This window comes from Curtobacterium sp. 18060, assembly GCF_902706105.1.
Lineage (GTDB): Bacteria > Actinomycetota > Actinomycetes > Actinomycetales > Microbacteriaceae > Curtobacterium.
In genome coordinates this window covers 1-45,395 of record NZ_CACSJV010000025.1, presented here as the reverse complement: position 1 = coordinate 45,395, position 45,395 = coordinate 1, and the positions used below count along the sequence as shown (strand labels likewise).

The window sequence follows — 45,395 nt, the reverse complement described above, 5'->3', positions numbered from 1 at the left end:
ATCCAGGGGCAGCGCGACTTCTTCGGCGCGCACACCTACCAGCGCATCGACAAGGACGGCACCTTCCACACGCTGTGGTCCGACGACGACCGCCGCGAGGTCGACCAGGAACCGTCCACCCACTAGACCGCGGCACGACCGCACCCTCGAAGGGCCCTGCCGATCGGCGGGGCCCTTCCCACGTCCGACAGCAGTGCGCTCGGTCACGACGATGTGCTCGGTTCAGGCGACGATGCGCTCGGTTCAGGCGACGATGCGCTCGCGCGCGAGGTCGGCGACGAGCCGGTCCAGCCGCTGTCCGCGGCCGAGCAGCCGACGAGAGCCGGGAGCCGTCCGCACGAAGAAGGTCGCGACCGCCGGTGTGTCGTCCGGCCGGACGTAGTGGATCGCGACCGCGCACGCCCGACGGGCATCGGCGCGGTCACCGTCGCCGTGGACGTCCTCGATCCCGACGTGCACCACCCGGCTCCACCGGACCACGAGCAACCGTGTGGCCTTGCGGTCGTCGAGTTCCCACAGGGAGGCCTCGGTCGCCCCGAACGCCCACGTCACACGGGCACCGAGGCTCACCTCCGGCCGGACCTCGGCGATCGCGTCGCGCAGTTCGGTCGTCGGAGCCGCCGGCACGAGCCAGACCGTGGGGTCGATGCGGCGGATGGCGAGCGCGAGGGCCTCGTCAGCGTGCCGGCGACGTACCGCAGCGGCACGGAAGACCGCGACCACGATGACCGTGACGCCCAGCGCGATCGCACCGAACTCGACGATCCCGAACCAGGACAGGTCCACGTCAGGTGCCGTCGCGACGACGATGATCCGCGCGGTGAGGAGCGCCGCCCAGATGCCCACGATCACCCACCGCAACGTGGACAGGCGCTGTGCAGCCGACATCGGCGTGCGGTCGGATCGGCGGGCGCGGCCGGGGCGCGGAACTGGATCTGGACGCCTCGGCACACCCCGATCCTCGCACGGCCCGATCGGCAGGTGCTGGCCGGGGTCGGTGAACGCCCGGGGAACCGCACGCACAGCCGACGAGCGGCCGGGCGACCTACGCTCGGGCGGTGACCACCGAACGCACCACGGACGTCCCGACGCCGGACGACCCATCGACGGACGAACACCCGGCCGGAGCCCCGCTCCGCCGGCCCGCGGTCCTCGCTGCGGCCGTCGGTCTCGTGGCCGCCGCCGCCTTCCTCGGGATCGCCGAGTTCGGCGCGCTGCTCCTCGGTGGTGCCGGCAGCCCGTTGGTGGCCGTCGGGTCCGCCGTGATCGACCTCGCACCGGCTGGGGCCAAGAACCTGATGGTCGCCCTGTTCGGCACCGGCGACAAGGTCGCACTGTTCGCGCTCATGACCGTCATCGTCGCCGCGATCAGCGCCGGGGCCGGGGTCCTCGAGCGCGCTCGGCCGCCCTTCGGGGCACTCGTCTTCGCCGTCGGCGGCGTGCTCGCACTCATCGCGGTGAGCACCCGTTCCGGCAGCGGCACGTTCGACGGCGCTCCCACCGTGTTCGGCGTGGCAGCCGCCGTGATCACCCTGCGGCTGCTGCTCCGCCGGCTCCGGCGCTGGGAGGCCGCAGCGGCCGTCCCGTCGGCGTCACCGCGACCTGCCTCGACCGAGCGCCGCGCGTTCCTGGTCTGGGGTGTCGCGACCGCAGCGGTCGCGGTCGTGGTGGGCACCGCCTCCCGGGTGGGGTCGTCCGCGATGCAGGCGGTCGCCGCTGCCCGACGAGCCGTGCGCCTGCCCGCGGCGGCGACACCCGCACCGGCCGTGCCGGGCGGCGCCTCGCTCGACGTCGACGGGATCACGCCCTACGTCACACCGAACGCCGACTTCTACCGGATCGACACCGCACTGCGCGTCCCCTCCATCGATCCGGGCGACTGGAGCCTGCGCATCCACGGCGCCGTCGAGAACGAGGTCACGCTGACGTGGGACGAGCTGCTGGCCCTGCCGCTCGAAGAGCACATGGCCACCCTGAGCTGCGTGTCCAACGAGGTCGGCGGCGACCTGATCGGCAACGCGCTCTGGCTCGGGTACCCGATCCGGGAGCTGCTGGCCCGCGCGAAGCCGACCGGGGACGCCGACATGGTGCTGTCCCGCAGCATCGACGGGTTCACCGCCGGGACGCCGTTGGACGTCCTGCAGGACGAGGGCACCGACGCGCTCCTCGCCATCGGCATGAACGGCGAACCGCTGCCGACCGAGCACGGATTCCCGGCGCGGATGGTCGTGCCCGGGCTGTTCGGGTACGTGTCGGCGACGAAGTGGGTGACCGAGATGGAGGTCACGCGCTTCGCCGATGCACAGGGGTACTGGACGCCGCGCGGATGGTCGGAACGCGGGCCCGTGAAGCTCGAGTCGCGCATCGACACCCCTCGGAACGGGACGACCGTGACCGTCGGTGAGCAGGTCGCCATCGCCGGGGTCGCCTGGCAGCCGCACACCGGGGTGAAGGCCGTGCAGGTCCGGGTCGGCTCGGGTGCGTGGCAGCAGGCGGAACTCGCCGAGTCGGTGTCCGCGGACACCTGGCGCCAGTGGGTGCTGCGGTGGACGCCGACCGCGGGGTCGCACCGGATCGAGGTCCGTGCCGTGAGCGCCGACGGCGAGGTGCAGACGAGCGTCGAGCGGCCGCCCGCGCCGAACGGGGCTTCAGGCTGGGCGTCGGTGACGGTCGACGCGAAGTAGCGCTGGCCGGCGCGGGGTCGGGGGCGTCGGGTGGGGCCGTGCGGCACGCCGTCCGCTGGTCGTCGAGGTTCCGAGATCTCGGCATGTCGAGCGTCCGAACGGCCGTCTGTGCGACCTCGACGGAACTGAGCGGCGTGTCGCGACCGGTCGGCGAACCAGGCGCCGGCCGAACTCGCGCGGGTCGAGCCCGTGCCGGTCGAGCCCGTGCGGGTCGAACTCGTGCGGCTCGAGCCCGTGCGGCTCGGGCTCGTCGGGTCAGACTCGTCGGGTCAGACGAGGAGCGTCGCGACGACGCAGGTGCCGTCGACCTCGTCGTCCTGCTCGACCACGGCCGTGAACCCGGCGGACACGAACGCCGCGACCGACGCATCTGCCTGCGCCACCGACACCTCGATCACGACCGAACCACCGGGGCGCAGCCACTCCCCCGCTCCTGCGGCGATCCGCCGGTGCAGGTCGAGGCCGTCCGCGCCACCGTCGAGGGCCACGCGGTGCTCGTGCTCACGCGCTTCGACCGGCATCATCGCGATCGACGCCGTCGGGACGTACGGGGCGTTCACCGCGATGACGTCGACGGCGCCGCGGAACCGGTCCGGCAGCGGCGCGAACAGGTCGCCGGCGACGACGATCCCGCGGTCGCCGATGTTCTCGGCCGCGACGTCGACGGCATCCGGGTCGATGTCCGTGGCCACGAGGTCGAGCGCGCCGACCCGGCCGAACAACGCCACCGAGATCGCACCGGCGCCGCAGCACAGGTCGACCACGCGGTCGTAGCGCTGCAACCGGCGAGCAGCCTGCTCGACGACGACGGTCGTCCGGGCACGCGGGACGAACACCCCAGGTGTCACCCGGATGCGGTGTCCGTCGAAGGCGGCCCAGCCGAGGACGTACTCGAGCGGCTCACCGGCGAGGCGACGCTGGACCAGGGAACGCAGCCGGACGGGTTCACCGTCGCCTGCTTCGAGGAGCAGGTCGGCTTCGTCCTCGGCGAAGACGCTCCCCGCGGCCCGGAGCCGGGCCGCGAGGGCGTCACGCGCGGGATGGGTCACCAACGGTCCGCAGACACGTCACGTCGACGAGACGGTGAGCCGCCGTCGGCTGCGCCCATGGTTCGACGGCTCCGCTACGCTGCGCCGTCGAACATCGACGTGACGGACCCGTCGTCGAAGACCTCGTGGATGGCGCGGGCCAGGAGCGGGGCGATCGGCAGGATCTCGAGACGGTCCCAGCGCTTCTCGACGGGCACCGGCAGGGTGTCGGTGACGACGACACGGTCGATGAACTCGCTCTGCAGGAGCTCGGTGGCCGGGTCGGAGAACACTGCGTGGGTCGCGGCGACGACGACGCCGATCGCGCCGGCAGCCTTCAACGCCTCAGCTGCCTTGGCGATCGTGCGCCCGGTGTCGATCAGGTCGTCGACGAGCAGGCACCAGCGGCCGGAGACGTCGCCGACGATCTCGTGGACCGTGACCTGGTTCGGGACCAGCGGGTCGCGACGCTTGTGGATGATGGCGAGGGGTGCACCGAGCTTCTCGGACCAGATGTCGGCGACGCGGACGCGCCCCATGTCGGGCGAAACGACCGTCAGCATCGACGGGTCGAGGATCTCGCGGAAGTGCTCGAGCAGCACCGGCATGGCGAAGAGGTGGTCCACCGGGCCGTCGAAGAAGCCCTGGATCTGGGCGGCGTGCAGGTCGACGCTCATGATGCGGTGCGCGCCCGCGGCCTTGAACAGGTCGGCGACCAGGCGGGCCGAGATCGGCTCGCGGCCGCGGCCCTTCTTGTCCTGACGGGCGTACGGGTAGAACGGCGCGACGACGGTGATGCGCTTGGCCGAGGCCCGCTTCAGCGCGTCGACGATGATGAGCTGCTCCATGAGCCACTCGTTGATCGGCGCCGTGTGCGACTGGATGACGAACGCGTCGCACCCGCGGACCGACTCGTCGAACCGGACGTACAGCTCACCGTTCGCGAAGGTCCGGGCATCGGTGGGGACCAAGTCGACACCGAGTTCCTCTGCGATCTCGGCGGAGAGCGCCGGGTGTGCTCGCCCCGAGACGAGGACGAGTCGTTTCTGGCCGGTTGTCTTGATTCCGGACAAGTGCGGTGCTCACTCCCTGACCCGTGTGGGGTCGATGTCGACGACCGGTGGTCGCCAGGATCTATTCGCCGTTCGCGTGCCGAGCAGCCTCGGCCGCCGGTGTGCCGGGTCGGTGTTCCTCGACCCATCCGTCGGTGTTGCGCTGTGGGGCGTAGCTGATCGCGAGCGATCCGGCCGGGACGTCCTTGCGGACCGTCGTTCCGGCACCCGTGTACGCACCGTCACCAATCCTAACCGGGGCGACGAACACGTTGTGCGAGCCTGTACGAACGTGCGAGCCGACCTCGGTGCGGTGCTTGTGCACGCCGTCGTAGTTCGCGGTGATCGTGTTCGCACCGATGTTCGAGTCCTCGCCCACCTCGGCGTCGCCGATGTACGACAGGTGCGGGACCTTGCTGCCGCGCCCGATCTTCGCGTTCTTCGTCTCGACGAAGGTGCCGATCTTGCCCTGGTCGCCCAGGATCGTGCCCGGACGCAGGTACGCGAACGGCCCTACCGAGGCACCGTCACCGATGACCGCGAGGGTGGCGTCGACCCGGTTCACCGTCGCGCCGGCGCCCACCTCGGTGTCGCGCAGCGTGGTGTCCGGCCCGACGACGGCACCGGCGGCGATGGCGGTCGCGCCGAGGAGCTGGGTGCCGGGCAGGACCTCGGCATCCGCTTCGATCGAGACGTCGAGGTCGATCCAGGTGGTGGCCGGGTCCTGCACGGTGACGCCGGCGAGCTGGTGTCGGCGGACGATGCGGGCGTTGAGCTCGCGGGCGGCGTCGGACAGCTGCGCGCGGTCGTTGATGCCGGCGACGAGCCACGGGTCGGTGAGCGTGACGACGTCGATGCGCCCGCCTCGCGCACTGATCAGCGCGGGGGCGTCGGTGATGTATTTCTCGCCCTGCGCGTTCGCCGTGGTGAGCGACGGCAGGACCGCCCGGAGGCGCGTCACGTCGAACGCGTAGATGCCCGCGTTCGCCTCGGCGATGGCCAGCTGTTCGGCTGTCGCGTCCTTGTGCTCGACGACACCGACGAACGCGCCGTCAGCATCCCGCACGATCCGTCCGAGGCCGGTCGGGTCCGGGGCGATCGCACTGACGAAGGTCGCGCCGTTTCCCCCGCCGGCGTGGGCGTCGACGAGCAGGCGGAGCGACGCCGCGTCGAGCAACGGGACGTCGCCGGAGAGCACCACGACGGCTCCGTCGAAGTCCGCGGGGAGCGCCTGGACCGCGACCTCGACCGCACGGCCGGTGCCGGGGACGTCGTCCTGGTCGACGATGATGGCGTCGGGCGCACGCTCGGTGATCTCCGCTGCGACCAGGTCACGCTCGTGCCGCACGACCACTGCGACGTGCTCCGGCCCGAGGGACGACGCCGTCCGCAGGACGTGCGCGATGAGCGGCAGCCCGGCGAGCCGGTGCAGCACCTTGGGGGTGGACGACTTCATGCGCGTGCCCTGCCCGGCGGCGAGGACGACGACGGCGATGCGCTGGTCGGTCATGGGTCCATCCTGGCGCACCCGCGCTGCGGAGTCCGCTGGAACCGCGGCCCTGTGCAGAACCGTGCGCACAACCGCACCGGGGACGTTCCTTCCCATCGACCTCGGGATGGAAAGCGGGATCGGGCATACCTGGACGGAACAAACGACCAGCTACGCCCGAAACGACCAGCTACACCCGAACACCTACGCGCGGAACGTCACCCGCGGCTCGGGCTTCACGAACGCCATGAGCACCAGCCCCACGACGAGCACCACCACGATCCCGAGGATCCCGAAGCGCGTCGAGCCGCCGACCGTCACCGCGACACCGAACAGCGCCGGCGCCAGGAACGACGCCGCCCGGCCGGTGGTGGCGTAGAGGCCGAAGAGCTCGCCCTCGCGGCCGGGGGTCGCCAGCCGCGCCAGGTACGCCCGCGACGACGACTGCACCGGTCCGACGAACAACGCCAGGGTCAGCCCCAGCACCCAGAACCACTCCGTCCGACTGCCGACCGCCAGGACGCCGAGCCCGCAGGCAGCGAGGCCGATCAGCGACACCATGATGAGCGCGCGCGAGCCGAAGCGGTCGTCGAGCCGTCCGGACACGAAGGTGGCGACGCCGGCGACGACGTTCGCGGCGATGGCGAACAGGATGACCTGCGAGGCGCTGAACCCGAACACCTGCGCCGCGATGATCCCGCCGAAGGTGAACACCGCGCCGACACCGTCGCGGAACACCGCGCTGGCGACCAGGAACGCGAGCACGTTCCGCCGTTCGCGCCAGAGCCGGGCGATGTCCCGACCCAGGTCGCGGTAGGCACCGAACACGCCGCCGGTGTGCCGGTGGTCGGGCGCGGCCTCGGGCACGACGACGAAGAGCGGGATCGAGCTGACCGCGAGCCACACGGCGGCGATGCCGATGGCGACGCGGACGTCCCACTGCCCGGTCGCGACGGTGGCCGGCAGCTGCAGGAGTCCGCCGACGACGCCGTCGCCGCGGAAGTCCTGGATGCAGAGCACGAGCAGCAGCACGAGCAGCACGATGCCGCCGAAGTACCCGGCGGCCCACCCGATCGCGGACACCCGTCCGGTGCGCTCCCCCGACGCGACCTGCCCGATCATGGCGTTGTAGCCCACGCTCGCGATCTCGTACGCGACCGTGCCGATGCCGAGCAGCGCCGCCCCGAGAACGAGGTACGGCTGGCTCGGTGCGACGAAGACCATGCCGCCGATGGACAGCACGATGCCGATCGTGGCGATGAGCACGGACCGGCGGCGGTGCCCCGACGAGTCCGCCAGGCGACCGATCGCGGGTGCCACGAGCGCGACGACGATGCCGGCGATCGTCAGGGCCGTGGAGACCACCGCGGCGTTGTGGGCGAGTTCGCGTTCCACCAACGCCGTGCCCGCGGCGGACGTGTCGGCCACCTTCGCCGGGTCGACGAACGCCCGGCTGGCCAGGTACGTGCTGAACACGAACGTGGTGACGACGGCGTTGAACGCCGCGGACCCCCAGTCCCACAGCGCCCAGGACACGAGCGCGCGCCGGTCGGTGCGCTGCGGCACGACGGCGGCCGGTGAAGCGGTCATGCGCGAACCGTAGCGCGTCCCGGTGACGCACCGGTGGCCCCGTTCCGGGTCACGTGCCGGTCGGAAGGCGCGTGGCGGCCTGGCCACGGGCCTCCCGTCCGCACCGTGCGCGCGCCGTCACCCCGTGCGAGCTTCCGCGCACCGTGCCCGCCCACAGGGCGACACCATGCCGACGACCGTGGACACAACGACGAACCTCGCACCGTGCGCCAGCCGCCAGCCGGACGGGAGGCCCGTGGCGGCCTGGCCACGGGCCTCCCGTCCGCACCGTGCGCGCGCCGTCACCCCGTGCGAGCTTCCGCGCACCGTGCCCGGTTGCAACCCCGCACGGGGCACGCAACGCGGCGCGGGGCAGCGAACCGAGCACCGTGCGCGCTCAGGCGGGGACGCCGCCGGGGTAGACGACCGACTTGAGGGACTCCGGGTCGGTGTCGCTCTCGAGTGCCTGCCGGACCTCGTCGAGGCCGAACCGACCCGTCACGAGCGAGTCGAGGTCGATCTGTCCAGAGGCGACCAGGCCGATCGCGACCGGCCACGTGCCGGTGTAGCGGAAGATCCCGGTGACCGTGACCTCGAGGTTCTGGATGTGCTCGACGGGCAGGGTCATCTCGGAGTTGCCGAGCCCGACGAGCACCGCGGCACCGGCCGGTCCGACGGCCTTGATGCCGTCGGAGACGGCTCGGGGAGCACCACTGGCGTCGATGAACGCGTCGACCGGTGCGATGTCCGAGGCGACGGACACCACGGTCGGGTCGACGACCTCGGTGGCGCCGTACTGCAACGCACGCTCCCGGCGCTCGGGGACCAGGTCACTGATGACGATCCGGGTGGCGCCGAAGGCCCGCGCGGCCTGGGCGCAGATGATCCCGATCGGACCGGCACCGGCGATGAGCACCGAGGAGCCGGGGACGATGCCGGCCTTGCGGACCGCGGCGATCCCGACGGACAGCGGTTCGAGCAGGGCACCGGCCTCGAACGAGACGGAGTCGGGCAGGACGTGGGCGAACTCGGCCTCGATCGTGACGAACTCGGCGAAGGCACCGTCGACCGGCGGGGTCGCGTAGAAGCGCATGTGCGGGCAGAGGTTGTAGCGGCCGGCCAGGCACTGCGCACAGCGGTGGCACGGGCGCTGCGGTTCGACGGCGACGCGCTCCCCGACGCGGGCGGGGTCGACGCCCGCCCCGACGGCGGTGATCGTGCCGGACAGCTCGTGGCCGAGGACGAGGGGCTCCTCGACGACGAAGTCCCCGATGCGGCCGTGGCGGTAGTAGTGCACGTCGGAGCCGCACACCCCGACCGCGGCGACCCGGACGAGTACGTCGCCCGGTTCGACCTCGGGCACGGGGCGGTCCTCGACGGTCAGGTCCTGGGTCCCGAGCAACACGCTGGTGCGCTGGCGCTGGATGGAGGTCATGGGGTTCTCGCTTCCTCGGCCGCGGCGTCGCGGTCGGACGTGGGGGTGGTGGAGCGGTCGGGCGTGCGGGTGGTGGAGCGGTCGGGCGTGTGGGTGGTCGTGGAGTCGGCTGGAGCTGGCCTCGGGACGAGCCGGGCTGCCGTCGGGTCGCGCAGCAGGTCGCGGAACCCGAGTTCGGCGGCACCGCGGAGCAGCACGTCGGCACCGAGCGCCGCCGGAGCGATCCGCAGCCGTTCGGTCACGGCGGCCATCGACTGGGCGCGGACCTCGACCTCGATGCGGTCGCCGACGTGCTCGAGCAGCACCCCGAGGAACCCGCCGAGGACGACCACCTCGGGGTTGACGGTGTGGATCGCGTTGCGGAGTGCGGTCGCGAGAGCGGTGACCTGGCGGTCGACCACCCGCTCGACCTCCGGCCGGCGTTGCGCGAGCACCACGGCGAGCGCGGACGGGTCGTCCGGGGCGACGCCGGCCGCCGCGACGAGCGCGTCCCGCGAGGCCTCGGTCTCGAGGCACCCGACGGCTCCGCAGTGGCAACGGACTCCGTTGGCTGCGACGAAGGTGTGGCCGAGCTCACCGGCGTAGCCGTCCGCGCCGCTGAGGGGTCGGGCGGCACTGATGACACCACCGCCGATACCGCTCGCGCCGCCGTTGAGGTAGATCAGGTCGTCGACTCCGCGGCCACTGCCGTACAGGCGCTCCGCCCAGGCACCGGAGTTCGCGTCGTTCGTCGCACGGACCGGCAGGCCGGTGCGCTCGGCGAGGGGACGGGCGATCGGTTCGTCGTGCCAGCCCAGGTGGGGCGCGGAGCGGACCACGCCGTCCTCGACCCGTACGGTCCCGGGCACGGCGACGCCGATGCCGGCGATCCGGGCGGGTGCGGCGTTGCCGGCGACCAGGCCGTCCAGGAGTCCGGCGATGGTCTCGACTGCCTGGGCAGCGGTCGGGGCCGAGCGACTCGACGCCACCGCACGGTCGCGCACGCTGCCGTCGAGCCCGACCAACGCGACGGTGACGGCGTCCACCTCGACCGTGACGGCGACGGCGACCACCTCGGCGGCGGCACGGACGACGGGGCTCGGACGGCCGACGCCAGGGCTCGGACTGCCCGCGACACCGGCGCTCGTGCTGCCCGTTGCAGGGACGTCCTCGTGCACGAGTCCGCGCTCCACCAGTTCACCGACGAGCGTGAGCGTGGTCGACCGGTTGAGTCCGGTGCGTCGGGTGATCTCGGCGCGGGTGATGGGACCGTCCTCGTGCACCAGGCGGAGGACGCGCGCAGCGTTGCCGCGTGTCGGGGTCTGCGCGACGACGGGTGCCGCTGTCAGGCGAGCCATCGGGTCCTCTCGGTCGTGCTCCGTGTGTGCTGGCCCATCCTCGCGTGTTCGGTCCTTCCCAGAACGCCCGCGATGGGAAGCGGGATCGGGCACACCTGGTCGAAACGAAGGACCAGGTACGCCCGGATCCGGCAGGTACGCCCGGAACCGCCGGTCACCGCGAACGCGAGAACGCGGCGTCGAACGGGGCCTCCGGCGGCGCGATCGTGCCGAGCTGCCGCACGAACGCCAGCGCTTCGGGTCCTCCGACGAGTCGGTCCATGCCGGCGTCCTCCCACTCGACGCTGGTCGGGCCGGTGTACCCGATGTGGTTCAGCACGCGGAACACGCGCTCCCACGGCACGTCACCGTGTCCGGCGGTCACGAAGTCCCAGCCGCGGCGCGGGTCGCCCCACTGCAGGTGCGAGCCGAGCCGGCCGTTGCGCCCGTCGAGCTGCTTCACCGACTCCTTGCAGTGCACGTGGTACACCCGGTCGGCGAAGTCGAGCAGGAACGCTGCGGGGTCGAGGTCCTGCCAGACGAAGTGCGAGGGGTCGAAGTTGAACCCGAACGCCGGCCGGTCCGCGAAGAGCTCGAGCGTGCGCTTGGCGGTCCAGTAGTCGTAGGCGATCTCGGACGGGTGCACCTCGAGTGCGAAGCAGACCCCGACCTCCTCGAATACGTCGATGATCGGCGACCACCGGTCGTGGAAGTCCTGGTACCCGGCGTCGATCATGCTCGGCGGGACCGGCGGGAACCCCGCGACGGTCTTCCAGATCGACGACCCGGAGAACCCGGTGACGGTGTCGACCCCGAGTGCCGCTGCGGCGCGGGCGGTCCACTGCAGTTCCTCGGCGGCACGCTGTCGGACACCTTCGGCCTCGCCGTCGCCCCAGACGTGCGGCGGCAGGATGTCCTCGTGCCGCTGGTCGATGGGGTCGTCGCACACGGCCTGGCCGACCAGGTGGTTCGCGATCGTCCAGACCTGCAGCCCGTTGCGTTCCAGGATCGCCTTGCGCTCGGCGACGTACGCCGGGTCCGTTGCGGCGCGCCGAACGTCCAGGTGGTCGCCCCAGCAGGCGATCTCGAGTCCGTCGTACCCCCAGTCGCCGGCGAGCCGGGCGACCTCTTCGAAGGGCAGGTCGGCCCACTGTCCGGTGAACAGCGTGACCGGCCGGGAGGCCCGGGTCGGCTCCGCCTGGTCGCTCGCGTCCGTCGTCGTCATCGTCGTCGTCCTTCCGTGCGGTGGTCGGGGTCCGTGCTGTGGTCGAGGTGCGTGCTGTGGTCGAGGTGCGTGCTGTGGTCGAGGTGCGTGCTGTGGTCGAGGTCCGTCACCACGACCCGGGAACGGACCCGGCGGGGACGGTGGCGGGGCGGTCGACGCGCGAGTGCACCTCGACGACCGCGTGGTCGCGGGCCGCGGCCGAGACGGCCTCCATGACCTCGAGCACGTGGAACGCGAGGTCGCCGGAGGCCCGGTGCGGACGGTCCGTGGCGATCGCGTGCGCCAGGTCGGCGAGCCCGTACCCACGGCCGGCGTCGGCGTACCCGGCGGAGACCGGCAGCTCGCGCCACTCACGGTCGTCCGCCGTGGCGATCGACACGGGGTCCGAGAACCGGTTCGGGTCCGGCACGCCGAGGGTGCCTGCCGTGCCGTACACCTCGAAGAGCGGTGCGCGGGTGGCCCAGACCTCGAACGAGACCGTGACGGTCGAGACGACGCCGTTCTCGTGCTCGAGGATCGCGACCACGTGGGTGTCGATGTCGACCGGGATCGCGGTGCCGGCGTTCGGTCCGGTCGCGACGGTCCGCTCACGGGTGGAGCGGGTGGCGCTGCCGTTCACCCGGACGACCGGTCCGAAGAACGTGACGAGGCTGGTCAGGTAGTAGGGGCCCATGTCGAGCAGCGGACCGCCACCGGGCTGGTAGTAGAACGCGGGCGCCGGGTGCCAGAGCTCGTGGCCGGGGGCGCTCCAGGCGACGGCTGCGCCGACCGGTGTGCCGATCAGGCCGTCGTCGAGGGCGGCCCGCGCGGTCTGGATCCCGGTGCCGAGGACGGTGTCCGGGGCGCTGCCGACCCGCAGGCCCGCGGCCCGGGCGGCCTCGAGCACCGGTTCGGCCTCGGCTGTGGACATCGCCAGGGGCTTCTCGCCGTAGACGTGCTTGCCCGCGGCGAGCGCCCGGGTCGCGACGTCGGCGTGGGCGGCGGGGATCGTCAGGTTGAGCACCACGTCGACGTCGTCGGCCGCGAGCAGCTCGTCGACGCTCGTCCCGCGCACGCCCTGTGCGGCGCCGACCGTCCGCGCCCGGTCGACGTCGAGGTCGGCGACCGCGACGAGCGACAGGCCGGGCAGGGCCGGGAAGTGTTCGAAGTACTGCTGGCTGATCACGCCGACGCCGACCACCCCGACGCGGAGGACGGGTTCGTTCACCGTGCTGCCCACAGGAGGCCCCTCTCGATGATGGTGCGGAGTGGCTGCGACTCGACGACCTCGAGGCGGTGCCCGGGCGCGGAGACGAACACGCGGCCCTCGCCCCACTGCCGAGTCCAGATCGCCGGGGCGGTGACCGGACGGTTCCAGGCGTCGAAGTCGCGCGCTTCCTGCGTGGTGGTCGCGAGGACGTCGTTGTACTCGTCGGACAGCACCCAGTACTGCTCGGTGACGAGGTCGAAGTCCTCGATGCCCTGCGTGATCGGGTGCGATCGTCCGAGGTCGGTGAGGTGCACCGTGTACGGGATGTAGTTGTCGGACTGCTCCCCGACGCGCTCGTCGGGGTGCTTGCCGGCGTGGTGGGCGAACTGGCCGCCGACCATGTGCAGGTAGTCGGCGGTGTTCCGGAACGCGTCCGCGATGCCTCCGTGCCAGCCGGCCAGTCCGGCGCCGTCCAGCACCGCGCGCTGCAGCCCGGCGAACTCGTCGTCGGCGATGGTCGACATGGTGACGACCTGCACGATCAGGTCGACCTCGGCCATGACGGACTCGTCGGCGTAGACGGCCGTCGAGTCCGACACCCGGACCGCGAACCCGTTGTCGCGCAGGAACGGGACGAACAGGTCGGTGGTCTCGACGGGCTGGTGGCCGTCCCAGCCCCCGCGGACGACGAGCGCCTGGCGTGTGCCGTCGGCGGCGGTCACGCGGTCACCGTCCAGCTGCTGCCGTCGGCGGCGCTGCGTTCGACGGCGTCGAGCACGCGCTGCACGTGCAGGCCGTCCTCGAACGAGGGCGACGGGTCGGTGCCGGCCACGATCGCTTCGACGAAGTCCTTCACCTGGTGGCTGAAGGTGTGCTCGTACCCGATGAGGTGTCCGGTCGGCCACCACGCCGCCATGTAGGGGTGCTCGGGTTCGGTGACCAGGATGCGGCGGAAGCCCTGCTCTCCCGCGGGTGCCGACGACTCGTACAACCGCAGTTCGTTCATGGACTCGAGGTCGAACTGGATCGCGCCTTCGGACCCGCTGATCTCGAGCGTCAGGCCGTTCTTCCGGCCGGTGGCGTAGCGCGTGGCCTCGAACGTGCCGATCGCGCCGTCGGCCGCACCGCCGCCGAGTCGGGCGGTGAAGAACGCGGCATCGTCGACGGTGACCTGCCCGCGCTCGCTCGACGCCGTGCCGGAGAGTCCGACGCCGTCGGCGAGCAGGGGGCGCTCGGTCACGAAGGTCTCGAGCAGACCCGACACCCGGGTGAGCTCGGCGCCGGTGACGTGCTCGACGAGGTCGATCGCGTGCGCGCCGATGTCGCCGAGCGCACCGGAACCGGCGAGCTCCTTGTCGAGGCGCCAGGTCATCGGGCCGTCCTCGTCGGCGAGCCAGTCCTGCAGGTAGAGCGCGCGGACCTGGCGCACGGTGCCGATCCGGCCGTCCTGCACGAGCTGTCGGGCGAAGGCGATGGCCGGCACCCGGCGGTAGCTGAACCCGACCATGGCGCGGACCCCGTGCGCCCGGGCGGCTACGGCAGCGGCGGTCATCGCCTCGGCCTGTTCGACGGTGTTGGCGAGCGGCTTCTCGCACAGGACGTGCTTGCCGGCCTCGAGCGCGGCGATCGCGATCTCGACGTGCGACGACCCGGGCGACACGATGTCGACGACGTCGATGTCCGGGTCGGCCACGACGGCGCGCCAGTCGGTCGACGCGGACTGCCAGCCGTACTGCACGCGAGCGGCCTCGGTGCGTTCCGGGTCGCGCCCGACGATCACCGCCATCTCGGGTTCGACCCCGAGATCGAAGAACCTGGGGGCGGTCCGCCACGCCTGTGAGTGTGCGGCTCCCATGAAGCCGTGCCCCACCATGGCGATCCGCAGTCGTTGCTGCGCCGTCGAAACACTTGCCATCCGCTCGCTCCTTTGCGATCACGTCCTTGCCACAGCCAACACTACCGCTTATGTTGGGCGCGGCAACATTTTGTTTCGACGACGAACGGTGACCACCATGGCAACGACGCCCACCCGTGCAGACAAGTTCTCCTTCGGTCTCTGGACCATCGGCTACAACGGCTCCGACCCCTTCGGCGGGCCGACCCGTCCGGCCCTCGACGTGGTCGAGGCGGTCGAGAAGCTCGACGAGCTCGGCGCCTACGGCCTGACCTTCCACGACGACGACCTGTTCGCGTTCGGCTCGACCGACGCCGAGCGGCAGACGCAGATCGACCGCCTCAAGGGTGCGCTCGACTCCACCGGCCTCATCGTGCCGATGGTGACGACGAACCTGTTCTCCGCGCCCGTGTTCAAGGACGGCGGCTTCACCTCGAACGACCGGCAGGTCCGCCGCTTCGCGCTCCGCAAGGTCCTGCGCAACATCGACCTCGCCGCCGAGCTCGGTGCGTCGACGTTCGTGATGTGGGGCGGCCGCGAAGGCTCCGAGTACGACAGCGCGAAGGACGTGCAGGCCGCGCTCGAGCGCTACCGCGAGGCCGTCAACCTGCTCGCCGACTACGTCACCGACAAGGGCTACGGCATCCGCTTCGCCATCGAGCCGAAGCCGAACGAGCCCCGCGGCGACATCCTGCTGCCGACCCTCGGCCACGCGATCGCCTTCACCGAGACCCTCGAGCGCCCCGAGCTGTTCGGCATCAACCCCGAGGTCGGCCACGAGCAGATGGCGGGCCTGAACTTCACGGCCGGCATCGCCCAGGCGCTCTACCAGGGCAAGCTCTTCCACATCGACCTCAACGGTCAGCGCGGCATCAAGTACGACCAGGACCTGGTGTTCGGCCACGGCGACCTGCAGAACGCGTTCTCGCTCGTCGACCTGCTCGAGCACGGTTCGCCGCAGGGCGGCCAGGCCTATGACGGCCCGCGCCACTTCGACTACAAGCCGAGCCGCACCGAGGACATCACGGGCGTCTGGGACTCGGCGGCCGCGAACATGCGCATGTACCTGCTCCTCAAGGAGCGCGCGCAGGCCTTCCGCGCCGACCCCGAGGTGCAGGCCGCGCTCGAGGCCTCGAAGGTCGGGGAGCTCAGCACGCCGACCCTGAACGACGGCGAGTCCTACGACGCCTTCCTGTCCGACCGCTCGGCCTACGAGGACTTCGACGCCGACGCGTACTTTGGCGGCAAGGGCTTCGGCTTCGTCCGACTGCAGCAGCTCGCCATCGAGCACCTGCTCGGCGCGCGCTGACAGGCTGCGGGGATGACACAGCTCGTCGCCGGCGTCGACTCGTCGACCCAGTCCTGCAAGGTCGCGATCCGCGACGCGGCGACGGGTGCCGTCGTCCGTGAGGGACGCGCCGCCCACCCGGACGGCACGTCCGTCGATCCCCGCCACTGGTGGGACGCCCTCGGCACCGCGGTCGCGGACGCCGGCGGGCTCACCGACGTCGGCGCCGTCGCGATCGCCGGGCAGCAGCACGGCATGGTCGCGCTCGACGCCGACGGTCACGTGGTCCGCGACGCCCTGCTCTGGAACGACGTGCGCAGTGCGGATGCGGCCGCGCAGATGGTCGAGGAGATCGGACGGGAGGCCTGGGTCGCCCGGACGGGACTGGTCCCGGTGGCATCGTTCACCGGTACCAAGCTGCGGTGGCTCCGCGACGCCGAGCCGGACAACACCGGCCGCGTCGCAGCCGTCGCGCTCCCCCACGACTGGTTGTCGTGGCGGCTGCGCGGGTACGGCCCGGCCGACGAGAGTCCGCTCGGCCCCGACCTCGACGCACTCGCCACCGACGCCTCGGACGCCAGCGGCACCGCCTACTGGGACCCGGTGCGCCGGGAGTACGACCCGGAGCTGTTCGAACTCGCGCTCGGCCGCCCGATGCGCGTCGCCGGCTCCGAGCCGACCGCGGACACGGTCGTCGTGCCGCGCGTGGTCGCCCACGACGAGGCGATGGGGACACTCGACGTCGATGTGGCACTGCCGAACGGCGCGGTCGCACCGGCCGGACTGGTCGTGGCGGCCGGACTCGGCGACAATGCCGGTGCGGCGCTCGGACTCGGGCTCGCTCCCGGGGACATCGCGGTGTCCCTGGGGACCAGCGGGACCGTCTTCGGCGTCACCGCGACCGAGGTCCTGGACCCGAGCGGGACCGTGGCGGGCTTCGCCGACGGGACCGGGTCGCGCCTCCCGATCGTCACGACGCTCAACGCAGCCCGCGTGCTCGAGGTGATCGGCGGCCTGCTCGGCGTGGACCACGACGCGCTCGGCGAGCTGGCGCTGCAGGCGCCGGCCGGGGCCGACGGCCTCGTGCTGGTGCCGTACTTCGTCGGCGAGCGCACGCCCAACCGGCCGGACGCGACCGCGTCACTGCTCGGGATGACCCCGGGCACGACCGACCGACCGCACCTGGCGCGCGCCGCGGTGGAGGGCATGCTCTGTGCCCTGGCCGACGGACTCGCCGCGGTCGAGGGCACCGGTGTGACCGTGTCGCGACTGCTGCTCATCGGCGGGGCCGCGCGGAACGAGGCCGTCCGGACCGTCGCGGCGCAGGTGTTCGGGCGCGACGTGCTGATCCCGGAGCCCGGCGAGTACGTGGCGTCCGGGGCCGCGCGTCAGGCAGCCTGGGCGTTGACCGGCGCGCTGCCGTCGTGGGACATCGCGACGACGACCGTGCCGGCGGACCCGCACCCCGAGGTGCTCGAGCAGTACCGCGCCGCGGCGCGCTGACCGAGGAGACCCATGGCACGCACCGACCTCCCGCTCGACGAACTCCGTCGGCACCGGCCCGAGGTCCGGCGACCGGCCGACTTCGACGCGTTCTGGGCGGACACGATCACCGCGGCCCGGGCGGCCGGAGCGGAGACGGCTGCCGTCCTCGCTCCGGCCGACACCCCGGTGACCGGACTCGTCGTCGAGGACCTGACGTTCCCGGGGTTCGCCGGCGATCCGGTGCGCGCCTGGGTCTCGCGACCGCTGGCCGGTCGTGACACGGCGCTGCCCGTCGTGGTCGAGTTCCTCGGCTACGGCGGCGGCCGCGGGCGCCCCGGCGAACGCGTGCACTGGGCCCTCGCCGGGTACGTGCACGTCGTCATGGACACCCGTGGCCAGGGCAGCGGGTGGGCCGGCGGCGACACCCCCGACCCGCACGGCTCCGGACCGCACGCGAGCGGGTGGATGACGAGCGGCATCGGCTCCCCCGCCGACCACTACTACCGCCGGGTGTACACCGACGCCGTCCGCCTGGTGGATGCCGTGCGGACGCTGCCCGGTGTCGACCCGTCACGCATCGCCCTGACCGGCGGCAGCCAGGGCGGGGGCATCGCCATCGCCGCAGCTGCCCTGGTCGAGGCCCACGTCGGACCGATCACCGCGGTGCTGCCCGACGTCGCGTTCCTGTGCGACTGGGAGGGCGGCACCGACATCGCCGTCGGGGGCCCGTACCTGGAGCTCGCGACCTACCTGTCCGTGCACCGCGACGCAGCCGACACGGTGTGGGACACCGCGGCGTACTTCGACGGGGTGAACCACGCCGCCGGCATCACCGCCCCGGCGCTGTTCTCCGTGGCCCTGATGGACGACGTCGTGCCGCCGCGCACGACCTTCGCCGCCTTCAACGCACTCGGGGCGGACGACACGTACGCGCTGGCCGACCGTCAGATCGAGGTCTACCCGTACAACGGGCACGAGGGTGGCGGCTTCCGGCACTGGGAACGGCAGGTGGCGTTCCTGCGCGCACGGGCGTGACGGCGACGGCCGCGTAGCGTCACCGAGGCCCCGAGCCGCCGCGTTCGCTCGCCGCTCACTCCCCCGAAGCGCGCTCGACGCGCTCGAGACCGACCCGGCACCGGTCGACGTACTCGGCGTACAGGTCCGGCCGTTGCTCCCGCGCCCACCGGGTCACGTCGACGAGGTGCAGCGCGGTGAGCGACGCCAGGATCGCGTGGTCAGCCGGAGTGGCCAGCCCGGCGGCAGCGGTGAACTCGTCGTACTCGGCCAACGAGATCGCCTCGTCGACGAACGCCCACTCGAACACCCGACGAGCGTCGGTCCACGGTGACGGACCGGTCTCGGCAGCGCCCCAGTCGATGAGCACGGGCGCACGACCCGGTCCCCGTGCGATCAGGTTCCGCGGTGCCAGGTCACCGTGTGCGAGTCCGAACGCGAAGTGCTCCGCGGCCAGCCGCTCGAAGTGCCTCCGGAGCGCGCCGGCCGAGTTGTAGGCGCCGTCCAGGCGGAGTGGATCGTCCGCGACGAGCGCTGCGCTGTTGTAGGCCAGGTGCGCCGACCACGCCCGAGCCAGGTCGGTGCCGAAGCGGGTGAACAGCGACGCCGGCGCCGCGCCCAGGTCGATCGAGGCGACGGTGCGGGCGAACGAGCCGAGCCACGTCCAGGGGTGATCGACCGGCCGCGGGTCGGGTTCGACGTACTCGGACACGATGAACGGGACGCCGTCCTGGACGCCGTGGTCGACGGGCCGAGCGACGGCGATGCCCGCTGCGGCAGCCGCTCGCGCGGCCCACGCCTCGACGGGGAACTCGTCCGAGCGCAGGGGGTCGACGGGGAACCGCACGACGACGTCGGCACCGACCGCTCGCCGCACCCGGTAGGTGTGGTTCACGGATCCGCCCAGCAGCCGTTCGGCCTGGGCGTCCGAGCTCCCGACGGCGCGCAGGACCGCGTCCAGTCGGTGGCGGTGGGTGTCGTCGTCGAGCACGCACCCATCATGGCCGTCGGGGTGTCACGCCCGCCGCATCGTGTCCCGGGGGTACTCGCCGTGGCGTTCGAGGTAGGCCGCCGAGAACCGACCAGCGTGGGCGAACCCCCACTGCCGGGCGACGTCGGCGATGCTCGTCCCCGCCGGGTCGGCGTGCACGAGCTCGTCGCGCACCCGGTCGAGACGGACCCCGCGCAGGTAGCCGTTCGGGCTCACCCCGAGCTGCCGCTGGAACGCCTGCTGCAGGGCACGCAGGCTCAGGGAGGCCACCTCGGCCAGGTCGGTGCTCGTGATCGGCAGGTGGGCGTGCTCGTGCACGTACTCGACGGCCCGGCGGATGTGCGCGTTGCGCGGGAGCAGCAGTTCGTCCGGCAGCGTGGCCGAGACGACCGGGTACAGCTCGAGCAGCGCCAGCGCCCCCAGCCGACCCATCTCGGCCTGCAGCAGCGGTGAGACCTGCCGGTCGAGCACCGTGTGCGAGATGAGCTTGACGGTGTTCCGCCACATCGTCACGGCCCGGTCGTCGGGTTGCACGGTGTGGTCGAGCTGCACGCCGCCCGACGCCGCGCCGCGCTCGCCGGCGACCTCCTCGAGCGATGCCCGGTTGATCTGGACGAGACGCTGGTCGTAGTCCTGGTACGTGAACGCGGCGCCGTCCTGCGGCCACAGCTGCGGCCGGCCCACGGCGCTCACGAGGCGGTCGTCACCCTCGCCGATGAAGCCGGTACCCCTGGTGATCCACTGCACGACGAAGTCGTCCGACGGCGTCATGACGCCGTCGAGGTGCCCGTCGAACCGGATCGCGCGCAGCGTCATCGTCGAGTCGCCGACAGCTGAGTACCGGAAGGTGAAGGGCTGCGCGGTCGTCTCGGCGCGCCACTCGGAGGCGTCGTACGCCCCGACCAGGAAGTCGCGTGCTTCGTCGACGTCGGCGGACCGGACGTCGTCCTGCACGCGAGCTCGTTCGTCTGTCATCGGTTCACCGAGAGCAGTGTGACCGAACGGACGCGCGTCGTCCGTGTCGCTGTCCGAGAAGCGCTACCGACGATCGTCGGCGCGTGGACCGGATGCTCGTGGCGACGGGACGATGTCCGGATTTCGACCGCCGGACCGCTCCCGACATCCGCGATCCGTCGAGTCATCGGTCCTGGCGCGCACCGACGACCCCGCTGCTCGTACGGTCGTCTCATCCAGCGGCAACGGGCCGCTCAGGAGAACACGAGGACGACATGACCGCCGTGACCGCAACTCCGGTCCACCCGATCAGCGCACCCAAGCACGCCTTCGAAGCGACGTCGGTGTCCAGCCGGCGCAACCGCCACCGCGGCGGCTTCAGTGAGCTGCGGGACGCCCAGCGACAGCGCACGCTGCAGATCGCCGCGGTGAGCAGCGGCATCGTCTCGGTGAGCGTCCTCGCGTCCGCCGCCGCCGTGCTCGGACTCTCCGCGTGATCCGCGACGGATCGGCGGTCGAGGACGTCCGTACCCAGGCCATCGACATGAGCGCACTCTTCGCAGAACAGGAACGCCACGATGCTTGACCAGAGCACGCTCGAGCAGCTCCGCAGCAACCCGGTCGAGTGGCGCCGACGGGGCTTGACCCCGCCCGCCGACCTCGACGAGATCGTGCAGGCCCGTCTCAGTGCGCACATGGGTCACGCCGACCCGTCCTACGCGGACTTCTTCGCATCCTGAGCTCTCGACCGCCGTCCGAACCGATCGATAGGGTGATCCACACTTCCCCATGACGCTCCTCACACTCACGCCCCCGGCCGTCGAGACGACCGCGCAGCGCACCGCATCCAAGGCCGCCGACGACCTCTTCACGGCACACGGCGTGATCCCGGTGCGCTTCGAGGACGTCGCCGCGCACGCGGGCATGAGCGTGGACGAGCTGACGGCGGCCTACCCGTCCAAGCAGGCGCTCGTGGTGGCGGTCCTGCGACGCTGGCACGGCGCGTGGCGTCGAGCCCTGGACCACATCGCCACCACCTCAGCGGATCCCCGCGACGAGATCCTCGGCATCTTCAACTACCTCGAGGAGTGCTTCGCGGACGAGGGGTGGCGCGGCTGCGCGTTCATCAACGGACACGCCGAGCTCGGACGGCAGGACCCGGAGATCGCCGCGCTCGCAGCCGAGCACTTCCGCGACGTCGAGAGCCACCTCACGTTGCTGTGCACCCGTGCGGACATGCCGGCGCACATCGCCGAGACCCTGTCGCTGCTGGTCGAGGGAGCCCGGGTGGAGTCAGCCGTGCAGGGCTCGGCGAAGCCCGCCCGGAGCGCGCGGCTCGGTGCGGCCATGATCATGTCGGTGTTCGAGGAGCGCACGACGTTCTGACCGGCGGCCGGACGTATGATCCGGGGAACCACTCGTCACCGAAGACGGAGACCGGAATGACGCGCACCGAGCCCACCACCGCCGCTCACCACGGCACCCCCAGACCGACCCGAGCCACCGCCTCGGTCGCCGCGATCCTGGCCGAGTCCGCCGCGCGGTACCCGGACGACGTCGCCGTGATCGTCGGCGACCACCGCACCACCTACGCCGAGCTGTGGTCCGAGACCCTCGCCTACGCCGGAGCGCTCCGGGCCCGCGGGGTCACCGAGGGATCGCGCGTGGCGATGCTCGTGCCGAACGTCGCGGACTTCGCCCGCGTCTACTACGCAACCCTCGCACTCGGCGCCGTCGTCGTCCCCGTCCACGCGCTGCTCAAGCGGCGCGAGATCGAGTACCTGCTGCAGGACAGCGGCGCCATGCTGCTCGTCTGCGCTGCCCCGCTGCTCGCCGAGGGCGCAGCCGGTGCCGAGCTCGCCGGCGTCGACGTCATCACCGTGCTCGCACCGGCCGACCACGACGACCGCGACGACCACGACGGCCACGACGGCCCGGACCGCCTCGAGGCCCTGGCCGCGGCAGCCGAACCCCTCGACACCTACGTCCCCCGCGACCCCTTCGACACCGCGACGATCCTGTACACGAGCGGGACCACCGGCAAGCCGAAGGGCGCAGAGGGCTCGCACTTCGCCCTGCTCGAACAGGTCAACACGAACCTGATGAGCACCTTCGACATGCACCGCGGCGACGTCCTGCTCGGGGCGCTCCCGCTGTTCCACACGTTCGGTCAGACCTGCACGATGAACACCGGGTTCCGCGCGGGCGCCACCATCGTGATGCTCCCGAAGTTCGACGGCGACGCAGCGCTGTCGGCGATGGTCGAGCACGGCTGCGAGATCTTCATGGGGGTGCCGACGATGTACATGGCACTGCTCGACGCCGCGACCCGCAACAACGCCCGCCCGGACCTGCGCTACGCGATCTCGGGCGGGGCGTCGTTGCCGTTGGCCGTCCTCGAGCGGTTCCAGTCCGTGTTCGACGCGCCGATCCACGAGGGCTACGGGCTGACCGAGACGTCGCCCGTGGCCACCTTCAACCACGTCGGCCGCGCACCACGACCGGGGACGATCGGGACGCCGGTGTGGGGTGTCGACGTCGAGATCGCCGACCCGGCCACGCCCGACGCGATCGTGCTGCTGCCGCACGGCGAGATCGGCGAACTCGTCATCCGCGGGCACAACCTGATGAACGGGTACCTGGACCGGCCGGAGGACACCGACGCGGCGATCGTCGACGGCTGGTTCCGCACCGGCGACCTCGGCACGAAGGACGACGACGGGTTCCTGACGATCGTCGACCGCACGAAGGACATGATCATCCGCAACGGCTACAACGTGTACCCGCGGCAGGTCGAAGAGGTGCTGGCGACGCACCCGGACGTCACCATGGCGGCGGTCTTCGGCGTCCCGCACGAGCTGCACGGCCAGGAGATCGAGGCCGCCGTGGTGCTCCGCGCCGGCGCGACCGTCAGCCCGGACGAGCTCGTCCACTTCGTGTCCGACGAGATCGCGGCGTACAAGTTCCCGCGGGTCGTGCACGTGGTCGACGCCCTGCCCCTCGGACCGAGCGGCAAGGTCCTGAAGCGGACGCTGGTCCAGCAGTTCAGCACACCGGTCGACGCGGCGACTGCTCCGGCCTGACACACTCGGAGCGTGATCACCAGGCCGCGTTCCGTCCTCCTCGCCGCTGTCCTGACCGCGGGCCTCGTCCTGACCGGCTGCACCGGCCCCGCGAACGCCGAGTCCGGCACACCCGACTGGTTCGACGTCACGGGCTTCCAGCCCGAGGGGGCGGACCCCGCGCTGATCGACGCCGACGCAGCGGCGATGGACGTCGTCGGCGTCGACGGGCTGCTGCTGAGCCGGACCGGCACGCGCGTCAGCACTCCCTCCCGCGAGGCGAGGACACAACGCAACCGGGCGCACGCCCGCGGGCTCGAGGCGCAGCTGCTCGTCAGCAACTACGCCGACGGCGACTTCAGCGAGCCGATCGCCCGGAGGATGCTCCGGTCCCCCGCCAACCGGTCCCACGTCGTCCGCGCGCTCGCGACCGACGTGCGATCCGGCGGGTGGGACTCGGTCATGATCGACCTCGAGGCGTTGACCGCAGCCGACACGGCGGGGTTGACGGCCTTCGCGCGGGAGCTCCGTGCGGCGGTCGGCGACGACGTCCGGCTCGACATCGCCCTGTCGGCGTCGACGACCGCGGCCGGGTACGCGCGCATGGGGTACGACGTCCGGGCACTCCGCGCTCCGCTGGACCACCTCACACTGATGGCCTACGACCAGCACGGCCCGTGGGAGCCGGACGCACCGGGGCCGGTCGGGTCGTTGCCCTGGGCGTCGAAGGCCGCCAGGGCGCTCGCCACCCTCGCGCCCGCCGACCAGATCGTGCTCGGCGTCGCCGGGTACGGCTACCACTGGAAGGGGCCGCGACCGGCGGGGCAGCTGTCCGACGACCAGGCCCGTCGTCGCGTCCGGAAGGCCGGCATCACCCCGACCTGGAACGCGACAGCGGGCGAGTGGACGGCGACCCTGCCCAGCGACGAGGTGCTCTGGTGGTCCGACGCGCGGTCGCTGCGCGAGCGCGTGGCCCTCGCCGAGCGGCTCGGCCTGACCGGGGTCGCCGTCTGGTCCCTGGACCTGTCGGACGCGCTGGACACGGTGCACTGACGGCGACCGACGAGCGGACGGGAGGCCCGGTGCGGGCCCGCCACGGGCCTCCCGTCCGCCGCCGCACGACGCAACTGCCGTGGCGGGCTTGACAGCGTCGGCTAATGGTCTTAGCTTCTAGCTAACACACTTAGCCATGGAGGCAGTCATGCTCGAACACCTGCGCACCGACGAAGGCACCATCGCGTACGACGTCAGCGGCGACGGACCGCTCGTCGTCCTCGCACACGGCATGGGCGACAGCCGGCACGCCTACCGGTTCCTGGTCCCCGAACTCGTCGCCGCCGGCTACCGGGTGGCGAACGTCGACATCCGCGGGTGTGGCGACTCGAGCACGGGATGGGCGTCGTACCAGCGCGCCGACATCGCTCGCGACCTGATCGCCGTCGTCCGGCACCTCGGCGGCCCCGCGGTCATCGTCGGGCAGTCGATCAGCGGCGGGGCGGCCACCATCGCCGCCGCCGATGCCCCCGACGTCGTCACCGGCATCGTCGAGCTGGCACCGTTCACGCGGAAGCAGTCGTTCGACCTCGGCGGCCTGCTCCGGAACCGCCACCACCGCGCCGGCACGCTCCAGCTCGCCAAGGTGATGACGACCGGGAGCCTGACCGGCTGGCTGGCCTACCTGGACCTCGCCGTGCCGACGAAGCCGACCGACTGGACCGAGGAACTGGGCCGCATCGAGTCGACGCTGCAGCAGCCGGAACGGATGGCGGTGCTGCGCGCGATGACGAAGACCTCGCCCGCCGACGCCGGTGCACGGCTGGCGGACGTGCGGTGCCCCGTCCTGGTGATCGAGGGCAGCGCCGACCCGGACTGGGCCGTCCCGCGTGCCGAGGGCGAGCGGGTCCTGGCCGACCTGCCCGACGGACTCGGCGAGCTGGCCGTCATCGACGGTGCCGGCCACTACCCGCACACCGAGAGCCCGACCGAGGTCCTCGCGCTCGTGCTCCCCTTCCTCGGCCGCACGCTCGCGCCGGTCGGTGGCCACCGTGGCTAGGGCAGGACTCGACCCCGCCGCCGTCACCACCGCCGCGGCGGGGCTGGCCGACGAGATCGGGCTCGCACGGCTGAGCATGAGCGTCGTCGCCGAACGGCTCGGCGTGAAGTCGCCGTCGCTGTACAAGCACGTCGACGGACTCACCGACCTGACCCGCCGGATCGCGATCCTCGCCGCGAACGAACTCGGCGACGACCTGCGCGACGCGATGCAGGGGCTCGCCGGGCGCGATGCCGTCGAGGCGGCCGCGCAGACCGTCCGCCGGTACGTGCAGCGGCACCCCGGTCGGTACGAGGCGACGGTCGGGATCCGTCCCACCGGGCCGGACGACCCGTTGGCCGTCGCCCTGGAGCGCACCCTCGCCTCGTTCGCAGCGGCACTGCGCGGCTACGGGCTCGACCCCGCCGACGAGGTGCACGCGCTCCGCCTGCTGCGCAGTGTGCTGCACGGCTTCGCGACCATCGAGACGTCCGGTGGGTTCCAGATGCGCACCGACGTCGATACGAGCTTCGAGTGGATCATCGCGTTCCTCGACCGGGGGTTCCGCGCGACGACCGCCGCCCCCGGCCATGGTCACGATCCGGACACCATGAACCGGTAGGGTTGTCACGAGCCAACATTCACTGCGGAAGGTGTGCCATGCCCCTCGACGATGAAGCCCCGGGTCGCGTGCTCGCACCGGGCCAGACCTGCCGGATCCGGATCTGGCACCGAGCCGATCGCAGCGTGACCACCGTGCACGAGTCCGCCGAGCGGCTCTACGAAGCGCCGAACTGGACCACCGACGGCCGTCTCGTGCTGAACGGCGACGGGGTCCTCTGGACGATGCCGGCCGACGGCGCCGCAGCTCCGGAGCACGTCGCGATCGAGGGCGTCCCGCCCCTGAACAACGACCACGTTCTCGATCCCGACGGCGTCACCGTGCACGTCAGCGCGAACGACTTCCACATCTGGAGTGCCCCGCTCGCCGGCGGCGCAGCGACCCGGGTCACCGCGGACGACGGCGGTCTGCACTTCCTGCACGGCGTCAGCCCCGACGGCTCCGAGCTCGCCTACGTCCGGCTCGACCCGTCCGGTGACGCCGTCTGGTCCTCGGGCACGATCCGGGTGATGGGCGTCGACGGCAGCTCGGACCGCGCCGTGACGACGGACCCCTCCGCGGCCGACGGCCCGGAGTGGACGCCGGACGGCGCGTGGATCCTGTTCAACACCGAGCAGTTCGAGTCCGCACCGGGGCACGCGCAGATCGCCCGGGTCCGACCGGACGGCACCGGGATCGAGCAGCTCACGGTCGACGAGCACGTCAACTGGTTCCCGCACCCCGCCCCGACCGACGACGCCGCCGTCTACCTGTCGTTCCCGCCCGGCACCGAGGGGCACCCGGCCGACGAGCGCGTGCGGTTGCGCCTCGTCACCGGTGACGGATCCGTCAGCGCCTGGGGACCCGAGGTCTGGCAGGCAGCCGAGACCATCGTCGAGCTCGACGGCGGGCAGGGCACCCTCAACGTCAACGGGTGGGCTCCCGACGGGTCCGCCTTCGCCTTCGTCGACTACCCCACCGGAGACCCCGCATGATCGTCCACACCGTCTGCTTCACGCTCGTCCACGCCGCCGGCTCCCCGCACGAGGCAGCGTTCCTCGAGACCGCCCGCGACACCCTGCCGGCGATCCCCGGCGTGCAGGACTTCACGGTGTCCCGCCAGGTGTCCACACAGAGCGACTTCCGGTTCCAGTTCTCGATGGCGTTCGCCGACCAGGACACCTACTCGGCGTACGACGCACACCCCGCGCACCAGCGCTTCGTCGCCACCCGCTGGGCGGACGAGGTCGCATCGTTCCAGGAGTTCGACTTCGTGCCGCTGCCCGCCTGAGCGGGCGTCCGCTGGGCGCCCCCAGGTTCCGAAATCGTCGCATCTCGGGGCGCCCAGGGGCCGGAAGCGGAACCTCGGGGAACGTGAGCGGCAAGTCGTGGAACCTCACGCCCGCGAACGCGACCGCGGGACGGACAGGAGGCACGGTGCCAGCTGGCACCGGGCCTCCCGTCCGCACCCGGTCGCGTCAGGAACGCGAGGCGAGGAACGCACGCAGGCCAGCGACGACCAGGTCGTGGTCCTCCATCGAGGACAGGCCGGAGGCCGTCGCGGCCGCGACCACACCGGCACCGCGGACCCGGATCGGGAACGACCCTCCCGTCACGGCGTACTCGGCGCCGAGCCACCCGATCGCAGCGGGATCGACCCCGGCTGCGGACAGCCGGGCGTCGACGAGGGCACTCGACTGCTCCATCCGGAGCACGACCGCGGCCTTGCGGTCGATCCAGACGTGCTGGTCCGGGGTGATGCCCGGGGTCGCCGCGCGGAACAGCCCGAGGCCGGGACGCCGGATGTCGATGCCGACGGCGTGGCCGGCCTCGTGGGCGATGCCGCGGATCAGGGAGCCCAGCTCCCAGGCGTCGTCGTGGGTGAAGGCGTCGAGCACGAGGTCGCGCTCCTGCTGTTCGAGGGTGGTGATGAGGTCGGACATCGTCGTCTCCTGCTCAGCCCGCGGCGATCTGCGCACGGGCGGTGTCGATGGTCTCGAGGATCGAGATCGTCTCGTCGAGGGTGTGCAGCGAGGACTCCGTCCGCCCCTCGCCGACGAAGCGTGCCAGGGCGGTGGCTTCCCAGGCCAGGGCAGCGAAGCCCCGCAGTGGTGTCGGGTCCTGCCAGTGCAGGGCGGGCGAACCGTGTGCTGCTGCCGAGATCGTGAAGGTCGTCGGGTTGTAGAACGGTCCGGCGAAGTCGATCGTGCCCTCGGTGCCGGCGATCGACGCGGTGGTGGGCGTGCGGGCGGCGATGGTGGTGTGCAGGACTGCCTGGGCGGCACCGTGTTCGAGGACCAGCGAGCCGGAGGCGTCGACGCCGGACTCGGTCATCCGACCCCGTGCCGTGACGCGGCCCGGGGTCCCGAGCACCATCGACGCGAACTGCACCGCGTAGATGCCGAGGTCGAGCAGCGCTCCCCCGCCGAGCTCCGGACGGAACAGCCGGTGGTCCGGGCCGAACGGGATCGCCTGGCCGTGGTCGGCGAGCACGCTGCGCACCTCGCCGAGCGCACCGTCCGCCAGCAGGGTCCGGAGCACCGAGGCCTGCGGCAGGTACCGGCTCCACATCGCCTCCATGGCGAACACGCCGGCTGCGCGGGCGGCATCGGCGACCGCACGTGCTTCGGCAGCGGTCACCGTGAAGGGCTTCTCGACCAGGACGTGCTTGCCGGCGGCGATCGCGGCGAGGGCGGTCGGCGCGTGGTCGCTCTGCGGCGTCGCGATGTACACGACGTCGACATCGGATCGCGCCAGCAGTGCGTCGACGCTGCCGAGCGCCGTCTCGATCCCCCGCTCCGCGGCGAACCGTTCGGCCCGGTCGAGCGAACGTGAGGCAACCGCGACGACGCGTTGGGCGGTGTGGGCACCGAGGGCGTCGGCGAACTCACCGGCGATCCAGCCGGGACCGACGATGCCCCAACGCAGGGCGGGCTCGCCGGAGTCGGCGGTGAAGACGTCGGGCTCAGGCAGGGCGCTCGGGATCATGGTGGCGAGGTTAGCACGAGCCAAATCGACCTGTGATCGATGAGGAACGACATGGTCGACGTCGTGCGACGACCACGATGTCGTTCCGCGTCAGCGCGCGACGGACCCCGTCGACTCGCGCACCACGAGGCCGGTCGGTGTCGCGACCCGACGTCGCTCCCCACCGTTTCCCGAGGTGCGGTCGAGGACCGCAGCGAGCGCCGCATCGACCGTCGCCTCGACGTCCTGGTGCACCGACGTCAGGCGGTGGTAGCTGAGCGACGCGAGGTAACTGTCGTCGAAGCCGACCACCGACACCCGCCCCGGCACGTCGACCCCGTGCTGCGCGAAGACGGCGAGCAGGCCGGTGGCGCACTGGTCACCGCAACAGACCACGGCGGTGGGCAGGTCGTCGCGGGCGACGAGCATGCGAGCAGCCGCGGCGCCATCCTCTTCGCTGAAGCCGCTGGGGACGACGTCGGTCTCGGCTGCGAGTCCGGCGCCCTGCATCGCGTCGCGGTAGGCGGTCACGCGATCGAGGCCGACGAGTCCGTCCTCGCCACCGACGTACGCGATGCGTTGGTGGCCCAGGTCGACCAGGTGGTCGACCGCCGCGCGGAGCCCACCGACCTCGTCCACGTGCACGTTGTCGGCGTACGGGGCGTCCGTCCACTCGCCGAGGAGCACGACCGGGACGAGGCGGCTCGCCTCCTCGAGCGCGGTCGCGCCGGGGTCGGGGTTGAACACGACGAGGGCCTCGACCCGTTCGCCGAGCAGGTCGGCCACCACCTGGTCCGTGGAGCGCTCGGCACCGGCGGGACCGAGGGCGACGCCGAAGCCCTGCTCGGCGGCACGGGCGAAGAGCCGTTCGACGAACCGGACCTGGAACGGGTTGCGCATGCTGAAGACCGCGCCGATGAGCCGCGTGCGGCCCTCGCGGAGCAGCCGGGCCGAGGTGTGCGGGCGGTAGCCGAGCTCGGCCGCCGCCGCGAGGATCCGGTCGCGGGACTCCGCGCTGGGTCCGGGCGCACCGCGGAGCACGAGCGAGACGAGCTGCCGGGACATCCCGACGTGCTCGGCGACGTCGCGCATCGTCGGCAGGCGGCCGCCGGTGGGGCGCCGCTCCGGCAGGTCGTCGGTCCCCGTCGTCACGTGGCCAGTCTGGCACGTGCGAACGGCTCGACCGGGCGGCTAGGTTCGAGCCGTGCCGAGCCGTCGCCTCATCCACCACCTCGGGGTCTTCGCCAGCGACTTCGCCGCGAGCGAGGCCTTCTACACGGCGGCACTCGCGCCGCTGGGAGTCGAGGCGGGCTACCGCACCGAGTCCATCGCGGAGTACTGGACCACCGGCCGGGACACCCCGAGCGTCTCGCTCGAGACCGCACCCACGACGACGACGGTGACCCGTGGGCTGCACCTGGCGTTCGAGGCGGCGAGCCGCACCGAGGTCGACGCGTTCCACCGAGCGGCCGTCGCAGCCGGCGGGGTCTCGCGCCACGAGCCTCGGTACTGGCCCGAGTACCGCGCGTACACGGCGTTCGTGAGCGACCCCGACGGCAACAACGTCGAGGCGCTCGTCAAGGAGCACTGAGCGCGGCGACGCCGCCCGTCGGTTCCCTCAGCGTGCCTGCAGGCGACCGTTCGCCGACGCGGCGGCGTCGGTCATGCGTCGCAGGAACGCCAGGACGACCCGCGTCTCCTCAGGATCGGTGTCCCGCACCGTGGCGGCGATCTCGGCACCGGAGAACGCGAGGAACCGCCCGCTCTCGGCGCGCGCGGACTCGGTCGGCCGCAGGGTGACCCGCCGTCGGTCGGCGCTCTCGCGGTGCCGGGTGACGTGCCCGGCCCCTTCGAGGCGGTCGAGCAGTACCGACGTGGCGCCCGACGTCATGCCGATCCGCCGGGCCAACTGCGCCGGGGAGAGTGGCTCGCCGGCCTGGTCCGCCCACACGATCTGCCCGAGGGCGTTCGCGTCGGAACCGGGCAAACCGATCCACGACGACAGGTGGCGCTGGAGTTCGTCGAAGGTGACGGCCCAGTCGCGCAGCGCGTGCATGACGGCCACCTCGTCGTCGGACCACACCGTGGTGAGGGGGTCGATGTCGGGCATCCAGGTTCCTTTACTGTGCAGTTGCTTTACTGTAAAGCATGACCTCACAGCACGCGGTGATCTCCGGAGCCAGCATCGCAGGCCTGTCCGCCGCCTGGTGGTTGCGCCACGTCGGGTGGCAGGTGACGGTGATCGAACGTGCGCCGTCCTTCCGCGACGGCGGGCAGAACGTCGACGTCCGCGGGGTCGCTCGCGAGGTGCTCGAGCGCATGGGCCTGGTCGACGCCGTCCGCGCACGCAACACGACCGAGACCGGGACGGTGATCGTCGATCGTGACGGCAAGGTCCGGTCCGAGCTGCCCTCCGACGGCCCGGACGGTGCCACCGCAGAGCTCGAGGTCCTGCGCGGCGACTTCGCCCGGGTGATCCTCGACGACCTGCCCGACGGCGTCAGCATCGTCTACGGCGAGACGATCCAGGACGTCGACGACCAGGCCGGCGGACGCCGGGCGACCGTGACCACCGACGCCGGACGGGTGCTCGACGCCGACCTCGTGGTCATCGCCGAGGGCGTCCGCTCCCGGACCCGCGACCGGCTCTTCGCCGCGGAGGGCGAGGTCGACGAGCGGGACCTCGGGGTGACCATGGTCTTCGGGACGATCCCGCGCACGCCGTCCGACGACGACCGCTGGCGCTGGTACAACGCTGTCGGCGGGCGTCAGGTCCACCTGCGCCCGGACCCGTACGGCACGACGCGGGCGATCCTGGCCTACGCCGGCGGCGACGACCTGGTCGGCCGCTCGCGGTCGGAGGCCCTGGCGACACTGCGGACCCGCTACGCCGACGCCGGCTGGCAGACCGAGCGCGTGCTCGACGGGTTCGACGGCTCGGACGACGTCTACCTGGACGAGCTGACCCAGATCCGGATGCCGCGCTGGCACCGCGGCCGCGTGTGCGTGATCGGCGATGCGGCCTGGTGCGTGACACCGATGGGTGGCGGTGGCGCTTCGCTCGCCCTGACGAGCGGGTACGTGCTGGCGGCATCGGTCACGGCGGACGAGGACCTCGACCGCGCGCTCGACGCCTTCGACACGTGGATGCGCCCCCTGGTCGACAAGATCCAGGGCATCCCGAAGGGCATCGTGCACTTCGCGTACCCGCAGACCCGGCTCGGGCTCGCCGCCCGGGGTGTGGCGGACAAGGTGCTGCTGTCGGCGCTCTTCCGACCACTGGCAGCACGGCTGACCCGGGTCGCCGACAGCGATCGCCCCCTGCCGCCACAGCCCGAGACCCTGCAGCAGGGTTCGCGGTAGCGCTGCCGGGGCGGGCCGTGCGTCCTGATCCGTCCGCACGGCCCGCCCCGTCGGCGCAGCCCCGGTTCAGGCCACCGTCCACTCGACGACCCGCGGGTCGTCCAGCGTCACCTCGTGCACCGGTCCCGTCACGTCGACCGTGGCGCGCTCCGTCGCGGAGCCGGGGACGGGGTGTCGGACCGGCCCGTCGCCGGACGCGACGATCCCGCCTGCCGGCACCGGGCATCCCGGTCGTGACGCCGCCGCGTGGGACGCGACCCAGACCTGCACGGCACCGGGTTCGACGACCCGGCGCATGCGACGGTCGGTGAACGCGAACCGCTGGACGGGGACGCGGAAGCGGACCCGGGTGGACTCCCCCGCGGCGAGCGCGACGCGCGCGTAGCCGAGCAGCTGGACCTCGGGTCGGGTGACGCTGCCGTGCACGTCGTGGCCGTAGAGCTGGACGACGTCCTCGCCCGCGTGTGCGCCCGTGTTGCGGACGGTCACGGATGCCTCGAACACGGCGTCGGAGCGGACGGATGCGTCGACGACCAGGTCGTCGTACGTGAACGTCGTGTAGCCGAGGCCGAAGCCGAACGGGCGGACCGGCGTCGAGTCGGCGGCGGTGACGTCCGAGGGCCCCCCGAGCCGCGGGTGCAGGTACGTGTACGGCTGGGCGCCGGCGGCACGGGGCAGCGAGACGGGCAGGCGACCGGACGGCGATGCGGCGCCGGTGAGCAGGTCGGCGATGGCGGTGCCGCCCTCCTCGCCGGGGAAGAAGGCCTGCACGACGGCGGCCGGACGTCCCGCGCCGGCCGGGCCGGCGGCGACGACGCCGTCGCCGCCGCCGTCGAGCGCCCACCCGATGGCGTACGGCCGCCCTGTGAGCAGCACCATCACGGTCGGCGTGCCGGTGGCGACGACCGCCTCGACGAGCGAGCGTTGCACGCCCGGCAGGTCGAGCGACTCGGTGTCGTTCCCCTCGCCGACGGTGCCGCGGCCGAACAGGCCGGCCTGGTCGCCGACGACGACGACCGCGACGTCGGAGGCAGCGGCCACGGCGACGGCGTCCGCGAACCCGGCACGGTCGGACCCGGTGACGGCGCAGCCCGCGGCGAAGCGCACGGCGTCGTCGCCGAGGGCGTCGACCAGCGCCTCGCGCACGGTCGGGATGGCGAAGCCGAGCGGCAGGTCGGGGTGCGACGCGAGCACGTGGTTGGCGAACGAGTAGCAGCCCTGCAGAGCCTCGGCGCGGTCGGCGTTGGGGCCGATGACGGCGACGGACGCCCCGGGCCGCAACGGCAGGACGGGCGCGGCGGCCGGCGCCCCAGCGCCAGCGCCAGCGCCAGCGCCAGCGCCAGCGCCAGCGCCAGCGCCAGCGACCACATCGTCGTTCGACAGCAGCACCAGCGACCGCGACGCCAACTGCTTCGCCAACGAGCGGTGCAGCGGGGTGTCCAGGTCGATCCCGGTCGGCGGTTCGTCCTCGAACGCCTGCGGGTCGAGCAGCCCCAGTCGCTCCTTCTGCCGCAGCACCCGAAGGACGGCGCGGTCGACCAGGGCCTCGTCGAGCAGACCGGCCCGCACCCGCTCGACGAGCGGCGCGAGGTACGCGTCCCCGGTGGGCAGCTCGACGTCGATGCCCGCCTCGAGCGCGAGCGCCGCTGCTTCACCACGATCGGCGGCGATGCCGTGCATGACCTCGAGGAACGCGACCGAGAAGTAGTCCGCCACGACGGTGCCGTCGAAGCCGAGCTCGTCACGCAACAGGCCGGTCAGCAGTTCGCCGTTCGCCGCGACGGGCACGCCGTCGATCTCGGCGTACGAGTTCATGACGCTCCGTGCGCCCCCGTCGCGCAGCGCCATCACGAACGGCGGCAGGTACACGTCGGCGACCTCGCGCGGTCCGGCGTGCACGGGCGCGTGGTTCCGCCCCGCCTGCGAGGCCGAGTACCCGAGGAAGTGCTTGAGGGTCGCGTCGACGCCGGCCGACTGCAGACCGCGCACGTAGGCGGTCCCCACGGTGCCGACCAGGTACGGGTCCTCGCCGATGCACTCGTCGACCCGCCCCCACCGCGGGTCGCGCACCACGTCGAGCACCGGGGCGAGCCCCTGGTGCACGCCGAGCTGCCGCATCGACGCGCCGATGGCGGCGCCGACCTGCTCGACCAGGTCGGGGTCGAAGGCCGCACCCCACGCCAGCGGGGTGGGGAACGTCGCGGCCTTCCACGCGGCGAGCCCGGTCAGGCACTCCTCGTGCACGAGCGCGGGGATCCCGAGCCGGGTCTCGCGCTTGAGTCGCCGCTGTTCCGCCCACAGCCAGGCCGCGCGGTCGTCGGGTTCGACCGGTCGCGTGCCGTAGACGCGGGTGAACTGGCCGATGCCGTCGCGGGTGATGTCCGCCAGGGTGCGGCCGTCGGCGGCCGCCATCTCACCCTGCATGGGCGCGACGACGCCGGTCTGGTCGAGCCAGTAGCCGACGAGCTGCGCGGCCTTCTCGTCGAGCGTCATGGCGGCGAGCAGGGCGGTGGCGCGGTCGGGTCCGGTCGCGTCGGGTGCGTCGTGGTCGTCCTGGAGGCGCGGCTGGCGTCCGGTGTCCCGGGTCGCGTCCGTCGTCGTCACCCCTTCACCGCCCCGGTCAGGCCGCCGACGATGCGGCGCTGGAAGATGGTGAAGAACACCAGTGCCGGGATCATCGACATCGACGTGAACGCCAGCACCTTGGCCGTGTCGACCGAGTACTGCGACGAGAACGCCTGCACGCCGAGCGGCAGTGTGTAGCTGCCCTCGTTGTTCAGGATGAACAGCGGCAGGATGTAGCTGTTCCAGCTCGCGATGAACGCCAGGATGCCGACCGTGACGACGCCCGGCAGCGACAGCGGCACGACCATGCGGAAGAAGAACCCGAGGCGGCTGGCGCCGTCGATCGACGCTGCCTCTTCGAGCTCGTCCGGGATCGCCCGCAGGAACGGCACCAGGATGATGACCGTGGTCGGCAGGGCGAAGGCGATCTGCGGCAGGATCACGCCGGCCAGGCTGTTCGTCAGCCCGAGGTCCTTCACGAGCAGGTACAGCGGCGTGATGGCGACGGTGATCGGGAACATCAGACCGGCGGCGAACAGGGCGTACAGCGCACCGCGGCCGGCGAACCGGTAGCGGGCGAGCACGAAGCTCACCATCAGTCCGAGCACGACGACGCCCGCGGTGGTGGTCACGGCGCTGATCGTCGAGTTCGCGAGCTGCTGCCAGAAGATGCCGCTGGACAGCACGGATCCGTAGTTGCCGAGTTCGAACGGCGCTGGCAGCCCGGCCGGGCTCGTGGTGATCTGCGAGTTCGTCCGGAAGCCGCCCAGCACGATGTACAGCACCGGGGCGAGGTTCGCGGCGACGAACAGGATCGCCACCAGGTAGGTGAGCGGGTTCGCGCGACCGATGGCCGCGCTGGACCGCCGCTCCCGCGTGGCCCGCCGCCCGGGGGCGACGATGCTCGTGGTGGCCATCAGTTCTTCCTCTCGGTGAGTGCACCCGCGGTGTCGCGGCGGAGCACGAAGCGCTGGTAGATCAGAGCGACGGCGAGCGAGATCACGAACATGACCACAGCGACGGCGCTGCCGAAACCGAAGTTGCCGGACGTCCGACCGTTGGCGACCATGTACGTCGCCATCGTCGAGGTGCCGGCGGTCGACGAGATGTACTGCCCCCAGATGATGTAGACGAGGTCGAACAGCTGCAGTGAGCCGATGATCGACAGGAACGCCCAGATCCGGATGGTGGGGCCGAGCAGCGGCAGGGTGATCCGCCGCTGGATCTGCCAGTAACCGGCGCCGTCGATGGCCGCGGCCTCGAACAGCTCCTCGGGGATGCTCTGCAGGCCGGCCAGGAACAGGATCACCGCGAAGCCGATGTACTTCCACGAGATGATCACGAGCAGGGTCCAGATGGCGATGTCCGGGTTGGACAGCCAGTCGGCCCGCAGCCCGCCGAGCCCCATGCCCTGGAGCAGGTCGTTCACCGCGCCGTTCGACTGGAGCATCAGGCTCCAGCCGGTGCCGACGATCACCTCGGAGATGACGTACGGCACGAACACGAGCACGCGGACGAGCCCGCGGCCGTGCATCTTCTGGTTGAGCAGGAGCGCGAGCACGATGGCGATCGGCCCCTGCAGCACGAGGGACAGCACGACGATGAAGCCGTTGTGCATCAGGACCGCGTGGAACGCCTTGTCCTGGAAGATGATCAGGTAGTTCTGCAGCCCCACGAAGTCGGTGGGCGGGCCGTAGCCCTGCCACTTGAAGAACCCGTAGTAGGCGGCGAGCACCACGGGCAGGATCACGAAGGTGACGAAGACGATGACCGCGGGGCCGGCGAGCACCGCGATCTCGACGCGCTTCCGCCAGTCCGCGATGCGGCGCCTGGACCGCCGTCCGGCGGGGAGCGGCGTACCGCTCCCCGCCGGGGACGTCCCCGCGGCCGTGTCCGACCCGGTGGCCGGGGTCGTGCCGAGCGAGGTGTCGAGGGTCATCGTCAGCCCTTGGCCGCAGCCTGGTTGGTGGTGTCCACGATGTCCTTCGCGCTGCCCTTGCCGGCGAGCAGGTCGACGACGCTGGTGTTCAGCGCGTTGCCGACGTTCTGGCCGTACAGGGTGTCCAGGTACTGCGAGACGAACGGCGCGTCCTGGTAGGCGGCGAGCGCCGACTTCAGGTAGTCCGCGTCGACGACCGACTGGGCCTCCTGGTTGACCGGGATGGCCTGGAACGCCGTGTAGTAGGCCTCCTGGTTGTCCTTCTGCACGATGAAGTTGAGGAAGTCCGTGCAGGCCTTCTTCGGGGCCTTCGCCGAGCAGGAGTTGCCGTCGACGCCGCCCATCATCGACTTCGGGTCACCCTTGCCACCGTCGATGGTCGGGAACGGGAACCAGCCGAGGTCGGCCAGCGGCTTGCCGTCCGGGGTGAGCGAGCTGATCACGCCCGGGTCCCACGCTCCCATGAGCTCCATGGCGGCCTTGTGGTTGGCCAGCAGACCGGCGGAGCTGCCGGCACCCTGCTGGGCAGCGGTCGTCAGGAAGCCGTCGTTGAACGGCTTCGTCGCGGTGAAGTCCTCGAGCTGCTCGCCGGCCTTCGTCCAGCAGGCGTTGTCGAACTTCAGCGACTTCGCCGCGCCCTCGAGCGTCTTCTGGCTGCACTCGCGCAGCGCGAAGTTGTAGTACCAGTGGGCGGCGGGCCAGGCGTCCTTCGCACCGACGGCGACGGGGTCGATGTCGGCGGCCTTGAGCTTCGCGATGTCGTCGTTCAGCTCGTCCATCGTGGTCGGGGTGCCGTCGATGCCGGCCTTCTGGAACAGGTCCTTCGAGTACCAGATGCCCTCCGGGAGCACGGCACCGGGCATGGCGTAGGTCTTGCCGTCCTTCTCGTAGCCGGCGAAGGTGCCGGCGCTGATGGACTTCTTCGCGTCGGCGCTGATGGAGCCGGAGATGTCCATGAGCTGCCCGGCGGCGATCATCGCGTCCATCTTGCCGCCGCCGCGCTGCAGGAAGACGTCCGGCCCGTCGCCCGAGTTGAGCGCGGTCTGCAGCTTGCCGTCCAGGTCCTCGTTCTGGATCGCCTGGGTCTTGATGGTGACGTTCGGGTACTTCGCCTCGAACGCCTTGACCGTCGAGGCCCAGTAGGCCTTGCCCGGTCCGGTGGTGGAATTGTGCCAGAAGGTCATCGTGACCTTCCCGTTGCCGTCGTCGGCCGCGTTGCCGCCTGCCGAGCAGCCCGTGGCCACCAGTGCTGTCGCCCCGATCAGCGCGATGGCTGCCGCGGCACGGATCTTCCTCGTCATCGTGGAACTCCTCGTGTCGTCGTTGACATGCAGCGACATCCACTGCCGCTGCGGAGAGCGTGCCAGGTGCTCCTGCCGCTTGTCAATCGATATCGATAACGTTTTCTACGCCGTTTCGACGCTCCATCAGCGGTACGGTGAGCACATGGACTCGGCACTCGGCGCGCGTCCCGGTGCCGGCCGGGTGACGATCGGCGACGTCGCACGGGTCGCGGGGGTCTCGATCCCCACCGTGTCGAAGGTCATCAACCAGCGCGACGGCGTCGCCGCGGCCACGATGATCCGCGTGCAGCAGGTCGTCGCCGACCTCGGCTACGAGACGTCCTTGGTCGCCCGCAGCCTGCGGAGCTCCCGCACCGGGGTCGTCGGGATCCTGGTGCCCGAGTTCGAGCCGTTCTCGACCGAGCTCCTGCGCGGCATCTCGAGTGCGACGACCGGCACCGGCTACGAGCTGCTCGCCTACGCCGGCCTGATGACCGGCGCCGACCGTCCGGGCTGGGAACGCCGGTCGCTGTCACGCCTGTCCGGCACCCTCATCGACGGCGCCATCGTCGTCACCCCGACCACGGCCCTGTCGAGCTCGTCGATCCCGGTCGTCGCGATCGACCCGCACACCGGTCCCGAGGGCCACGCGACGGTCGACGCCGACAACGAGGGCGGGGCGGTCCAGGCCGTCGAGCACCTGCTCGCGCTCGGGCACACCCGGATCGCGCACCTGCGGGGCCGCGTCGACCTGGCGTCCGCCCAGCTGCGCGAGGCCGGGTACCGCTCCGCACTGACCGCCGCCGGACTCCCGATCGACGAGCGGCTCGTCCGCGACGGCGACTACCAAGAGGAGCAGTCCGCGGCTGTCGCGCGCGACCTGCTCACGATGGACGAGCGACCGACCGCGGTGTTCGCCGCGAACGACTCGTCGGCCGTCGGTGTGCTGCGAGCCGCGGCGGAGCTCGGCCTGCGGGTGCCGGAGGACCTGTCCGTCGTCGGGTTCGACGACGTCCCCCAGGCGTCGATCACCACCCCGCCGCTCACCACCGTTTCGCAACCGCTGGCCGAACTCGGGTCCCGTGCGGTCGAGATGCTGCTGACGATGCTCCGTGGTGAAGCCGCGTCGGACCACGTCCGTCTGTCGACCACGCTGCGGGTGCGTTCCAGCACCGGCCCCGCGCCGCGGGCCTGACCCCGGCTAGCGGCGCAGGGTCTGCTTCGGGTACTCGCCGAACCGCGCCGCGTACGACGCCGAGAACCGGCCGAGGTGCGCGAACCCCCAGCGTCGGGCGACGTCGCCGATCGCTCCGACCTGCGGGTCGAGTACGAGGAGTTCGCTGCGCACGCGGTCCAGACGGACGTCCCGCAGGTAGGTGAGCGGCGACACGTCGAACACCCGACGGAACGACTCCTGCACCGACCGCACGCTCAGGCCGGCCACCGCGGCGAGGTCGGCGATGGTCACGGTCTCGGACGCGTGCGCGTGGACGTACTCGACGGCGGCGCGCAGCCGGGCGTTCCGCGGCAGGGCCAGTTCGGCCGGCAGGTCGTCGAGCTGCGGCGGGAAGGTCTCGAGGAAGGCGGCGATCGCGAGCGACTTCGCCGCGACCCAGGTGTCGGAGTCCGGACCGCCGACACGGAGCGCGCGGGACAGCGCGGCGAGGGCACCCTGCCACCGGCCGTACATCGCGTTGTCCGGTTCGCGCGTGTGGTCGAAGCGCAGCGGGCGGTCGCCCAGGTCGAGCTGTTCGCCGGCGACCCGGTGCACGAGCTCCCGGTCGAGGTGCACCAGACGCTGGTCGTGGTCCTCGGCCGCGAAGACGAACGCGGTGTCGCAGGGCAGCAGCGTCGGCACGTTCCGGTGCAGGTCCACCCGCTGCCCGCCGACGTCGAGGTGGGCGCTGCCGCTCGTCATCCACGCGACGATGTAGTCGGTGCTGATCGGCATCGCACCGCGCAGGACGCCGCGCATCTGGGACCGACGGATGCTGATCTCGGTGTCGCCGACCGCGGTGTAGCGGTAGAGGAACTCGCTGCCGGCCTGCTGGGCGGACCACTGCTCGGCGCCGTGCACCATGGCCAGGTCACGCGCCGCCGACTCCGGATCGATGCCGGACACCTCGAAGCGCACCGACTCGCTCGCGCGTCCGCCGGCACGTGGGGCATCGTACGTGTCAGTCACGGTGCATCGCCCCCGTGCCGGACACCCGAACCTGACCGTGCAACTCGTTATGTGGATACGCTGACCCGGTGAGCACGGCGTACGGTGGCGCGGACCCGATCGGTTCGAAGGGGGCGCGCTCGTGAGCGATCTCGACCTCGTGGCGGCGCTGACCCGACTCGAAGCAGCAGTGTCCGCGCTGCGGGCGCGGTTGCGCGACCAGCTCGACGTCTCGGGCAGCGACCTGACCGTGCTGCAGTTCGTGTCCCGCGCCGAAGCGGCCGACCGGACCGTCCGCGTGAAGGACCTCGCGAAGCACCTCGGCCTGACCGGACCGGCGGTGACCGGCATGGTGGACCGACTCGAGCAGAGCGGACACCTCAGCCGTGTGCCGAACCCGGCCGACGGGCGGAGTCGGCACATCGAGCTGACCGAGACCGCCAGGCGTGACTACTCGATCGCCATGGACGGCACGAACAAGCACCTGCACGAGCTGTTGGCCTCCTTCTCGGAACGGGACAGGGTCCGGTTCGTCCGGATCGTCGACCGCATCATCGCGGCCGTCGACCTCGGCGCCCCGAGCCCCTGACGGCAGGGTACGGGCGGTCAGCATGCGGCTCCGGTGATTGTCCACCATGCGCAGCTAGGTAACGATGCTACCTATCTCGGGGGCGGGCGGTTCCGACGAGCGACACCGAGTTCGGCCCCACCACGGCGCTGGCCAGGTCGACGCGGGCCAGTCCCCCGGGCACCAGGGCGTCCGCGATCGACAGGCGGAGTGCGGTCTGCGTGTACTGCCCGGTCGTCGCACGGTCGGCCGGGGTCGGGGCGGCCGCGAGGTCCTGTTGCACGTTCACCCGGAGCGAGAGCACCCCGGGCAGCCGCGCGAGGACCGTCCCGAGCGCACGGACGACCGGGCCGCCGATCGTCGTCGTCAGCGTTGTGCCGAGCGTCCCGACGAGCGCGAACAACCGGGTCGTGAGCGTCCCCACCACCGCCTGGGTCAACGGGTTCACGAGCGACGTGGCGAGGCCGGTCACGACGCCGAGCAGGCCGCCCAGGTCGAGTCCGAGCAGCGCGACCCCGACCGACAGCTTCGTCTGCCCCGCCATGAGCGCCGCGACCCCGGTGTCGACGCCGATCGACAGCGTGGCGATCTTCACGCGGATGCCGAGCACCAGGGGTGCGCTGAGGTCGGCGGCGAGCGCGATCCGGACGTGCAGGGACCCGAGCGCGGTCGTCAGGGCGGTCGTGATCTTCCCCGCCCAGGCGTCCACCACCTGCCCGAGCCGGTCGGCCAGCGCACCGAGGGTGACGGCGTCGAGCACCACCTCGTGGTTCGGCGGCAGGTCGTTGAGCCCGTGCTCGTCGTCGCCGAGCAGGTGCGCGAGGTCGACCCGGACGGATCCGGCCGACAGGTCGAGCGACAGCGTGCCGCCGGCGTCCTGCACGGGTTCGGCGAGCAGCGGCGCGACCGCGCCTGCCAGGTCCGGCCCGGTGATCTCGACCGTGCCCCCGATGGTGCCGAGCCCGAGGCTGCCGGTGAGCCCGCCGAGCACCCCGAGCACGCCCTGGTTGATCGTCCGTGCGAGCACCCCGTCCTGCCCGCCGAGCGCGTCGACCGCGGCGTCGAGCTGGACCACGGTGTCGTTCACCGCCGTGACGAGCGCGCCGACGAGCGGGCTGTCCACACGGAGGTCGAGGCTCGCGATCCCGTAGTCGCGCTCGAGCCCGGCGGGCCCGCTGTCGGCAGCGACCTGCTGCACTGCGGCCCGCAGGTTCGTCGCGAGCGTGCGCTGGACGACCCCGCCCCACACGTCGTCGCTGATCGCCTCGCACCCGGCGAGCTGCGCACTCGCACCGACGGCTCCGACGTCGAGCCCCACGTCGGTGACGTCCGCGATGCCCGGCAGTGCGCGGCCGAGCGTGATCGACGCCGGGTCGGGCAGGTCGCCGGACGGGGTCGTCGGTGTGACGAGCACGCCACCGGAGTCTGCGACGAGCCCTGATGCCGCCACCGCGTCACCGGTGCCCGACGCCGTCGCGACCTGGTTCACCGCGCCCGCCGAACCGGCCGGCAGTCCGAGGCCGAGACCGGTGAGGTCGATGCCCGCCACGTCGCCGAGCAGCCCGACGTCGAGCGGGTTGCCGAACGCCTGCGTGAACGGGCGGCCGCCGGTGCCGAGCTCGGGCGCCGTGGCCGGCTCGACCGATGCCGGCGCAGCTCCGGTCTTCGCGACGTCGACGCCGCGCACGGTGGCGACGTCGTCGAGGTCGATGCCGGCGATGCTCCCGCCCAGGAACCGGCTCGAGGCCGTCGACGTGTAGTCCGCGTCGGTGCCGCAGTCGAACGACGACGTCCCCACGGCCCCGTGCGCCCACTCGCGGTCCGACCACGACGCGGTGCTCGGGACGGCGGTGGGCGTGACCAGGGCTGCTGCGACGACGATGCCGGTGACGACCGCGATCCGGCCACGGCGCAGGTGCAGCGGACGCCGGCTCACGACCGGCTCCTGGGGCGTCGGAGCCGGAGGGCGACGCCGGCGAGCACGGCCGCGACCGCGACGAGCACCGGCCCCGCGAACCCGCCACCCGTCATCGCGAGGACGACCGGACCGACGTCGTCGCCGCTGCCGTCGCCGTCGCCGTGCGTCGGGCGTCCGGGCACGACGGGGTCCCCGCCGCGGGCGGTCACGCCGACGCCGACCTCGGCGGTCCGGGGCACCGTGGTCGCGGCGTCACCGAGGGACAACCGGACGAGCAGGTACGCCGAGCCGTCGCCGTCCGGGTCGGGCACACGGACCGACGGCGCGGTGGTCGCCCAGTCGACGAGGGGGACGGCGTCGACGAGGGCGGCGGTCTGTCCGCCGCACGTGGGGGCTCCCGACGGGTCCTCCCACGGCTGGTCGCACGTCGCGACCGTCACGAGCACGCCGTCGGTCCCGCCCGGCAGGCCGCCCCGCCCCGTGAGCTGCAGGTCGAGGGTGACCGGGCCGGGCTCGTCGACGCTCGTCCGCACCTGCCACGTGACGTCCGCGTCGTTCCCCGCCCCGGGCAGCACGAGGGGCTCCGGACCGGTGTGCAGCACCAACCGGCCCGGCGTGCCGGTCTCGGCCACGGGCCTCCAGTCCGTCGCGGCGACCGCCACCGCCGTCGTGCAGATCCCGGTCGCACCGACGAGCACCGCGGCGACCGCCGCGGAGGTGGCGAGGACGCGGGTCACGAGTCCTCCCGTCGGGCCGGCCAGAACGCCCACGCGACGAGCACGCCGACGAGCGCGACCGCCAGCCCACGGGCCGGGGCACTCGTGACCACGACGAGCACCGAGCCCAGGCCGGGGGCGTCCGCGAGCACGAGTCCGGCGTGCCGGACGACGTACGGGTCGCGGTCGTCGGAGGCGTTGTCGTCGCCCCGCAGGGTGAGCGACCGCGCCGCGGAGTCCCCCGGGACCCGGTCCACCGCGACCACCCGGTGGGTGACGGGCAGGGCCGACCCCGCACGTGGGACCGTGACGACGTCCCCGTCGGTGATCTCGGCCGCGGGCACGCGGTGCGTGATGGCGAGCCCGCCCGCGGGGATCGTCGGGGCCATCGACCCGGTGGTGACGACGACGAACGACAGCCCGGTGAACGCCACGGCGGCCCAGGCGAGCAGGCACGTGAGCCCGACCGCGCCGGCGACCGTCAGGACGACGGTGCGGATGCGGTCGGCAGGACGACGGGGCGGCGCCGCGCCCTCGTCGGAGGACGTCGGCGCGGTGGAGCCGCGCACGGCCGCGCTCAGTCGGACTCGGCGGCGAACTGCCACGCGGGCGCGGCCGTCCGCCCCTGGAGCGCGTCGACCGACGTGCCGGCGGGCAGGGTCGGCGACGCGGGCAGCGAGACCTCGAAGCAGTACACCTGCGTCGACCCGCTGGCCGCGGCGAGGGGCCGCGCGATCGTCGCGGCAGCCGTGCCGAGCGGCCCGGACGCGACGCTCGTCCACGGCACGTCGAACGCGGTGGCGTCGCACACTGCGGTGGTGTCCGTGATCGCGGCGACCCGGACCTGCAGGGCGTTCCACAGCAGGTCGTCGGCGTCGGAGACCGTGACACCGGACGCCGGGACCGCTGCCCGGAGCACCAGGTCGCCGGCGATCGAGTCGGCGGTGGTGCGGAGCGCGACGGGGGCGTAGGTCGCGCTGCCCGGCGACAGGGCGAGCGCGTCGACGGTGAACCGGAGCGCCTGGCCCGGGTTCGTCTCGTCCGAGGTGAAGCCCGCCGCGGCGAACGGCGCCGTGACGTTCTGCTCGACCTCGAACCCGGAGGTGCCGACGCCCGGCCCACCCGAGCCGTTGCCGCCGAACACCCACTCGGTGTCCGTCCACGACGCGAGCGTGTAGCCCGCGCCGCCGATGACGAGGACCCCGCCGGCAGCGAGCGCGAACACCCGGTTGCGACGCCGGGAGCGGCGGGCGGTGTCGTCCGCGGCGCGACGGCCACGGTTCCGGGCGCGCGGGGGCGCAGTGCTGTCAGCCATGACGTGTCTCCTGATCCGTGACGCCGATCGGTGGCGGCGACGGCCGGGGTGGTTGGTCCTGGCCGTCGCCGTCGACGTCTGCTCCGATCCTGGCGGACTATCCCTCAGGAATCAATGGACGCGTCACCCCTTGACGGCACCGGAGGTGAGCCCCGACACGATCGAGCGGCGGAACACGAGCACCAGGATCACGATCACCCGGGGGGTGGGCGGGCGCACTGCCGAGTCTCGGGGTGGGCGACAGTCCTTGGGGCTGACGGCGCGAGGCGAGTCGCTGTGCGCGAGTCTC

44 protein-coding genes are annotated in these 45,395 nt (G+C 72.3%); 18 read left to right on the top strand and 26 right to left on the bottom strand.

All coding sequences use genetic code 11. From position 1 onward, the window contains the following. Nucleotides 1–126, top strand: a 126-nt coding sequence (locus GVL05_RS12555) for a hypothetical protein (RefSeq protein WP_159573333.1), incomplete at its 5' end; no start/stop codon positions are given. A gap of 117 nt (nt 127–243) precedes the next feature. On the opposite strand, the gene GVL05_RS12550 is transcribed toward GVL05_RS12555, so the two are convergent. Then, nucleotides 244–888, bottom strand: a complete 645-nt coding sequence (locus tag GVL05_RS12550) for a hypothetical protein (RefSeq protein WP_123294712.1) — start codon at nt 886–888, stop codon at nt 244–246. Between the two features lie 170 nt (nt 889–1,058). Between GVL05_RS12550 and GVL05_RS12545 the strand changes: the two genes are divergently transcribed. Next, entirely contained in the window at nt 1,059–2,684 is a 1,626-nt protein-coding gene (locus tag GVL05_RS12545; protein WP_159573332.1) for a molybdopterin-dependent oxidoreductase, read from the top strand. 269 nt (nt 2,685–2,953) lie between these two features. On the opposite strand, the gene GVL05_RS12540 is transcribed toward GVL05_RS12545, so the two are convergent. The 10 genes from GVL05_RS12540 to GVL05_RS12495 form a co-directional block, all read right to left on the bottom strand. Next, entirely contained in the window at nt 2,954–3,733 is a 780-nt protein-coding gene (locus GVL05_RS12540) for a putative protein N(5)-glutamine methyltransferase (RefSeq protein WP_235035963.1), read from the bottom strand. A gap of 74 nt (nt 3,734–3,807) precedes the next feature. Beyond that, nucleotides 3,808–4,785: a ribose-phosphate diphosphokinase gene (locus tag GVL05_RS12535; RefSeq protein WP_123294708.1), complete on the bottom strand. Its 978-nt coding sequence runs from the start codon at nt 4,783–4,785 to the stop codon at nt 3,808–3,810. 61 nt (nt 4,786–4,846) lie between these two features. Continuing rightward, nucleotides 4,847–6,274 carry a bifunctional UDP-N-acetylglucosamine diphosphorylase/glucosamine-1-phosphate N-acetyltransferase GlmU gene (glmU, locus tag GVL05_RS12530; RefSeq protein WP_159573330.1) on the bottom strand — a complete coding sequence of 476 codons (1,428 nt, stop codon included), beginning with the start codon at nt 6,272–6,274 and terminating at the stop codon, nt 4,847–4,849. A gap of 183 nt (nt 6,275–6,457) precedes the next feature. Continuing rightward, nucleotides 6,458–7,843 (bottom strand): MFS transporter, encoded by a 1,386-nt coding sequence (locus GVL05_RS12525; protein ID WP_159573329.1) that lies wholly within the window; start codon nt 7,841–7,843, stop codon nt 6,458–6,460. A gap of 376 nt (nt 7,844–8,219) precedes the next feature. Continuing rightward, nucleotides 8,220–9,257, bottom strand: a complete 1,038-nt coding sequence (locus GVL05_RS12520; RefSeq protein ID WP_159573328.1) for an NAD(P)-dependent alcohol dehydrogenase — start codon at nt 9,255–9,257, stop codon at nt 8,220–8,222. Beyond that, nucleotides 9,254–10,594, bottom strand: a complete 1,341-nt coding sequence (locus tag GVL05_RS12515; protein ID WP_159573327.1) for an ROK family transcriptional regulator — start codon at nt 10,592–10,594, stop codon at nt 9,254–9,256. The genes GVL05_RS12520 and GVL05_RS12515 overlap by 4 nt, the downstream gene beginning before the upstream one ends. 154 nt (nt 10,595–10,748) lie before the next feature. Beyond that, nucleotides 10,749–11,798 carry a sugar phosphate isomerase/epimerase gene (locus GVL05_RS12510; RefSeq protein WP_159573326.1) on the bottom strand — a complete coding sequence of 350 codons (1,050 nt, stop codon included), beginning with the start codon at nt 11,796–11,798 and terminating at the stop codon, nt 10,749–10,751. Between the two features lie 106 nt (nt 11,799–11,904). Next, complete coding sequence (locus GVL05_RS12505) at nt 11,905–13,005, bottom strand: Gfo/Idh/MocA family protein (RefSeq protein WP_159573338.1); 1,101 nt, start codon at nt 13,003–13,005, stop codon at nt 11,905–11,907. After that, complete coding sequence (locus GVL05_RS12500; RefSeq protein ID WP_159573325.1) at nt 13,002–13,709, bottom strand: ThuA domain-containing protein; 708 nt, start codon at nt 13,707–13,709, stop codon at nt 13,002–13,004. The genes GVL05_RS12505 and GVL05_RS12500 overlap by 4 nt, the downstream gene beginning before the upstream one ends. Next, complete coding sequence (locus tag GVL05_RS12495) at nt 13,706–14,902, bottom strand: Gfo/Idh/MocA family protein (RefSeq protein ID WP_228504705.1); 1,197 nt, start codon at nt 14,900–14,902, stop codon at nt 13,706–13,708. Before GVL05_RS12495 ends, GVL05_RS12500 begins: the two co-directional genes overlap by 4 nt. A 97-nt stretch (nt 14,903–14,999) precedes the next feature. On the opposite strand from GVL05_RS12495, the gene xylA reads away from it, so the two are divergent. From xylA to GVL05_RS12480, 3 genes are read left to right on the top strand one after another with little or no spacing between them, the layout of a single operon-like run. Next, nucleotides 15,000–16,190 carry a xylose isomerase gene (xylA, locus tag GVL05_RS12490; RefSeq protein ID WP_111084913.1) on the top strand — a complete coding sequence of 397 codons (1,191 nt, stop codon included), beginning with the start codon at nt 15,000–15,002 and terminating at the stop codon, nt 16,188–16,190. Nucleotides 16,191–16,202: 12 nt separating this feature from the next. After that, entirely contained in the window at nt 16,203–17,672 is a 1,470-nt protein-coding gene (locus GVL05_RS12485) for a xylulokinase (protein WP_159573324.1), read from the top strand. Between the two features lie 12 nt (nt 17,673–17,684). Further along, nucleotides 17,685–18,689, top strand: coding sequence for an acetylxylan esterase (locus tag GVL05_RS12480; protein ID WP_159573323.1), 1,005 nt, complete (start codon nt 17,685–17,687; stop codon nt 18,687–18,689). 55 nt (nt 18,690–18,744) lie between these two features. Here GVL05_RS12480 and GVL05_RS12475 read toward each other — a convergent pair whose 3' ends face one another. Then, nucleotides 18,745–19,659: a phosphotransferase gene (locus GVL05_RS12475; protein WP_159573322.1), complete on the bottom strand. Its 915-nt coding sequence runs from the start codon at nt 19,657–19,659 to the stop codon at nt 18,745–18,747. 24 nt (nt 19,660–19,683) lie between these two features. Then, nucleotides 19,684–20,634, bottom strand: coding sequence for a helix-turn-helix domain-containing protein (locus GVL05_RS12470; RefSeq protein WP_111084859.1), 951 nt, complete (start codon nt 20,632–20,634; stop codon nt 19,684–19,686). A 254-nt stretch (nt 20,635–20,888) separates the two neighbouring features. Between GVL05_RS12470 and GVL05_RS12465 the strand changes: the two genes are divergently transcribed. The 9 genes from GVL05_RS12465 to GVL05_RS12425 all read left to right on the top strand — a co-directional run bounded on the left by GVL05_RS12465 (nt 20,889) and on the right by GVL05_RS12425 (nt 27,599). Beyond that, nucleotides 20,889–21,110, top strand: a complete 222-nt coding sequence (locus tag GVL05_RS12465; protein WP_159573321.1) for a hypothetical protein — start codon at nt 20,889–20,891, stop codon at nt 21,108–21,110. A gap of 81 nt (nt 21,111–21,191) precedes the next feature. Next, on the top strand, nt 21,192–21,353 hold the full coding sequence (locus GVL05_RS12460; RefSeq protein WP_159573320.1) for a hypothetical protein: 162 nt from the start codon (nt 21,192–21,194) through the stop codon (nt 21,351–21,353). Between the two features lie 49 nt (nt 21,354–21,402). Further along, complete coding sequence (locus tag GVL05_RS12455) at nt 21,403–21,999, top strand: TetR/AcrR family transcriptional regulator (protein ID WP_123939082.1); 597 nt, start codon at nt 21,403–21,405, stop codon at nt 21,997–21,999. 56 nt (nt 22,000–22,055) lie between these two features. Continuing rightward, nucleotides 22,056–23,696 (top strand): long-chain fatty acid--CoA ligase, encoded by a 1,641-nt coding sequence (locus tag GVL05_RS12450; RefSeq protein WP_159573319.1) that lies wholly within the window; start codon nt 22,056–22,058, stop codon nt 23,694–23,696. A 12-nt stretch (nt 23,697–23,708) separates the two neighbouring features. Then, the gene (locus GVL05_RS12445) at nt 23,709–24,728 is read left to right on the top strand and encodes a glycosyl hydrolase family 18 protein (protein WP_159573318.1); all 1,020 of its coding nucleotides are present in this window, start codon (nt 23,709–23,711) and stop codon (nt 24,726–24,728) included. A gap of 148 nt (nt 24,729–24,876) precedes the next feature. Beyond that, nucleotides 24,877–25,728, top strand: a complete 852-nt coding sequence (locus tag GVL05_RS12440; RefSeq protein ID WP_159573336.1) for an alpha/beta fold hydrolase — start codon at nt 24,877–24,879, stop codon at nt 25,726–25,728. Then, nucleotides 25,721–26,329 (top strand): TetR/AcrR family transcriptional regulator, encoded by a 609-nt coding sequence (locus GVL05_RS12435; RefSeq protein WP_159573317.1) that lies wholly within the window; start codon nt 25,721–25,723, stop codon nt 26,327–26,329. The genes GVL05_RS12440 and GVL05_RS12435 overlap by 8 nt, the downstream gene beginning before the upstream one ends. Before the next feature lie 38 nt (nt 26,330–26,367). Next, a complete protein-coding gene (locus GVL05_RS12430; RefSeq protein ID WP_159573316.1) occupies nt 26,368–27,303 on the top strand; it encodes a hypothetical protein in 936 nt (311 codons plus the stop codon). Then, nucleotides 27,300–27,599 carry a Dabb family protein gene (locus tag GVL05_RS12425; RefSeq protein WP_123294686.1) on the top strand — a complete coding sequence of 100 codons (300 nt, stop codon included), beginning with the start codon at nt 27,300–27,302 and terminating at the stop codon, nt 27,597–27,599. The genes GVL05_RS12430 and GVL05_RS12425 overlap by 4 nt, the downstream gene beginning before the upstream one ends. 187 nt (nt 27,600–27,786) lie before the next feature. On the opposite strand, the gene GVL05_RS12420 is transcribed toward GVL05_RS12425, so the two are convergent. The 3 genes from GVL05_RS12420 to GVL05_RS12410 all read right to left on the bottom strand — a co-directional run bounded on the left by GVL05_RS12420 (nt 27,787) and on the right by GVL05_RS12410 (nt 30,427). Continuing rightward, nucleotides 27,787–28,251, bottom strand: a complete 465-nt coding sequence (locus tag GVL05_RS12420) for a heme-degrading domain-containing protein (protein WP_131922270.1) — start codon at nt 28,249–28,251, stop codon at nt 27,787–27,789. 13 nt (nt 28,252–28,264) lie between these two features. Continuing rightward, entirely contained in the window at nt 28,265–29,296 is a 1,032-nt protein-coding gene (locus tag GVL05_RS12415; RefSeq protein ID WP_159573315.1) for a Gfo/Idh/MocA family protein, read from the bottom strand. A 90-nt stretch (nt 29,297–29,386) separates the two neighbouring features. Beyond that, a complete protein-coding gene (locus GVL05_RS12410; RefSeq protein WP_200849222.1) occupies nt 29,387–30,427 on the bottom strand; it encodes a LacI family DNA-binding transcriptional regulator in 1,041 nt (346 codons plus the stop codon). 52 nt (nt 30,428–30,479) lie between these two features. On the opposite strand from GVL05_RS12410, the gene GVL05_RS12405 reads away from it, so the two are divergent. Continuing rightward, the gene (locus tag GVL05_RS12405; RefSeq protein WP_159573314.1) at nt 30,480–30,866 is read left to right on the top strand and encodes a VOC family protein; all 387 of its coding nucleotides are present in this window, start codon (nt 30,480–30,482) and stop codon (nt 30,864–30,866) included. A 27-nt stretch (nt 30,867–30,893) separates the two neighbouring features. Here the strand turns inward: GVL05_RS12405 and GVL05_RS12400 are convergent, their stop codons facing one another. Next, entirely contained in the window at nt 30,894–31,385 is a 492-nt protein-coding gene (locus GVL05_RS12400) for a MarR family winged helix-turn-helix transcriptional regulator (RefSeq protein WP_123340594.1), read from the bottom strand. A 38-nt stretch (nt 31,386–31,423) separates the two neighbouring features. On the opposite strand from GVL05_RS12400, the gene GVL05_RS12395 reads away from it, so the two are divergent. Continuing rightward, on the top strand, nt 31,424–32,638 hold the full coding sequence (locus GVL05_RS12395; protein WP_159573313.1) for an FAD-dependent monooxygenase: 1,215 nt from the start codon (nt 31,424–31,426) through the stop codon (nt 32,636–32,638). Nucleotides 32,639–32,704: 66 nt separating this feature from the next. On the opposite strand, the gene GVL05_RS12390 is transcribed toward GVL05_RS12395, so the two are convergent. The 4 genes from GVL05_RS12390 to GVL05_RS12375 form a co-directional block, all read right to left on the bottom strand. Next, entirely contained in the window at nt 32,705–35,131 is a 2,427-nt protein-coding gene (locus tag GVL05_RS12390) for a glycoside hydrolase family 3 N-terminal domain-containing protein (protein ID WP_159573334.1), read from the bottom strand. 107 nt (nt 35,132–35,238) lie between these two features. Further along, a complete protein-coding gene (locus GVL05_RS12385; protein WP_123313217.1) occupies nt 35,239–36,120 on the bottom strand; it encodes a carbohydrate ABC transporter permease in 882 nt (293 codons plus the stop codon). After that, complete coding sequence (locus GVL05_RS12380) at nt 36,120–37,142, bottom strand: carbohydrate ABC transporter permease (protein ID WP_159573312.1); 1,023 nt, start codon at nt 37,140–37,142, stop codon at nt 36,120–36,122. The genes GVL05_RS12385 and GVL05_RS12380 overlap by 1 nt, the downstream gene beginning before the upstream one ends. A 2-nt stretch (nt 37,143–37,144) precedes the next feature. Further along, entirely contained in the window at nt 37,145–38,443 is a 1,299-nt protein-coding gene (locus GVL05_RS12375; protein WP_159573311.1) for an ABC transporter substrate-binding protein, read from the bottom strand. Between the two features lie 145 nt (nt 38,444–38,588). Between GVL05_RS12375 and GVL05_RS12370 the strand changes: the two genes are divergently transcribed. Continuing rightward, nucleotides 38,589–39,620, top strand: coding sequence for a LacI family DNA-binding transcriptional regulator (locus tag GVL05_RS12370; RefSeq protein WP_123294674.1), 1,032 nt, complete (start codon nt 38,589–38,591; stop codon nt 39,618–39,620). Between the two features lie 6 nt (nt 39,621–39,626). Here the strand turns inward: GVL05_RS12370 and GVL05_RS12365 are convergent, their stop codons facing one another. Beyond that, nucleotides 39,627–40,610, bottom strand: coding sequence for an AraC family transcriptional regulator (locus GVL05_RS12365; protein WP_159573310.1), 984 nt, complete (start codon nt 40,608–40,610; stop codon nt 39,627–39,629). A gap of 121 nt (nt 40,611–40,731) precedes the next feature. Between GVL05_RS12365 and GVL05_RS12360 the strand changes: the two genes are divergently transcribed. Next, nucleotides 40,732–41,178 carry a MarR family winged helix-turn-helix transcriptional regulator gene (locus tag GVL05_RS12360; protein WP_123294672.1) on the top strand — a complete coding sequence of 149 codons (447 nt, stop codon included), beginning with the start codon at nt 40,732–40,734 and terminating at the stop codon, nt 41,176–41,178. Nucleotides 41,179–41,245: 67 nt separating this feature from the next. Here GVL05_RS12360 and GVL05_RS12355 read toward each other — a convergent pair whose 3' ends face one another. The 4 genes from GVL05_RS12355 to GVL05_RS12340 are packed head-to-tail and all read right to left on the bottom strand — an operon-like array spanning nt 41,246 to nt 45,106. Beyond that, nucleotides 41,246–43,093 (bottom strand): choice-of-anchor G family protein, encoded by a 1,848-nt coding sequence (locus GVL05_RS12355; RefSeq protein WP_159573309.1) that lies wholly within the window; start codon nt 43,091–43,093, stop codon nt 41,246–41,248. Then, on the bottom strand, nt 43,090–43,812 hold the full coding sequence (locus tag GVL05_RS12350; protein ID WP_131845229.1) for a hypothetical protein: 723 nt from the start codon (nt 43,810–43,812) through the stop codon (nt 43,090–43,092). Before GVL05_RS12350 ends, GVL05_RS12355 begins: the two co-directional genes overlap by 4 nt. Then, nucleotides 43,809–44,360 carry a signal peptidase I gene (locus GVL05_RS12345; RefSeq protein WP_159573308.1) on the bottom strand — a complete coding sequence of 184 codons (552 nt, stop codon included), beginning with the start codon at nt 44,358–44,360 and terminating at the stop codon, nt 43,809–43,811. The genes GVL05_RS12350 and GVL05_RS12345 overlap by 4 nt, the downstream gene beginning before the upstream one ends. A gap of 8 nt (nt 44,361–44,368) precedes the next feature. After that, a complete protein-coding gene (locus GVL05_RS12340) occupies nt 44,369–45,106 on the bottom strand; it encodes an acyl-CoA dehydrogenase (RefSeq protein ID WP_235035962.1) in 738 nt (245 codons plus the stop codon). Nucleotides 45,107–45,395: the final 289 nt, after the last annotated feature.

What these genes read in the sequence shown, in the direction of transcription:
- GVL05_RS12550 (WP_123294712.1), bottom strand. Translation starts at nt 888, where the DNA reads ATGTCGGCTGCACAGCGCCTGTCCACGTTGCGGTGGGTGATCGTGGGC.
- glmU (WP_159573330.1), bottom strand. Translation starts at nt 6,274, where the DNA reads ATGACCGACCAGCGCATCGCCGTCGTCGTCCTCGCCGCCGGGCAGGGC.
- GVL05_RS12525 (WP_159573329.1), bottom strand. Translation starts at nt 7,843, where the DNA reads ATGACCGCTTCACCGGCCGCCGTCGTGCCGCAGCGCACCGACCGGCGC.
- GVL05_RS12520 (WP_159573328.1), bottom strand. Translation starts at nt 9,257, where the DNA reads ATGACCTCCATCCAGCGCCAGCGCACCAGCGTGTTGCTCGGGACCCAG.
- GVL05_RS12515 (WP_159573327.1), bottom strand. Translation starts at nt 10,594, where the DNA reads ATGGCTCGCCTGACAGCGGCACCCGTCGTCGCGCAGACCCCGACACGC.
- GVL05_RS12510 (WP_159573326.1), bottom strand. Translation starts at nt 11,798, where the DNA reads ATGACGACGACGGACGCGAGCGACCAGGCGGAGCCGACCCGGGCCTCC.
- GVL05_RS12495 (WP_228504705.1), bottom strand. Translation starts at nt 14,902, where the DNA reads ATGGCAAGTGTTTCGACGGCGCAGCAACGACTGCGGATCGCCATGGTG.
- xylA (WP_111084913.1), top strand. Translation starts at nt 15,000, where the DNA reads ATGGCAACGACGCCCACCCGTGCAGACAAGTTCTCCTTCGGTCTCTGG.
- GVL05_RS12485 (WP_159573324.1), top strand. Translation starts at nt 16,203, where the DNA reads ATGACACAGCTCGTCGCCGGCGTCGACTCGTCGACCCAGTCCTGCAAG.
- GVL05_RS12480 (WP_159573323.1), top strand. Translation starts at nt 17,685, where the DNA reads ATGGCACGCACCGACCTCCCGCTCGACGAACTCCGTCGGCACCGGCCC.
- GVL05_RS12470 (WP_111084859.1), bottom strand. Translation starts at nt 20,634, where the DNA reads ATGACAGACGAACGAGCTCGCGTGCAGGACGACGTCCGGTCCGCCGAC.
- GVL05_RS12465 (WP_159573321.1), top strand. Translation starts at nt 20,889, where the DNA reads ATGACCGCCGTGACCGCAACTCCGGTCCACCCGATCAGCGCACCCAAG.
- GVL05_RS12460 (WP_159573320.1), top strand. Translation starts at nt 21,192, where the DNA reads ATGCTTGACCAGAGCACGCTCGAGCAGCTCCGCAGCAACCCGGTCGAG.
- GVL05_RS12455 (WP_123939082.1), top strand. Translation starts at nt 21,403, where the DNA reads ATGACGCTCCTCACACTCACGCCCCCGGCCGTCGAGACGACCGCGCAG.
- GVL05_RS12450 (WP_159573319.1), top strand. Translation starts at nt 22,056, where the DNA reads ATGACGCGCACCGAGCCCACCACCGCCGCTCACCACGGCACCCCCAGA.
- GVL05_RS12440 (WP_159573336.1), top strand. Translation starts at nt 24,877, where the DNA reads ATGCTCGAACACCTGCGCACCGACGAAGGCACCATCGCGTACGACGTC.
- GVL05_RS12430 (WP_159573316.1), top strand. Translation starts at nt 26,368, where the DNA reads ATGCCCCTCGACGATGAAGCCCCGGGTCGCGTGCTCGCACCGGGCCAG.
- GVL05_RS12425 (WP_123294686.1), top strand. Translation starts at nt 27,300, where the DNA reads ATGATCGTCCACACCGTCTGCTTCACGCTCGTCCACGCCGCCGGCTCC.
- GVL05_RS12420 (WP_131922270.1), bottom strand. Translation starts at nt 28,251, where the DNA reads ATGTCCGACCTCATCACCACCCTCGAACAGCAGGAGCGCGACCTCGTG.
- GVL05_RS12415 (WP_159573315.1), bottom strand. Translation starts at nt 29,296, where the DNA reads ATGATCCCGAGCGCCCTGCCTGAGCCCGACGTCTTCACCGCCGACTCC.
- GVL05_RS12400 (WP_123340594.1), bottom strand. Translation starts at nt 31,385, where the DNA reads ATGCCCGACATCGACCCCCTCACCACGGTGTGGTCCGACGACGAGGTG.
- GVL05_RS12395 (WP_159573313.1), top strand. Translation starts at nt 31,424, where the DNA reads ATGACCTCACAGCACGCGGTGATCTCCGGAGCCAGCATCGCAGGCCTG.
- GVL05_RS12390 (WP_159573334.1), bottom strand. Translation starts at nt 35,131, where the DNA reads ATGACGCTCGACGAGAAGGCCGCGCAGCTCGTCGGCTACTGGCTCGAC.
- GVL05_RS12385 (WP_123313217.1), bottom strand. Translation starts at nt 36,120, where the DNA reads ATGGCCACCACGAGCATCGTCGCCCCCGGGCGGCGGGCCACGCGGGAG.
- GVL05_RS12380 (WP_159573312.1), bottom strand. Translation starts at nt 37,142, where the DNA reads ATGACCCTCGACACCTCGCTCGGCACGACCCCGGCCACCGGGTCGGAC.
- GVL05_RS12375 (WP_159573311.1), bottom strand. Translation starts at nt 38,443, where the DNA reads ATGACGAGGAAGATCCGTGCCGCGGCAGCCATCGCGCTGATCGGGGCG.
- GVL05_RS12370 (WP_123294674.1), top strand. Translation starts at nt 38,589, where the DNA reads ATGGACTCGGCACTCGGCGCGCGTCCCGGTGCCGGCCGGGTGACGATC.
- GVL05_RS12340 (WP_235035962.1), bottom strand. Translation starts at nt 45,106, where the DNA reads ATGGCTGACAGCACTGCGCCCCCGCGCGCCCGGAACCGTGGCCGTCGC.